We start from the raw sequence: 55,888 nt of genomic DNA, 5'->3' as shown, positions 1-55,888 counted from the left end.
CGCTGGTGGTCGCCTTCACCGCGACGCGTGACAGTGCCACGCCGGAGATCTCGCTGATCTTCTCGCGCATCGCATCGCGTAGCGGGCCAATCTTGGGCCGCTCGCAGATCAGCGTCACTTCGAGATTGGCGATACGGCCGCCACGTGCGACGACGCGGTCCACGGCGTATTTCAAGAACTTGTCGGACGCCGCGCCCTTCCATTGCGGATCGGTCGGCGGGAAGTGCGAACCGATATCGCCGTCAGCCAGCGCGCCCAGGATCGCATCGACCAGCGCATGCAAGCCGACGTCGCCATCTGAGTGAGCAAGGAAGCCGCGCGTATGCGGCACACGGACGCCGCAGATCATCAGGTGATCGCCGTCGCCGAAGGCGTGCACGTCATAGCCCGTGCCCATGCGGATATCGCCGAGCGAGGCGGCGAGACGCGCTTCTTCGCGAATGAAATCTTCGGGAGTCGTGAGCTTCATATTTGCAAGATCGCCTTCAAAGGTTGCCACGGTCAATCCCGCCCATTCGGCGAGCGCGGCATCGTCGGTGAAATCATCGCGGCCTTCCTTTGCAGCACGACGATGCGCTTCAAGGATGACATCAAAACGAAATGCCTGTGGCGTTTGCGCGCTGCGCAAGCGTGCACGGTCCGGCGTCGCTTCCACGTGTCCGGCCTCGTTGACCTGTTTGATCGTATCGGTAACGGCGACACCGGGCACGGCAGCGCCAGTGATCTGTGCCGCGGCAATCGCGCGCTCGATCAAAGCAGGGGTTACGAACGGGCGGGCTGCATCGTGAATCAGCACGATGTCCGGCGCGTGATCTGCCAGTGCTTCGAGTCCAGCATGCACCGACGCCTGACGCGTCGCACCGCCATTGGCAGGAACATGATACCTTAAATCGCTGACCGCCTCGTTGAACACAGCGATATCGTCAGGATTGGTGATCGGCTGGACCGCAAAGACCTGGGGATGGTTGCAAAACGGCTCCATAGCCCGCGAAATAACGCTGCGGCCTCCGATCATGCGATATTGCTTCGGTCCACCAGCGCCGGCGCGGAGGCCGCGGCCGGCGGCAACGATAATGGCGGCTGTCTTCAAACCGGCAGGATTAGGTGATTTTGTCATCAGGGTCAGGTGATTAAGGGGTAAGCGGTGATCGCACAGCCCTTAGCACGGCCGCGAGCAAAAACAGTATGATTACATTCTCGTGGCTGCATAAGAGTGCATTGCTGCACTGCACTTGCAAAATGAGCGCATCTGTCTAATGTGTAGGCATGACGGTTGACTGCACAACAAATGTGCGCATTATGCGCCCTATGCCCGCAATGCAGCGGACGAGACAACGACGAGCAGGTCTGTGACCACCCCGGACTCAGTATACAGCAAGCCGTTACAAATCGGTGGCATCGAGATCGCCAACCGGGTCGTTCTGGCGCCGATGTCGGGCATCACCGATGCGCCGTTTCGCAGGCTGACCGCCGAACTCGGGGCCGGCCTCGTCGTGTCAGAAATGACCGCCAGCGACGATCTCGTCAATGGTCGTCCCATGTCGGTATTGCGCTGCGAAGCGACCGGGATCGGGCCCCATGTGGTCCAGCTGGCCGGCTGTGAGACCCACTGGATGGCCGAGGGGGCCCGTGTGGCCGAAGCCGCCGGCGCCGACATCATCGATATCAATATGGGCTGCCCGGCGCGGCATGTGACCGGCGGCCAGTCGGGCTCCGCGCTGATGCGCGACCTCGACCACGCATTGAAGCTGATCGAGGCGACCATCGCTGCCGTGAAAGTACCCGTGACTCTCAAAATGCGTCTGGGCTGGGACGATCGCATGCTGAACGCGCCTGAGCTTGCGCAGCGCGCAGAGCAGGCGGGCGTCCAGCTCATCACCGTCCACGGTCGCACGCGATGCCAGTTCTACAAGGGCGAAGCCGACTGGAGCGCCGTGCGCCCGGTGAAGGACGCGGTGAGCATCCCAGTGATCGTCAATGGTGACATCACCTCCTACGACAAGGCGGTGAGTGCGCTGAAGATGTCCGGCGCCGATGCCGTGATGATGGGTCGGGGCGCGCAGGGCATGCCCTGGCTGCCCGGCCAGATCGGCCGACGTCTTGAAACCGGTATCGCGGAAGCCGTGCCGTCGCTGCAGCAGCAACTCGCTTATATCTGCGCCCTCTACGACGACGTGGTCCGTCACTACGGCATGCGCATCGGCCTGCGCCACGCGCGCAAACATCTCGGCTGGGCACTCGATGCGGCCGCAGCTACGAGCTGCGCGCCGACCGAGACCCTGAAGACCTGGCGACAGAAGATCCTTACATCCGAAGATCCCTCCGGTGTGCAGCGGTCTCTGAATGACGCTTTTGATGATTTCGCATGGAGTGCTGCCGCATGAACGCCGCAGAGCACCGTCGTCCTGTCCCGACCGACAGTGAGGCCATTCTCAACGCACTACCGAATCCGGTGATCCTGATCGCACCCGACGGCAAGATCGTCGACGCCAATATGGCTGCGGAATCCTTTTTCGAGATTTCTACGCAATTCCTGCGCAGGCAGTCTCTGAAAGAACTGGTGCCATTCGGCAGTCCGCTGCTGGCGCTGATCGATCAGGTTCGCGCCGCCGGTTCGCCGGTGAACGAATACAAGGTGGATCTGGGCACACCGCGCATCGGCGGCGACCGTCAGGTCGATCTGCATGTCGCGCCGCTCACCGAGCGTCCGGGCCATATTGTGGTGATGCTGCAGGAGCGCACCATCGCCGACAAGATGGATCGACAGCTCACCCATCGCAGCGCTGCGCGTTCGGTGATCGCGCTGGCGGCCATGCTGGCGCATGAGATCAAGAATCCGCTGTCGGGCATTCGCGGAGCCGCTCAGCTACTTGAGCAGTCGGCATCGTCGGAAGACCGCATGCTGACACGCCTGATCATGGACGAAGCCGATCGCATCGTGACGCTGGTCGATCGCATGGAAGTGTTCGGCGACGACCGCCCGGTGGCGCGTGGCCCGGTCAACATTCACTCCGTCCTCGATCACGTGAAGCGCCTCGCGCAGTCCGGCTTCGCCCGCAACATCCGCTTCATCGAGGATTACGACCCGTCGCTGCCGCCGGTGCTGGCCAATCAGGACCAGCTGATCCAGGTGTTCCTGAATCTGGTGAAGAACGCTGCCGAAGCCATCGTCGATCTCGGTTCCGACGGTGAGATCCAGCTCACCACCGCGTTCCGGCCGGGCGTGCGGCTGTCGGTGCCGGGCAAGAAATCGCGCGTCTCGCTGCCGCTGGAGTTTTGCGTCAAGGACAACGGCCCTGGCGTTCCCGAAGATCTTCTGCCCAACCTGTTCGATCCCTTCGTCACCACCAAGCCCACCGGAAGCGGCCTGGGTCTTGCATTGGTTGCGAAGATTGTCGGCGATCACGGTGGGATCATCGAATGTGAATCTCAGCCACGAAAGACGACTTTTCGCGTGCTGTTGCCGATGTTCAACCCCGCCAAGAAATTGGACGACAAGACCCTTGATCCGAGCAGCGCCGATGCCCCCGCGGCAACGACGCACACCTCACAGACGTAAGACGAGGACTAACGATGGCTGCAGGTAGCATTCTGGTTGCGGACGATGATACGGCGATCCGCACCGTCCTCAATCAAGCGCTGTCGCGCGCCGGATATGAGGTTCGCCTGACCGGGAACGCAGCCACGTTGTGGCGCTGGGTCAGCCAGGGCGAGGGCGACCTTGTGATCACCGACGTGGTGATGCCTGACGAGAACGCGTTCGATCTGCTGCCGCGTATCAAGAAGATGCGGCCCAATCTGCCGGTTATCGTGATGAGCGCGCAGAACACCTTCATGACCGCGATCCGCGCCTCCGAGCGCGGTGCCTATGAATATCTGCCGAAGCCGTTCGATCTGAAGGAATTGATCGCCATCGTCGGTCGCGCACTGTCCGAGCCGAAGGAGCGTGTCGCAAGCCACGCCGATGACGGCGAGTTCGACTCGATCCCGCTGGTCGGCCGTTCGCCGGCGATGCAGGAAATCTACCGCGTCCTCGCCCGCCTGATGCAGACCGATCTGACGGTGATGATCTCCGGCGAGTCCGGCACCGGCAAGGAACTGGTGGCCCGCGCGCTGCACGACTACGGCAAGCGCCGCAATGGCCCGTTCGTTGCGGTCAACATGGCGGCGATCCCGCGCGATCTCATCGAGTCCGAATTGTTCGGCCACGAGCGCGGTGCGTTCACCGGCGCCAATGCCCGCGCCACCGGCCGTTTCGAGCAGGCTGAAGGGGGCACGCTGTTCCTGGACGAAATCGGCGACATGCCGATGGAAGCCCAGACCCGTTTGCTGCGCGTGTTGCAGCAGGGCGAATACACGACCGTTGGCGGCCGCACGCCGATCAAGACCGACGTGCGGATCGTCGCCGCCTCCAACAAGGATCTGCGTATCCTGATCCAGCAGGGCCTGTTCCGCGAGGATCTGTTCTTCCGCCTCAACGTCGTGCCGCTGCGCCTGCCGCCGCTGCGCGAGCGCATCGAGGATCTGCCCGATCTGATCCGCCACTTCTTTGCACTCGCGGAGAAGGACGGCCTGCCGCCGAAGAAGCTCGACGCCTTGGCGCTCGAGCGCATGAAGCAGCATCGCTGGCCGGGCAACGTTCGCGAACTGGAAAACCTCGCGCGCCGTCTGGCAGCACTCTATCCGCAGGATGTCATTACCGGCTCGGTGATCGACGGCGAACTGGCGCCGCCCGCTGTGGCCTCGGGTGGTAGCGCGCCGACCGGCGTGGATAATCTCGGTGGTGCCGTCGAGGTCTATCTGTCCTCGCACTTCTCCGGCTTCCCGAACGGCGTGCCGCCGCCGGGTCTCTATCACCGCATTCTCCGCGAGATCGAGGTGCCGCTGCTGACCGCAGCACTGGCCGCGACCCGAGGCAACCAGATTCGCGCTGCGGATCTGCTCGGCCTCAACCGCAACACGCTGCGGAAGAAAATTCGCGATCTCGACATTCAGGTCTATCGAACCGGCGGCTGATCTCGGTAGCGGGATCGAGCAATTCCAGGGTTTGAGACGCAAAAACACACGAAAACGCGGGTTATGCGTTTTCGTTGGCTAGTCTGCGCCGTGGATTTGTCGTAATTGGGCAACATTGTTGTATGATTGCATCAGTGCGGTCCGGGCTGTCTCCGGCAGCCGCACGGCGTCCACGCTCACCACATTGTCGGAATGACCAGCGCAGACACGTCGGCTACAGCCTATGAACCGTCGATGGCGGAGCCGCGCAGGTGGACCCTGCGGCGGCTATTCGTGCCATTGGCCGTCGGCTTGGCACTCCTGTCGTCATGCCTGACCTTCCTCGTCCTGAATGGCCTCACGCCGATCGCGCCGACCCATCAGGTCGTCGTTACCTTCCTGCTGATCAATGCCGCCAGCGTGCTCCTGCTGGTCCTGATCATTGCGCGGGAGATCTGGAAGGTTGTCCAGGCGCGCCGCAGGGGCAGGGCGGCGGCCCGGTTGCATGTCCAGATCGTCAGCCTGTTCTCGGTGATCGCCGTGCTGCCGGCGGTGCTCGTCTCGATCGTCGCCAATGTGACCCTGGACCGCGGCCTCGACCGGCTGTTCTCCGGCCCGACCAAGGCGGTCATCAACAATTCGCTCGTGATTGCCAGCGCCTATCTGCACGAGCACGGCCAGTTGATTGGGGGCGATATCCTCGGCATGGCCGACGATCTCGCGCGCATCCAGCCGCTCTTCTATCAGGACCGCGGCACGTTCCGTTCGTTGATGCTGGCAAATGCAACCGCGCGCAATCTGCCGGGCGCCATGTTGATCGACAAGGATCGCAACGTCATCGAACCCGACCAGCCCGGCATCAAACAGGAATTCTCACCGCCGCCGGCAGACTTCCTCGTCAATGTCAGCGCGTCCGAGCCGGCCATCGCCGTGATCCCCGAGGGAAATTACGTCGCCGCCGTGATCCGATTGCGAGCGTTCGACAACATGTTCCTCTATGTCGCCCGCAAGCTCGATCCGCGCGTGGTCGCGCAGATGAATCAGAGCCAGGCCGGCGCGGCCGAATATGCCGAACTGGAATCGCGCAGGCTCGGCATTCAGGTCGCCTTCGCGCTGATGTTCACCGTGATCGCACTGACGGTGCTGATGTCCGCCGTGCTGATCGGCCTGAATTTCGCCAACTGGCTGGTGGCGCCGATCCGCCGCCTGATGGGCGCTGCGAACATGGTCTCGACCGGTGATCTTCATGTCCAGGTACCGGTGATCCAGTCCGAGGGCGATCTCGCTCATCTCGGCGAGACTTTCAACAAGATGACGCAGGAGCTGCGCACCCAGCGTGACGAACTGGTCAGCGCCAGCGACGTCATCGACAGTCGCCGCCGTTTCATCGAGGCCGTGTTGTCATCGGCCAGCGCCGGCATCATCGGCGTCGATGGCTCGAACATGATCGGCATTCTCAACCGCTCGGCCGAGAAGCTGGTCGGACATTCGGAGTCCGAGACGCTGGGCCACCCGCTGCACGAGATCATTCCCGAGCTCGACGAATTGATGCAGACCGCACGCGAGGGATCGCAGCGGCTGGTGCAGGGACAGGTGACGATCACCCGCGACGGGCAGGAGCGCAATCTGTCGGTGCGCGTCAGCGCAGAACAGACCAGCCAGTCGCGCGATAGCTACATCATCACCCTTGACGACATCACCGAACTCGTCTCGGCACAGCGCACCTCGGCCTGGGCCGACGTGGCGCGTCGCATCGCGCATGAGATCAAGAATCCGCTGACGCCGATCCAGCTCTCTGCCGAGCGCATCAAGCGCAAATTCGGCAAGGTGATCGTCGATGACAAGGCGATCTTCGAACAATGCACCGACACCATCGTCCGGCAGGTCGATGACATCAGGCGCATGGTCGACGAATTTTCGCGCTTTGCGCGCATGCCAAAGCCCGTGATCGAGGGTGAGGATGTCGCCGACACTGTGCGTCAGGCCGTATTCCTGATGCGCGTCGGTCACCCCGAGCTCGACATCTCCGCCGAGATCAAGGAAGAGCCGATGCGCGCGCGGTTCGATCGCCGGCTGATCTCGCAGGCGCTCACCAATATCATCAAGAATGCGACAGAGGCGATCGAGGCCGTGCCGCCAGAAGAACTCGGCAAAGGTCGTATTGATGTCACAGCGTCGCGCGAGAACGACATGATATTGATCGACGTGATCGACAACGGCGTCGGTCTGCCGACTGTCAACAGGTCGCGTTTGCTCGAACCCTATGTCACGACTCGCGAGAAAGGCACTGGCCTCGGCCTCGCGATCGTCGGCAAGGTGCTCGAGGATCATGGTGGAGGCATCGAACTTGGCGACGCATCGAGTGTTCGTCCAGGACAGCGCGGTGCCTGGATGCGGCTGCGGTTTTCTATCTCTGGTCAGAAGGCTGACGCGGACAAGAGTGAACCGGAAGCCCCGCCTGATGACGAACCGAAGATCAAAACTGCTACCGGCAACTGACAAGAATAAACGTGACCAGGATATTTTGACCCATGGCAAATGACATTCTGATCGTCGACGACGAAGCCGATATTCGCGATCTTGTTGCGGGCATTCTGGACGATGAGGGCTTCACCACCCGCACCGCACGAGACAGCGATTCCGCGCTCGCGGAAATCGCCAATCGCCGCCCCAACATGGTGTTTCTCGACATCTGGCTGCAGGGCAGCAAGCTCGACGGCCTGCAACTGCTCGAGCAGGTCAAACGCGACAATCCCGAATTGCCTGTGGTGATGATCTCAGGCCACGGCAATATCGAAACCGCTGTCGCGGCAATCAAGCGCGGCGCCTATGACTTCATCGAGAAGCCATTCAAGGCTGACCGGCTGATCCTTGTCGCGACGCGCGCGCTGGAAACCTCGCGCCTGAAACGCGAAGTCAAGGAACTGAAGCAACTCGCACCGGTCGCCAATTCGCTGACGGGGCGCTCGGCCGCCATGAACCAGCTGCGCCAGACCATCGATCGCGCCGCGAAGGCCAATAGCCGCATTCTGATCGTCGGCCCGTCGGGCGCCGGCAAGGAGCTCGCCGCGCGCACGCTGCACACGGCCTCTGCCCGCTCCACGGGGCCGTTCGTCGTCATCAACGCTGCGGCGATTACGCCGGAGCGCATGGAAGTCGAACTGTTCGGCATCGAACAGTCCAATGGCGAACAGGCGCGTAAGGCAGGAGCCCTAGAGGAGGCTCATGGTGGCACGCTATTCATCGACGAGATCGGCGATCTGCCGCGCGAGACCCAGAACAAGATCCTGCGCGTGCTGGTCGATCAGACTTTCATGCGGGCAGGGGGAACCACCAAGGTCAATGTCGACGTCCGCATCATTTCGTCGACCGCGCGCAATCTCGAAGAGGAAATCGCCGAAGGTCGTTTCCGTGAGGATCTTTATCATCGCCTCTCGGTGGTGCCGATCCGCGTGCCGCCGCTGTCTGAGCATCGCGAGGATATTCCGGAGCTCATCGAATATTTCATGGAGCAGATCTCCATCGCGACGGGCCTGCCGAAGCGGCAGATCGGCGAGGACGCCATGGCTGTCCTGCAATCCCATGTCTGGCCGGGCAATATCCGCCAGCTTCGCAACAACGTCGAACGCGTCATGATCCTGGCCGGCGGCGGGCCGGAAGTAATCATCACCGCCGACATGCTGCCGCAGGACGTGGGCTCGATGGTGCCGTCGATGCCGACCAGCAACAATGGCGAACACATCATGGGCCTGCCGCTGCGCGAAGCCCGCGAAGTGTTCGAACGCGATTATCTGATTGCGCAGATCAGCCGTTTTTCGGGTAATATCTCGCGCACCGCTGAATTCGTCGGCATGGAGCGCTCCGCTTTGCACCGCAAGCTCAAGGCGCTCGGCGTCGGCTAAATCACTCACCTCACCTCAAGCTTCAACTCAAGCCTCGGAACGAACATGTCGCGCATCGCCTATGTGAATGGTCAATACGTCAACCTGCGCGATGCCGCCGTGAACGTCGAGGACCGCGGCTATCAGTTCGCTGATGGCATTTACGAGGTCTGCGAGATCATCGGCGGCAAGATGGTCGATTTTCCTCGCCATATTGCGCGCATGCAGCGCTCGTTGCGGGAATTGCGCATCGCCGAGGCCATGGCGCTGACATCGCTCAAGGTGGTGATGCAGGAAGTCATTCGCCGCAATCGCATCAATTACGGCATCGTCTATCTGCAGATCAGCCGCGGCGTCGCCCATCGCGATCACGGATTTCCGTCGCCGGACGTGAAGCCAAGTGTGGTCGTGACGGCGAAATCGCTCAACTTCGCCAAGAACCAGGCGACTGCTGCCAAGGGCGTGAAGGTCATCACCACGGCGGAGAATCGCTGGCCGCGCGTCGACATCAAGACCGTTGGCCTGCTGCCCAATGTGCTGGCGCGACAGGAAGCCCGCGACAAGGGCGCCTATGAAGCCTGGTATGTCGACGCCGACGGTTTCGTCACGGAGGGCGCGTCGTGCAACGCCTGGATCGTCACCAAGGACGGCAAGGTGGTGACGCGCACGGCCGCGTCAGGCATTCTCGCAGGCATCACCCGCGCCGTGCTGATCGAGGTCCTGGCATCGATGCAGCTCAAGCTGGAAGAGCGGAACTTCACACCGGCAGAGGCTTATGACGCCGCAGAAGCCTTCGTCTCGTCGGCGAGTCAGATCGTGATGCCGGTCATCAATATCGACGGCAAACCGATCGGTGACGGCAAGCCTGGTGGTATCGCGACGCGCCTGAGGCAGGAATTCCATAAATTCGCAGCGATTTCATAAAATTTGCCGGGCTTTTAGGCACCAATTCCGCGTTCCGGCTTGCCTAAAAAGCGCGCCTGCCGTCTAATCACGTCGTCGCGCTCCCGGAGGGGGATCTCAGGGGAAAGTGCGGCAGCTTGGTAAGGCCCCGGAGAGGGCTGCGCCGGGTTCAAAAAAAGCAACAAAACAGACTGCGGGATTAAAAAAAATGGCGGCAGACCGCGCACAAAATCTACAGGACACCTTCCTCAACCACGTACGCAAGACCAAGACTCCGCTCACGATCTTTCTGGTGAACGGCGTCAAATTGCAGGGCATTGTCACCTGGTTCGATAATTTCTGTCTTCTGCTCCGGCGCGACGGACACTCGCAGCTGGTGTATAAGCATGCGATCTCGACCATCATGCCGGGCGCACCGATTCAGCTTTTTGAGGGTGGCGAGGATCCGGCTTGAGCGAACTCCTGAGAGACGCTTGATTGGAATTTCGTAGCTTCGAAGGCAATGCTGCCGACCGACCCTCGGCCAGCAGCGAATCGACCGGCCGCGTTCTCGTGGTCGGTCCTTACCTGCGCGAACGGCGGGGCGACGCCGACGCGCAAGCCTATTCTCATGTCCGCGATACGGAAGCCCGGCTCGAAGAGGCGGTCGGTCTCGCACGCGCCATCGACCTCACCGTGGTCGAGGCCGTCGCCGCGCCGCTGAGCCAGATCCGCCCGGCCACCTATCTCGGCAAGGGCAAGGTCGAGGAGATCGCCGGCCTGATCGCGGCGAACGAGATCGGCATCGTGGTGATGGATTGCGCGCTGTCGCCGATCCAGCAGCGCAATCTCGAAAAGGAACTGAAGGCCAAGGTGCTCGACCGTACCGGTCTCATCCTTGAAATCTTCGGCCGCCGTGCCAAGACCAAGGAAGGCACGCTGCAGGTTGAGCTCGCGCATCTCAATTATCAGCGCAGCCGTCTCGTCCGCTCATGGACCCATCTGGAGCGCCAGCGCGGCGGCTTTGGCTTTATGGGCGGCCCCGGCGAAACCCAGATCGAGGCGGATCGCCGCATGATCGGCGACCGCATCGCGCGGCTCGAAGCCGATCTGAAGAAGGTCCAGGCGACGCGGCGCCTGCATCGCGCCGGCCGCCAGCGCGTGCCGTATCGCGTTGTTGCGCTGGTCGGTTACACCAATGCCGGCAAGTCGACGCTGTTCAACCGGCTGACGCGCGCCGACGTGCAGGCCGAGGACATGTTGTTCGCGACCCTCGATCCGACGCTGCGCGCGCTGACGCTGCCGCATGGCGGCAAGGCCATGCTGTCGGACACGGTGGGCTTCATCTCCAACCTGCCGACCCAGCTCGTAGCCGCGTTTCGCGCGACGCTGGAAGAGGTACTGGAAGCCGACATCATTCTCCATGTCCGCGACATCTCGCATGAGGATGCGGAAGCGCAGCAAAGCGATGTCGACAACGTGCTTCGCAAGCTCGGCATCGATACGGATGCAACAGCGCGCATTCTCGAAGTCTGGAACAAGATCGATCGTTTCCCTCCGGAGGAGCGCGAGAACCTCGCCAATATCGCGGCGCGGCGGCCGCTGGACAAGCCGTGCTTCATGGTCTCAGCCGAAACCGGCGAGGGCATCGACGATCTGCTCGCTGCCATCGAAACACGGCTCGCCGCCAGCCGCATCACGCTGGATCTGTCAATCGACGCTGCGGACGGCGCTGGCGTGAGCTGGCTGCATCGCAATGCGGAAGTACTGGTGAAAGAACTGCACGACGGCCATTTCGACATGGTGGTGCGTGTCGATGAGACCAAACGCGATATCGTCATGAGTCGGTTCAGTGCGGTGCTGCATCCGGTCGTGGATCTGAGTGCCTGACGAAACTCCGTTGTTGTTCAGGCGGCAGCTTTAAACGCCATGAACACTGCCATGCCGGCGATGACAGCGATGAGTGTCATCCGCAAAGCTCTCTGACTCATGCGATTCGCCAGCCATGATCCAAGACCGGTACCGATCCACAGCCCAATGATCAGACTTGCAATCGTGAGCCACGGCAGCTCTGTGCCCTGCTGCACATAGAGCAGGGCGGCCGGTAAAGTGACGGGCAGTGCTGTAACGGCAAGGCTAAGGGCCTGGGATTGATGCTGCGACACCTTCAGCAGGCCCGCCATCAAGGCGGTGATCGCAAGCCCGCCGCCGATCCCCAGAAATCCCGACGACCAGCCCGCGAGCGCGCCGATGGCGACGAGCGCTGACCCGCGTAACGGCACCTCTTTCGCTTCGTCTGCTGTGCCTTCGAGCTTGGGATGTGACGGCCGACAGATGACGATCACTTCGAGAACCAGCAGATAGCCGACAAAAGTCCATTGCAGCGCGCGAGCAGAAACGGTTGTTGCGAGCAAGGCGCCAACGCACCCGCCCACTGCAAATCCGATCGCCAGCCAGGCAAGCCAGCGCGGCGGCACGTGATGGCCGCTGCGTTGATAGTTGCGGACGCCGGAAAAACTGGTGGGCACGACCTGCACGACGAGAGAAACGCCCTGGGCGACGTGCTGATCTTTGCCAAGCAGGAGCACCAGCAGCGGGACGAGGATTCCGCCACTGGTAATACCGAGCAAGCCGGACGCCATGCCGCCGACACCGCCCGCCAGAAGACCGCCGAGGACGTCAGTCAGTGTCATCGTCGGTTGTTCCTTGGCGGTTGCGAGTCATTCAATCCGCGATTTCGTTACCCTTCGCCTCATTCCACAGCGCATCCATCTCCTCGAGCGACGCCTCCTGCAGGGTCCGTCCCTTCGCCGCCAGCGCCTGTTCGATATAGCCAAAACGTCGCTCGAACTTCACGTTGGTGCCGCGTAGTGCGAGTTCGGGATCGGCGTCCACATGGCGCGCCAGATTGACCAGCGCGAACATCAGGTCGCCGGTCTCGGCCGCCACCTCGGCGCGGTCGCCGCGATCGAGTGCCGCTTCGATCTCGTCGGCTTCCTCGCGGATTTTCGCGAGCACCGCGCGCGGATCATTCCAGTCGAAGCCGATGCTGGAGGCTTTTGTCTGCAGCTCCATGGCCTGGCTCAATGCGGGTTGCCCGGCCTTGACGCTGGCAAGGAACGAGGAGGGCGGCGTGGCCTCAACGCCGCGCCGGGCGGCGCGTTCAGCCTTTTCCTCGGCCTTGATACGCCCCCACGTCCCCTTCACATCCGTCGGTGCGATCTTGCCATCCTTGCCGGGAAACACATGCGGATGCCGGCGGATCATCTTGCGGGTGATCGCCTCCACGACGTCGCCGAACGCGAATGCATTCCGCTCTTCGGCCATCCGGGCGTGGAACACCACCTGCAGCAGGAGGTCGCCGAGTTCGTCGCAGAGGTCGTGGAGATCGTGCCGGGCGATGGCATCGGCGACCTCGTAGGCCTCCTCGATCGTATAGGGCGCGATACTCGCGAAATCCTGCTCCAGATCCCATGGGCACCCCGTCACGGGCGTGCGCAACTGGGCCATGATCTCGATCAGGCCGACGATATCGCGGGAAGGGGTCATGAGGCACCACGGTTCACAGCAGGAGCCTTTGCTATGCCGCAGGACGGCGGCGTGGCCCAGCGGAAATGCCCGGTTTTGCCTGTCTTTCACACAGGGCTGCAGAGTGCTATCTGCAGCCGATGAGCGACACTTTCCCAGATCAAACCGCGCTGGTGCTGTTCTCCGGCGGCCAGGATTCCGCAACCTGTCTGGCCTGGGCGCTGGCGCGCTTCAAGCGCGTCGAGATGCTCGGCTTCGCTTACGGCCAGCGCCACGCCATCGAACTCGACAGCCGCGACAAGCTGCTGGCGGGCGTGAAGGCCTTGAATGCTGATTGGGCCACGAAACTCGGTGACAGCCACACGCTGGACATCCCGACGCTATCAGCCATCTCCGACACCGCGCTGACGCGTGACGTCGCCATCGAGATGGGGGCCGACGGCCTGCCCAATACGTTTGTGCCCGGCCGCAATCTGGTGTTCCTGACATTCGCGGCAGCGCTGGCCTATCGACGCGGCATCACCCACATCATCGGCGGCATGTGCGAGACGGATTACTCCGGCTATCCCGATTGTCGCGACGACACCATCAAGGCGCTGCAGCAGGCGCTCAATCTCGGCATGGCCAAGAATTTCACGCTGCACACGCCGCTGATGTGGCGCGACAAGGCGGCGACCTGGGCGCTGGCGCATGAGCTCGGCGGGCAGGGCCTCGTCGACCTGATCCGCGAACACTCGCACACCTGCTATCTCGGTGAGCGCGGCGCGTTACACGACTGGGGCTATGGCTGCGGCAAGTGCCCGGCCTGCGAACTACGCGCCAAAGGCTGGCGCGCGTTCGCAGCCACGGCTGTCTAGACGGACAGCGACTCGCGGACCTTGGCCGTTTCAGTAGCGCTGAGGCCCGTCAGCGGCGGACGCACCCGCAGCCAATTGTCATTGTTGTCGCGCTTCGCCAACAGCACCTTCAGCGAGGGAAGCTGCGCATAGCTGGACACCGCATTGCGCGCCGCGACGATACGCTCCTGCGCAGTCGCAACCTCGGCCGCCTTGGCCGGATCCTTGTAACCATTGAACACCGTGGCGAGCTCGCGGCTCACGAGGTTGGAGGTCGCCGTGATGCAGCCGGCGCCGCCCATCGGCAGCAGCTTCAGCATCAGGGGATCGGCGCCGACCAGCACCGAGAAACCCGGGAAGCGATCGACGATGGCGCTCATATTGGCGAACTCGCCCGCGGAATCCTTGATGCCGACCACGATTTCCGGGAAGCGCTTGCGCAACCGATCGATGACGTCGAGCGAGATCGGCACCGCCGACATCTGCGGGATGTGATAGAGCACGACGCGCAGGCGCGGATCGGCGACGCGCTCTATCACAGCCGTATAGGCATCGACGATGCCATCATCGGACACGCCCTTGTAGTAAAACGGCGGCAGCATCACGACGGCCCCGACGCCACTGGCGACAGCGTGCTTTGTGAGTTCAACCGTTTCCATGATCGACGCAACACCGGTGCCCGGCAGCAGCTTCGACGGCGCGATCCCGGATTTCACCACGGCTTCCAGCAGCGCCATGCGCTCGCGTGATGACAGCGAATTGGCTTCGCCTGTCGTGCCGAGCATAGCGATGCCGGTGCAGCCGTCATCGAGCAGACGCTGGCAGTGGGAGGTGAACAGGCCCTGATCCACCGACAGGTCGGCGTTGAAGGGGGTGGTCGCGGCGCAGTAGACGCCGGTCGGGAAGGGAGCTGTCATCGTTGTGCTCTTTCGGGTGCGTGTTGCAGGAGTTCTTCTAACGAAGCGCTTATTTTTTACCTCTCCCCGCAAGCAGGGAGAGGTAAATACGTTACGGCATGATCTGGCCGCCATTCACCTCGATGACCTGACCGGTGATGTAGCTGCTCATGGTCTCGTCGGCGAGGAACTGATAGGCGCCGACGCAATCCTCGGGCGTGCCGATCCGGCCCAGCGGAATGCCCTGGCGGGCGCCTTCGAGCTGCTCCGCGGTCGAATAGCGCTGGTGGAACGGCGTCATGATCACGCCCGGCGCCACCGCATTGGCGCGCACGTTGAACGGAGCGAGTTCCTTCGCCAGCACACGCGTGATGGTCGAGACAAAACCCTTGGCCGAACCATAGAGGCCGGCGCCGCCGCTGCCGCCATTGCGGGCTGCGACCGAGGTCGTGTTGATGATCGAGCCTGAACGCTGCGTCTCCATGATCTTCGCGGCCCTGCGGCAGGCGAAAAACACCGAGCCGATATTGAGATCGACCACGTCGTCATACTGTTCGTCGGTGGCATTGGCGATCGAGGTGCGGCCGAACATGGCGCCGGCATTGTTGATCAGCACGTCGATGCGGCCGAGCTTGGCATGGGCTTCGTCGATCACGCGCGCAGCTTCCGCGCGCTCCGACACGTCGCCGCGGAGCAGCTCGGCTGTGCCACCACTCGCGCGGATATTGGCGACCACTTCCTCGGCGCCTTCCGGATTGCCGTTGTAGTGCACGATCAGCCTGGCACCGAGGGCGCCGAATTTCTTCGCCACGGCAGCGCCGATGCCGGAGCTTGCGCCGATGATCACGATAGCCTTGCCGTTCAGTCCGTTGGTCACGCCTGGTCCTTTCCGATTGAGCGAGCGTTCGACCACGATTTCAGCAACCTGACAAGTTACCAGAATTTGTGCGATGCAGCACGGCACTTGACCAAGTCATGCAATTTAATTGTTGTATCTCAATGATATAAGATAATAGCGGTCCATCCGCGCAACATTGACATGTTGACAAGTTTGCCGCCGCCTCTCATGGTCGCCGAAATTTTTGGGCGAGGAAGTGTTTCCATGCGACGGCGCTCCCGGGCGATCGGACTGTCACACGAAACCTCCGCCGCCATCCCTGTGAGCTGCGGTTTGACCGATCATGAAGCCGATTGATCCCTCTGAATTGCCTGAAGCGCCGCGTCCGCGCGGTGCCGCCGGTTCGCTCGTCGACAAGGTCTATGGCGAACTCGCGCAGCGCATCGCCAATGGCGACTACGCGCCGGACCAGAAGCTGCCCGGCGAGCACGAACTCGCTGATATGTTCGACGTCTCCCGCCCGGTACTGCGCGAAGCGCTCGGCCGGTTGCGCGAAGACGGACTGATCACGTCGCGACAGGGCGCGGGCAGTTTCGTCCAGATGCGTGCGCAGCAACAGCCACTCGGCTTCGCGCGGGTGGAGACCATCGCGGACATCCAGCGCTGCTTCGAATTCCGCATCACCATGGAAGCCGATGCCGCGCATTTTGCAGCGCTCCGACGTAGCGACGACAATCTCGGCAAGATGGAAGCAGCGCTCGGTCTGCTGCGCGAGGCGACGAAGAAGCGCAAGCATCGCGAAGACGCCGACTACGCTTTCCATCTCGCCGTGTCCGAGGCGACCAACAACCACTATTTCGCAACATCGCTGAACGCCCTCAAGGACCACGTCGCTGTCGGCATGAAGCTGCACGGCCTGTCGCTGATGGGCCCGCGGCCCGGCCTTGAACAGGTGTTCGAGGAACACAGCAGTATTTTTGAAGCGATCCGTGATCGCGACGCCGAAGCGGCGCGCACGGCCATGCGTCTCCATCTCGAAAGCTCGCGCGATCGCCTGTTCGAAGGCCGACTGCTCGACCTCTCGTTCCGGTGACGGGGAGAGTGAATTGACTGACCATACCGCATTTCTTGCAATGCTTGCCGGCATCGTCGGCGACCGACACCTGATCGGTCCCGGCGGCGATTTCGAACCCTATGTGGTGGACTGGCGCGGCCGCTATCACGGCAAGGCGTTGGCCGTCGTGAAGCCTGGCTCGACGCAGGAAGTCTCTTCCATCGTCAAGGCTTGCGCGGCCGCCGGCATCGCCATCGTACCCCAGGGCGGCAATACCGGCATGTGCGGCGCGGCGACCCCGCTCGGCGAGCGCACCATGATTGTGCTGCGTCTCGATCGCCTCAACAAGATCCGCAGTGTCAGCCGTCTCGGCGATTCCATCGCCGTCGACGCCGGCTGCATCCTCGCCGACATCCAGAAGGCAGCGGACGACATCGACCGCCTGTTTCCGCTCAGTTTGGGAGCCGAAGGCTCCTGCCAGATCGGCGGCAATCTCTCCACCAATGCCGGTGGCACCGCGGTGCTGCGCTACGGCACCACGCGCGAGCTCACGCTCGGCCTCGAAGTCGTGCTGCCCGATGGCGAGATCCTCGACGGCATGACGGCCCTGCGCAAGGACTCCACAGGCTTTGACACCAAGCAGCTCTTCATCGGTGCCGAAGGCACGTTCGGCATTATCACCGGCGCGGTGCTGAAGCTGTTTCCGAAGCCACGGGCGAGGGCAGTGTCCTTCGCCAAGCTGAACAGCATCGACGCAGTGCTCGACCTGCTCGCGCAGGCACGTACCGAACTCGGTGATCGCATCAGCGCCTTCGAGGTGATGTCGCGCGGCCAGATCGAGGTGATCGCCGAGAACCTGCCGCTGGTGAATATCCCGTTCGAGCTGGATACGCCCTGGTACGTACTGATTGAGCTCGTCGACACGCTGGTGTCGGTCGATCTGAATGCAGCGCTCGAAGCGTTGCTCAGTAACGCCTATGAGCGCGAGCTGGTCACCGATGCGCTGGTGGCCTCCAGCGAGACGCAGGCCGCGGCGTTCTGGAAGATCCGCCACAGCGTGTCGGAAGGCAGCAAGAAGGCCGGTTACGTCATCTCGCACGATAGCGCCGTGCCCTTGTCGCAGCAGGCAACGTTCGTCACGCAGGTGGAGAAGCGCATCGCTGCCTATCGGCCCGACGCACGCATCGTGATGCACGGCCATATCGGCGATGGCAACATCCACATCCTCGCGATCATTCCAGGCCTCGAGCAGAACCAGAAGGATCAGATCCAGGACACGATCCGCGGCATCAACACCATCGTCGATGAAGAGACCGTCGCGCTCGGCGGCAGCATCAGTGCCGAGCACGGCATCGGCATCGCCAATCGCGAACGGCTTGCACGCGTCACCAAGCCGACCGAGCTGCGGCTGCTGCGTAGCGTCAAGCAGATGCTGGATCCGAACGACATCATGAATCCCGGAAAAGTGCTGCCTGCGCAATAAGCGAGGCGGCCGCAAGCATTCATCAGAACACTCATTCGAGAAGAGGAACACGCATGAAGATCAAATCCATCCTGATGGCGGCCTGCGTCGCCGTGGGCGCCGTGGGGCAGGCGAGCGCGCAAGATGCGAAATACCCCACCAAGCCGATCACCATCGTCGTGCCCTTCGCGGCCGGCGGCACCGTGGACATCATCGCCCGCATGGTGTCGGAGAACCTGCAAAAGAAGCTCGGCGCCACCGTGCTGGTCGAAAATATGGGCGGCGCCGGCGGCAATATCGGCGTCAACCGTGTCGCCAAGGCGCAGCCTGATGGCTACACGATCGGCCTCGCCAGCACCTCGCCGCTGGCGATCGCGCCCTCGCTCTATGGCAGCAAGCTTCAGTTCCAGCCGGAGAAGGATCTGGTGGCCTTCGCCCAAGTGAGCATCGTACCTAACGTGCTGGTGGTGAATCCCGATCGCATCAAGGCCCGCACGGTTCCAGAGTTGATCGAATACATGAAGGCCAATCCAGACAAAGTGACGTTCGGCTCGGCCGGACCGGGCACGTCGCAGCATCTTGCCGGCGAGTTGTTCCAGCAGATGACCGGTACCAAGATGGTTCACGTGCCCTACAAGGGCTCGAGCCAGATGGTCACCGACCTGATCTCGGGTCAGATCGACATCGCTTTCGACAACGTCCCGCTGCTGCTGCCGCATGTGGCCGGCGGCAAGCTGGCGATGCTCGCCACGGCAACGCCGAAGCGCGCCGAGTTCGACGCGAATGTGCCGGCCGTCGCCGAATTCCTGCCGGGCTTCGAGGCTGTAGCCTGGCACGGCTTCATCGCGCCTGCTGCGACTCCGAAACCGATCGTCGACAAGCTCTCGGCGGAAATCCGCGAATTCATGAGCCTGCCGGAGACCAAGAAGAAGATGGCTGAACTCGGCGCAGTCGCCGTGGCGATCCCACAGGATGAGTTCACCAAATACATCGCCAGCGAGACCTTGCGCTGGAAGGGTGTGATGGAGAAGGCCAACGTCACGATGAACTAGGCGACCACGCAGGTGGTGACGACGTCACGTTCGTCACCACCTCAGTTTCGAGCGTCCGCCAAAGGACGCCGACAATCAAAATAGAAAAATACATGGAGGAATGTTCAATGAGACTTCGGTCAATCCTGATGGCTGTCTGCCTGACGCTCGGCACGCTCACGCAAGCGACGGCCCAGGACGCGAATTATCCGAGCCGCCCGATCACCAGCATCGTTCCGTTCGCCGCCGGCGGCACGGCCGATATCTTTGCGCGCATGGTGTCGGAGCATCTGCAGAAGAAGATGGGCGCCACGGTCATCATCGAGAATGTCGGCGGCGCCGGCAGCATCATCGGCGTCACCCGCGTCGCGCGCGCGGCGCCCGACGGCTACACGGTCGGCCTTGCCAGCACCTCGGCACTGTCGATCAATCCGACGCTGTATGGCGCAAAACTGTCCTACAATCCCGAAAAGGATCTCGTGCCGATCGCGCAGATTAGCATGGTGCCGAATGTGCTGGTGGTGAACCCGACAAGGATCGCGGCGCGTACGGTGCCGGACCTGATCGCCTATATCAAAGCCAATCCCGACAAGGTGACATTCGGCTCGGCCGGCGTCGGTACCACGCAGCATCTTGCCGGCGAACTGTTCCAGCAGATGACCGGCACCAAGATGGTTCACGTACCCTATAAGGGCTCGAGCCAGATGGTGACCGATCTTCTCAGCGGCCAGATCGATATCGCCTTCGACAACGTGCCACTGCTGCTGCCGCATGCGGCAGCCGGCAAGCTCGCGATGCTGGCGACGGCCTCGCCGAAACGCGCCGAGTTCGATCCGAACCTGCCCGCGGTGTCGGAATTCCTTCCGGGTTTTGAGGCCGTCGCCTGGCACGGCTTCATGGCACCGGCCGGAACGCCGAAAGCCATCACCGACAAGCTGTCAGTTTCGATCCGCGAATTCATGCAGTTGCCCGAGACGAAGAAGAAGATGTCCGAACTCGGGGCCGTCGCCGTGGCGGTCCCGCCGGACGAGTTCGCCAAATACATCGCCAGCGAGACGCAGCGCTGGAAGGGCGTGATCGAGAAGGCCAACATCACGATGAACTGAGCTGTGCCGTAGGGTGGGTCAGCTTCGCCCATTCACCCTACGGCTGCGTCTCCTTCACCGATGCCAGATAGCGCGACAACCGATCCGCATCGGGCGTGTGGTGGCTATGGCGGTCGCGAAGTTCGGCCGGGGCGCTCCAGCCGGGCTCGATCCCGGACATGTCAGGCAATTCATGCGCGATGCCCTTGTGGCAATCGATACAGGTGCGCTCGCCGGTGACGAGGAACTTGGCATGGATCGCCGCCGCGCGGGGCGCCTGTTTGGTGAAATCCATTGCGATCGCCGAGTGGCAGTTGCGGCACTCCAGCGAGTCATTGGCCTTCAGGCGCGCCCATTCATGTTTGGCAAGCTCCAGACGCATGTCGAGGAACTTCTCGCGCGTCGAGATCGTGCCGAAAATCTTGCCCCACACTTCCTTCGACGCCTGCATCTTGCGCGCGATCTTGTCGGTCCAGTTATGCGGCACATGGCAATCCGGACAGGTGGCACGCACGCCGGATCGATTGGCGAAATGCGGCGTTCGCTGCAGCTCCTGATACACGTTGTCACGCATCTCATGACAGCCGGTGCAGAATTTCTCGGTATTGGTGACTTCCAGCGCCGTATTGAAACCGCCCCAGAAGATCACGCCGCCGAGGAAGCCGCCCAGCGCCAGCACGCCGAGACTGATATGCGTGGCCGGTCGGCTGGCGATGCGCCAGAACCACAGAAACTTGGATATCAACCACTTCATGGCGCTCACCTGCCGGATGCCTTCATGTCGGTGAAGGTGTTCGGGACGAGCGGACGCGCATCGGTTTGCGGCACGTGACAGGCCGTGCAGAAATAGCGTCGCGGTGTCACATCGGCGAGCATCTGGCCATCGCGATCCATGAAATGCGTGATGCTGATCATCGGCGCACCCGAGCCTTCGGTATATTCGCGGCGATGGCACTCAAGACAGCGATTGGCCCGCAGCGTGAGCTGATAGTTCTCGATCGAATGCGGGATGACCGGAGGCTGCTCCGGATAGTTCCGCATCACGCGCTTGTCGTCGGTGACGGGCCGCGGGAAGGGCGGCGCAGGAACGTCGCCCATGGGCTGCGCTGCGCCGGTGACGCGCGGCACGATCCGTGGCGTTGTCTGGACAGACTGCGCATAGATCGCACCGGACACCAGCACCATGGTGCCGGCGATGATTGCCGCGATGACCGTCTTCATCGCACTTAAACGGAAACGATCTTGACCGCGCATTTCTTGAAGTCCGCCTGTTTGGAGATCGGGTCGGTTGCATCCAGCGTGACCTTGTTGATCAGCTGGCTGGCATCGAACCACGGCACGAACACCACGCCGCGGGGCATGCGGTTGCGTCCGGTCGTGTCAACGCGCGTGCGGATCTCACCGCGCCGCGACATCAGCCGGATTTCGGCGCCCTGGTTCAAGCCGCGGGCGCGCGCGTCTTCGGCATGCATGAAGCAGCGCGCGCCGGGAAACGCCTTGTAGAGCTCGGGCACGCGCATGGTCATCGAACCGGAATGCCAGTGCTCCAGCACGCGGCCGGTTACCAGCCAGAGATCGAACTCAGCGTCGGGCGACTCGGCCGGCGGCTCATAGGGCACCGCGATGATGCGCGCGCGTCCATCCGGGTTGCCGTAGAATTCGATCTTCTTGCCCGGTTTGACGTAGGGATCGAGACCTTCGCGGTAGCGCCACTTGGTCTCCTTGCCATTGACCACCGGCCAACGCAGTCCGCGCGCCTCATGATAGGCGTCCCAAGGGGCGAGGTCGTGGCCATGGCCGCGGCCGAACGTGGCATATTCCTCGAACAGCCCCTTCTGCACATAGAAACCGAAGTCCTTGGACTCGTGGTTTTCGTAGTCAGCGGGGATTTCGCCGACGGGAAATTTGTCGACCTCGCCGTTGCGATACAGCACGTCGAACAACGTCTTGCCCTTGTAGTTCGGATTGGCGTCGAGGAGGGCGGCGGGCCACACCTCGTCCGTCGTGAACCGCTTCGAGAACTCCATCAACTGCCAGAGATCCGAGCGCGCCTGGCCGGGCGCATCGACCAGCTGGCGCCAGACATGGGTGCGTCGTTCGGCATTGCCGTAGGCGCCTTCCTTCTCGACCCACATCGCCGCCGGCAGCACGCAGTCGGCGGACATCGCCGTCACCGTCGGATAGGCATCCGACACGACGATGAAGTTGGCGGGGTTGCGGTAGCCCGGATAGGTCTCACCCGAACTGTTGGGCGCCGCCTGCACATTGTTGTTCACCTGAACCCAGTAGAAATTCAGCTTACCGTCATGCAGCATGCGGTCCTGCTCGACGGCGTGATAACCGATCTTGTCGGGCAGGAGGCCATGCGGCACGCGCCAGATTTCTTCAGCGTGCTTGCGGTGCTCCGGGTTGGTTACCACCATGTCGGCGGGGAGGCGGTGTGCGAAGGTGCCGACCTCGCGCGCCGTGCCGCAGGCCGATGGCTGGCCTGTCAGCGAGAATGGCGAGTTGCCGGGCTCGGAGATTTTGCCGGTTAGCAGATGGATGTTGTAGACGAGCTGGTTGGCCCAGACGCCGCGGACGTGCTGGTTGAAACCCATGGTCCAGAGCGACATCACCTTGCGCTTCGGATCGGCGTAGAGCTCGGCGAGCTCCAGCAGAAAGCCGGGCTCGACACCGGTCAGCTTCGACACCTTCTCGAGCGAATAGTCCTTCACGAATTCGGCGTAGGCCGCAAAATCGATTGGCGTCGTCGCTGCGGCCGTGGCTGCGCCCTTGGCTGTCTTCTCCAGTGGATGTTCGGGACGCAACCCGTAGCCGATATCCGTCGTGCCCTTCACGAACGTCGTATGGTTGTTGACGAATTCGGTGTTCACGCGACCAGTCGAGATAATGTGGTTGGCGATGAAGTTGAGAATGGCAAGATCAGTGCCCGGCTTGAACACGATCGGGATGTCGGCAAGGTCAGAGCTGCGATGCGTGAAGGTCGAGAGCACCGCGACTTTCACATGCGGATGACCAAGGCGGCGATCGGTGAGGCGCGTCCACAGGATCGGATGCATCTCGGCCATGTTCGAGCCCCACAGCACGAAGGCATCGGCGGCCTCGAAGTCATCATAGCATCCCATCGGCTCGTCCATGCCGAAGGTGCGCATGAAAGCCACGGCCGCAGACGCCATGCAATGCCGTGCATTGGGATCGAGATTGTTGGAGCGGAAACCCGCGCGCATCAGCTTGGTCGCGGCATAACCTTCGAGGATCGTCCATTGGCCCGATCCGAACATGCCGATTGCAGTCGGTCCTTTTTCTTTCAGCGTCGCTTTGGCGCGCTGCGCCATGGTGTCGAATGCCTCGTCCCAGCTCACCGGCGTGAGTTCGCCGTTCTTGTCGAACACGCCGTTTTTCTTGCGGAGGAGGGGCGTGGTCAGGCGGTCGGCGCCGTACATGATCTTGGAGAGGAATTAGCCCTTGATGCAGTTCAGGCCGCGGTTTACTTCCGCCAGCGTGTCGCCATGGGTGGCGACGACCTTGTTGTCCTTGACGCCGACCATGACGCCACAACCGGTGCCGCAGAACCGGCACGGCGCCTTCGACCACTTGATGGACAGCGACCCGACGCCGCCGGCAATCGACTGAGCGGCTGCCGGAACCTTGATGCCAGCCGCCGCTGCAGCGATGGCTGCTGCCTGAGCCTTGAGTAGATCACGCCGCGAAAGGGGCATTTCGTCGTTCTCCTAGTCGAGACGCTGTTCGAAGACCATGTTGGCCGAGAGCACGCCCGGCCATGATGAGATGTCTGCGAGCATCGCACCTAGTGCGCCGCTGCCTGGCCCTTCGAGGACCGCCACGAGTTTGGAGGCCGTGCGGTGATGTATCTCGACACCGGGAAGGTTCGACAACCGCGCAGATACCGCGTCGATATGGGCCGGAAGCACCGACACGACGGCGCTGGAGATGTGCTCATTGTCGTGCGCGGACGCGCCGGCGGTCGCGCCGGTCAACAGAGCGCGTCTGGTAAGTTTGTCTGTCATGTGAAAGTCCTAGTGAAGCAGAGGCGGGCCGGGCGGGCCGAAAATCATCTGGGTCATCCAGACCAGAAAGCCGTAACCGCCGACCACGCCCACCGCGACGACGGGCCAGATGAGAACGACGATCGTGAGAAAGACGAGCAACTCCGACATGCGGCTGTTGCGTCTTTGAGCCTCTGCAGGCTGAGCAATATTCTGGTCCGTCACCATACGCTCCCCCTTCGGTTTGCGGCCATATGCCTGGAGAAGAGGCGAGATTCGCCTAGAGCGAGGGCAATATGCCTGCTGCAGCGCCCACCTTCTTTGCGCTGGATCAAACAACAAACTCTGCGGAGGATTTATTTGATATCGTTGTTCTGATCGCGATGTCGTCGTGCAGAGCCGCTCGCATCAGAATCTTTGATGACAGTTTTATTTGATTGCGACAGCTGCTCGGCGAAATCGTTCGTTCCGGAAGGCGAGCAATGGATCGTGAGATGTGCAATTCGTTTGGTCAAACGCCGCTTTTTGCGGGCCTGGACGAGGGCGCACGCGGCATCGTCATCGAAGCTGGCAGAAAGCACGTTCTGGATTGCGGTTGTTCGCTCTGGCAACAGGGCGACGTACCGGCGATAATCGCTGTGGTCATCGATGGTCAGCTCAAGAAGACAATGATCGATGCGCATGGCGCGCAGAAAACGCTGCAATTCATGCGACGCGGCGATCTCGCCGGAGCCGCATCGATGTTCGGCAATTTTTCTCGCCCGACAACCCTGCGCGCGACAGTCGCGACCGAACTGCTGTGCTGGTCCGCCGATCGCTTCAGCGGACTGATGCATGTTGTCCCGCAGCTCGCGATCAATGTCCTCGGTATAGTCGGACGGCAAACCGATCATCTGCTGCGCCGTCTTCACGAGGCGACGAGTGAGAATGCCGATCGACGTATCGCACGGATCGTTCTACGCTTGGTGCGGGAAGGAGATCCGGATGGTGAGTGCGTTCCGATCGAACTGAGGATCTCGCGCCAGGAACTGGCCGAACTCAGCGACACCACGCTGTTCACGGTCAGCCGCACCGTTTCGGCCTGGAACCGGATGCTAATCCTGAAAGCCGGTCGCGGCCGCTTGACGGTCATCGATCCCGCAAGACTCGCGGGCCTGGCGGGCGACGTGCGGGCGCACTGAGGCAATTACGCCGGGTCGAGATATGGCTCGAACGCCTCGACCGACACTTTCAGCGTCGGATCGCCATCGGGTCCCCACAGTTCGGCGCCGTCGAACACGACGGTGTAAAGCCATTGCGGGTTTTCGCCCTGCTCATGCGCCGCAGTGTCGGGATAGACATGGGCGCCGTGTATCCGCTCGATCACGCCGACATGACCGCGGACATAGCGCGGCAAGCGCGTATGGGTGGTCGGATGGATGTTCTTCGTCCGCACGCGATCGCCGATCGCGAATGCAGCAGGCGCCGAAGCAGGGCGCGTGAATGAGCCTCGGGTCAGCACGCGCTCGACACTATCAACGGTGAAGTTGCCGCGCTTCAGCGGCTTCGGCGGCACGGATGCGTGGCCGGCCTTGATCTCATCCGCCGCGAGGAAGCCGCGTTCGACCAGCATATCCTCAAGGCCGAGAAACCATTTCTTGTAGTAGCTGCTGGAGAGATAGACCTCCGGCGGCAGCGTCTCGCGATAGAAGCGCGAGGCGTCGATGTTGAAGGCGCCCGTCGCGCCCATGGCCCGCACCATGGCCAGCACGCGGGATTCCCACTCCGCATGAAACATCGGCTCGTTCGGTTCCGGCTCGACCTTGCCGAAACCGTCCATGCCGCCCATGTCGTGGACGCCGTTCATGACGGCGCTCCCGGCGCTGTCACCAGACCTGTGCCGATCATTGAGTCGCGCGTGACCAGTTCGGCCAGTTGTTGTTCGCTCCAGCCCTCGGTGCCGGCAGGTCGCATCGGCAAAACCAGGAAGCGGGTTTCAGCCGTCGAATCCCATACGCGAATTTCCGTATCATTCGGAATCGTGAAGCCGAAGTCCGCCAGCACGCCGCGCGGATCCTTCACGGCGCGCGAGCGATAGGGCGCCGCCTTGTACCAGACCGGGGGCAGGCCGAGCATTTCCCAGGGGTAACAGGAGCACAGCGTGCACACGACCATGTTGTGGCGCTCGGGCGTGTTCTCGACCACGACGAGATGATCGCCCGTGCGGCTGACATGGCCGAGGGTGCTGACCGCCGCAGACCCGTCCGCCAGCAGCGCTTCCTTGAAGGCGGGATCGGTCCAGGCTTTCGCAACCACCAGGGCGCCGTTGTGCGGGCCGATCTTGGTCTCATAGGCCTGGATCATCGCATCCAGCGCCGCCGGATCGATATAGCCTTTCTCGGTCAGGATGGTCTCGAGTGCACGGACGCGCAGCTCGGTGTCCGACAATTCAGAATGATCGTGGTCGTGGTCATGATGGTGTTCGCTCATGCCAAACAGGATAAGCGAGCCGCGATTGTTCTGTCGAGGATTTCAGGACTCAGCTAGGTCTACAGCATGGCTGCTCCTCGTTATCGCGCGCTGACGCTGTTCGGCTTCGTTCTGGTCGCGCTGCTGATGGCTTCGGGCCATGCGGAGGCGGCCAATGGCGCCTATGCCGTCGATGCGGCGGATATTTCGGACCTCGGCTCCTGCAAGGTCGAGAGCTGGTATTCGATGGCCACCAATAGCGACTTTGCGGCGGTGGCCAATCCGTCCTGCGTGGTGGAGATCACGCGTCCGGTCGAACTCAGCGTGCTCACCAATCACAGCCGCTCCGATCGCGAGTTCAGCACCACGCTGGCGCCAAAGGCGAAGATCAACATTGAGCCGACCGGCATCGGAAAATTCGGCGTATCGGCGCTGGCCAGCGGCACATTCGACGCCATGACCGGCCAGAACACCGCCGTCTTCGCCGAGATTCCGGCGACCTATCGCTTCAACGAAACCACACGCATCAATCTCAATGCAGGCTGGCTGTGGGATCGCGTGCTCGATCGCCACTACTTCACCTATGGCGTCGGCTTCGACTGGAAATTCACCGACGTGCTGCAATACACAGTGGAACTGTACGGGCAGGCGGGTCGCGCCGAATTCGCCAGCGTGATCCAGCCACGCATCCAGACCGGCGTGCGCTATCGGCCCAACGACATCTTCTCGGTCGACGTGATCTATGGCCGCAACATCACCGGGGAGAATTCCAACTGGATCACTCTGGGCACCACGATCCGGTTTCCGCCGCCGGGAAGCGTGAGTAAGCCCGACGCGCATTTGTGATTCACCGGGGCCGGCAATCGCTGTAAAACCGCGATATCGGCAAATTGCGTGATTTTCCGACAAGCATCTGAAATATCTCGATGTTAACGTCCGGCCGTGTTCAAGCCGGCTTGCGGAAATCCAGTGTCAATCTTGCGACGATCTTGCGACTTCCTATCCGTCCTCACCATCGCCGCAGCGCTGGTCACGCCCGCATTGGCAGGCACCAGCCTGCTGACGGACAAGCCTGATCTCAGCAGCTTTTCCCAGGACGGCCTGAACCGCGTCTCCGACATGCTCGACCGCGAAGTCGGCCAAGGCCATCTCGCCGGCGCGATCATGCTGATCCAGCACCGCGGCAAACCGGTCTATTACGAGGCCTTCGGCGTCCGCGATCCGCAGACCATGGCACCGATGACGACGGATACGATCTTCCGGCTCTATTCGATGTCCAAGCCGGTGACATCGGTCGCGGCAATGATTTTGGTCGAGCAGGGCAAGCTCAGGCTCGACGATCCCATCGCCAAATACATTCCGGCCTACGCCCATCCGCAGGTCGCGACCGAACGCACGGATGCCAACGGCAAATCCTATCTCGACTTCACACCCGCGCTGAAGCCCATCACCGTGCTCGACCTGATGCGGCAGTCGTCCGGCATCAGTTCGGCCTTCACCAATCTCGGGCTGATCACGCAGCTTTATCTCGATGCAGGCCTGTTCGACGGCGATTTCGACAATGCCGATTTCGCCGCGCGGCTTGCGAAACTGCCGCTGGCCTATCAGCCAGCCACAGTCTGGGATTATGGCCATTCAACCGATTTGCTCGGCCGCATCATAGAGATCGCCTCGGGCCAGTCGCTGTACGATTTCCAGAGGCAGTATCTGTTCGATCCGCTAGGCATGACCGACACCGGCTATTACGTGCTCGATCCCGCCAAGGCGCCGCGGATTGCGCAGCCGATGCCAACCGACCGCATCATCGGCAACGAGACCATCAGCGATCCCACAGTGAAGCGGAAATGGGAATCCGGAGGAGGCGGGCTCAACGCCACCACGGGCGATTACGCGCGCTTCCTGCAGATGCTGATCAATGGCGGCACGCTCGACGGCGTCCGAATCCTCAAGCCTGAGTCGGTCCAGCTGATGCGCCAGAACCAGGTCGCACCGGCCAGCGATGTGAAGCCCTGGGCCTATTACTATCCCGGCGCTGGTTTCGGTTACGGCCTCGGCTTCGGTGTTCGCACCGGACCCGGCGAAGACGGCGTGCCGGGTTTCGTCGGCGAGATGGCCTGGGGCGGCGCCGCCGGGACTTACTTCTGGACCTATCCGGACCAGGACATGGTGATGATCCTGATGGTGCAGACGCCGACCCAGCGCGGCCGCATCCAGCCGATCCTGAAGACGCTGGTCTACGACGCGATCAGGAAATAGCGGGAGCGTGGCCGGGGTGCGGCTTTAAGAGAACTGAAACTGGGACCACATGCCAATATCTCGGATTCGCATAAGCTATATTATGGAATATATTATCTCATAGTGATCCCAGAGACTTAGCTCAAATTGTTGCGATATCCGATCGACCGACCAGCCATTCGAACCAATTTGTGGCCCCACATCATTGCGGCCCATATGGCCTCAGCCGCCGAAATATCTGACGTGATCGAGGTCCGGGATCAACCCTGACTGCGTCGGTCGCCAGCCAAGCCGCTGTTGTGTCCAGGCGCTGGACGCCGGTGCGTCCATGGCCGCGAAACCAGCGAACCAGCCGAAGTGATCGGCGGCTTCGGCCGGCGACTTGGATACGACTGGCAGGTTCAGGTGCCGACCGATGACCTCGGCAATCTCACGGAATGCGACGCCTTGTTCGGCGCTGGCGTGATAGCGAATGTCGGCGGAACCGTGCTCGAGGATGAGCCTGTAGAGCCGGGCGACGTCCAGCCGATGTGCGGCGGGCCAGCGGTTGAGACCGTCGCCGAAGTAGGCCGAGGCGCCCTTCTCCCGCGCGATATTGATCAGCATCGGCACGAAGCCATGGTCGCCATCGCCATGGACCGATGGCGGCAGCCGGACCGACGAACTACGCACGCCGCGGGCCGCCAGACGTTCGGCGACCTGCTCCGATATGCGCGGGCTTGGCGACGCGCTCGACGGGCCCATGTCTTCGGTCGCCAGACGTCCGGGCGCGATAAAGGCCATGCCGGAAGTTACGATCAAGGGCCGCTCGGAGCCTGCCAGCACGTCGCCAAGCGTCTCGATGGCACGCGCGTCGATCGCGCAGTTTTCCTTGAATTTCGAGAAGTCGTGGATGAAGGCCGTATGGATCACGCCGTCTGAATTGGCAGCCCCGGACCGCAGGCTGTCCAGATCTTCCAGATCGCCGCGATGGATCTGCGCACCAGCGTCGGCCAGCGCCTTGGCAGATGCATCCGAGCGCGCGAGACCGAGCACCTGATGACTGGCGCCGATCAATTCCTGAACGACCGCAGATCCGACAAAGCCCGAAGCACCGGTAACGAAGACACGCATGTGATATTCCTCTCGTGAATGCGCGGATGTATCGGCCCTGCGGTACAGTGCGTGAAGCCGTGACGTTATACGGGTATGGCGACTAACAGGCTGAGCATGACGGTCACCGAAACAACTTCCGGCTCTGGCTCCAATCCGCTGGGCGCTTATCTCAGGGATCGCCGCGCCAGGCTGGATCCCGTGGCATTCGGCTTCTCGTCCGAGCGCCGCCGCACGCCGGGCCTGCGGCGCGAGGAAGTCGCGCAGCGCGCCAATGTCAGCGCCACCTGGTACACATGGCTGGAACAAGGACGCGGTGGCGCGCCGTCGGCCGATGTGCTCGACCGGATTTCACGCGCACTGGAATTATCGACAGTCGAGCGCGAGCATCTGTTTCTGCTGGCGCAGCACAGGCTGCCGGAAGTCCACTACGAGCCGTCCGATATCGTCACGCCGACGCTGCAGCGCGTGCTGGATTCGATGGAGTTCAGCGCCGCCGTCGTCCGCAACGCAACCTGGGACATCGTAGCCTGGAATCGTGCGGCACTGGCCGTGCTTGGCGACTATCCGAACATCGCGCCCGAGGACCGCAACGTCCTGCGCATCCTGTTCTGTCGTCCGAATGTCCGCGCCAAGATGCCGGACTGGGAGAATGATGCACGTTTCGCCGTGGCGGCATTTCGCGCCGACATCACGCGCAGCGGCGCATCAGAACGCGCCCAGACGTTGATCGCTGAACTGTGCCGGATCAGCCCTGACTTCGCAGCCATGTGGCATGACAACGACGTCAGCAGCTATGGCGAAGGCAAGAAGCATGTGAACCATCCCGAGGCCGGGCCATTCACGATGAGCTATTCGACATTTTCGGTCGATGGCCAGCCGAATTTGGGCATGGTGGTCTATACGCCGGAGACGGCTGCAGATGCCGAGCGGATGAAGGCGCTGATCGCGGCGAAGGGTCCATAACTCGTCGTTCCGGGGCGCATGCGGCGACAGCCGCGGGCGAACCCGGAACCTCGAAGTGTGACTCACAATGAGATTCCAGGTTCGCGTGCGCCAAAGTGCGCCCGCGCCCCGGAATGACGAGTTTCTTGCTACGGATATTTCGGCAGCAACCCATGCGCGGCGAAGCCGCCATCGACATTGAGAATGTGGCCGGTGACGAAGCTCGACTTGCTGTCATCCAGCAGGAACATCGCGGCACCAGCGACCTCCTCCGGCTCGGCGTAACGTCGCTGCGGCACCACCTGCATCCAGCCTTCCCGCGTTGCCACCGTATGCATCTCCTGCACCATGGGCGTCTCGAACGGGCCCGGCGCAATGGCGTTGACGCGGATCTTCAACGGCGCCAGTTCGCAGGCCATCACCTGGGTCAGCGTGACGACGCCGCCTTTGGACGCGCCATAGGCCGAGCGCTCGATATTGCCGCGCAGCCCCGACACCGACGCCACGTTCACGATGGCGCCGCCGCCATGCGCCTTCATCAGCCGCGCAGCTTCCTTGGCAACGGCAAAGGTGCCGACCAGATTGATGTCGAGGATCTCGCGAAACAGTTTCACCGAGGTCTCGAAGAACGGCACCTGACGGCCGATACCCGCAGAATTCACCAGACCGCGCACCGGGCCGAAACCGGCTTCGCAGTCCTTCAGGCCGGCAATCACGGCGTCTTCATTGGCCACATCCATCACGACGGTTTTGGTCACACCGGCTTTGATGGCGTCGACCTGGGCCTTGGCGGCATCCAGAGCAGGCTGGGTGAGGTCGGCGAGCAGCACTTTCCAGCCCTCGCCCACGGCGGCCTTAGCGATCGCCAAACCGATTCCCGATGCGCCGCCGGTGATGATCGCTACGCCGTGATCCCTATTCATATGCTGTCCTTGCGTTTCCTCCACCGGTCCTGGCTGCCGGCGGCTTCAGTCGCGCGATGCTTCCCACAAATTCGCGCGGCGCAAAAGCCGTGCGCGGGCGTCCTCTATTGGGCCTTGGCCTTTGGTCGCACGGCGAAAAGGCTTGACCGGGCAGCCCGGGCATGATGACCAGACGGCAAGGGCCCTTGGGCCTCACAAAGGCAAACAAAGAAGTGGTTGGGAGAAACAAAATGACGATTTCACGCCGGACTCTGCTGAAGGCATCGGCCGCCGCGACTGCATTTGGCGGCGTCAGCATGCCGTTCATCGCGCGCGCGCAGCAGGCCGAATACGTCTACAAATACGCGAATAACCTGCCCGATACGCATCCGATGAACATCCGCGCCCGTGAGATGTCGGCGGCGATCAAGACCGAGACCAACGGCAAGGTCGACCTGCAGGTATTCCCCAACAACCAGCTCGGCTCCGACACCGACATGTTGAGCCAGATCCGCTCCGGCGGCGTCGAGTTCTTCACGCTGTCCGGCCTGATCCTGGCCACTTTGGTGCCGGCCGCCTCGATCAACGGCATCGGCTTCGCCTTCCCGAATTACGACACGGTCTGGAAGGCCATGGACGGCGATCTCGGCGCCTATATCCGCAAGGAGATCACCAAGGCCAATCTCGTGGTCATGGACAAGATCTGGGACAACGGTTTTCGCGAAATCACCTCGTCCACGAAGCCGATCAAGAGCCCGGATGATCTGAAGGGCTTCAAGATTCGCGTGCCGGTGTCGCCGCTATGGACCTCAATGTTCAAGGCGTTCGACAGTGCGCCCGCCTCGATCAATATCAGCGAAGTCTATTCGGCGATGCAAACCAAGGTGGTCGAAGGCCAGGAAAACCCGCTGGCAATCATCTCGACGGCGAAGTTCTACGAAGTGCAGAAGTTCTGCTCGCTGACCAACCACATGTGGGACGGCTACTGGTTCCTGGCCAACCGCCGCGCCTGGGAGAAGCTGCCGGCCGATCTGCGCGACATCGTTGCCAAGAACATCAATGCCGCCGGCATGAAGGAGCGCGAAGACGTCGCCAAACTCAACGCCAATCTGCGCGGCGAACTGGAATCCAAGGGCCTCGCCTTCAATGAGCTCGAGCCCGGCCCGTTCCGCGACAAGTTGAAGTCGGCCGGCTTCTACAAGGAATGGCAGGGCAAATATGGCGACGAAGCCTGGGCCATCCTTGAGAAGGCCGTCGGCAAGCTCGGCTGATCGGAACCATTATGGCCGTGCATGACATCTCCGCCCTTGAAAGCGGGGCGTCCAGCGTGGAGAGGGCGCCCCTCTCCCGCCGCGACGCCATCCTGACCTCCATCGACCGCGCCCTCGGCCATCTGGTCGAGATTCCTGCGGCGCTGCTGGTTGTGGCGGAGGTGATTATCCTGTTCATCGGCGTGGTGGCCCGTTACGGCTTCCACCGTCCGCTGATCTGGTCCGACGAGCTGTCCTCGATCCTGTTCCTGTGGCTGGCGATGCTCGGCTCCGCCGTGGCATTCCGGCGCGGCGAGCATATGCGGATGACCGCGCTGGTGGCGTCGGTCGGTCCCCGGATGTGGGCGTTTCTTGACGTCGTCGGGACCTGCGCCGCACTCGCCTTCCTCTTGATGATCGTCGCGCCGTCCTTCGAATACGCCTATGAGGAAAGCTACATCACGACACCGGCGCTGCAGATCGCCAACAGCTTTCGCGCGGCGGCGCTGCCGGTCGGCATCTCGCTGATGATCGTCTTCGCGCTGCTGCGGCTGGTGCGCTACGGCCAGGTTCGCACCGTGCTGACGGCGCTCGGTACCGTCGTGGCGATCATCGGCCTGTTCTGGCTTGCCGAGCCGCTGCTGCGGACCCTCGGCAATCTCAACCTGATCATCTTCTTCGTCGGCGTCGTGGCGCTGTGCGTATTCGCCGGCGTGCCCATTGCCTTCGGTTTTGGCCTCGCGATCTTCGGCTATATGGCACTGACCACGCGCACGCCGATGATGGTGCTGGTCGGCCGCATGGACGAGGGCATGAGCCATCTCATCCTGCTGTCTGTCCCGCTATTCGTGTTCCTGGGCTTGCTGATCGAGATGACCGGCATGGCCCGCGCCATGGTGGCGTTCCTTGCCAGCCTGCTCGGCCATGTCCGCGGCGGCCTGCATTACGTGCTGATCGGCGCGATGTACCTCGTCTCCGGCATTTCCGGCTCCAAGGCTGCCGACATGGCCGCCGTGGCGCCGGTGCTATTCCCGGAAATGAAGGCGCGCGGCGCCAAGCCGGGCGATCTCGTCGCCCTGCTCTCGGCGACCGGCGCGCAGACCGAAACCATTCCGCCAAGCCTGGTGCTGATCACCATCGGCTCCGTCACCGGCGTCTCGATCTCGGCGCTGTTCACCGGCGGCTTGCTGCCGGGTGTCGTGCTGGCGATCACGCTGGGCGTCCTGGTGTGGTGGCGCTATCGCGGCGAGGACCTCAGCCACGTCAAACGCGCGTCCGGGCGCGACATCTTCAAGGCTTTCATAATCTCGGTGCCGGCCATCGCGCTGCCCTTCGTGATCCGCGCCGCCGTGGTCGAGGGGGTGGCGACCGCCACGGAGGTGTCCACCATCGGCATCGTCTATGCCGTGCTGGCGGGCCTGTTGATCTATCGCCAGTTCGACTGGAACCGGCTGAAGCCGATGCTGGTCGATACGGCCTGCCTCTCCGGCGCAATCCTGCTGATCATCGGAACTGCGACCGGCATGGCCTGGGGCCTCACCCAGTCCGGCTTCTCGCGCTCGCTGGCGGCGGCCATGACGGGCCTGCCGGGCGGCGGTGCGACCTTCATCGCAGTGTCCATCGTGGCCTTTGTGATCCTCGGCAGCGTGCTGGAAGGCATCCCCGCCATCGTGCTGTTCGGGCCGCTGCTGTTCCCGATCGCGCGGCTGGTCGGCGTCCACGAGGTCCACTATGCGATGGTCGTCATCCTCGCCATGGGCATCGGACTGTTCGCGCCGCCCTTCGGCGTGGGCTACTATGCCGCCTGCGCTATCGGCCGTGTCGATCCCGCGGAAGGCATCCGGCCGATCCTTGGTTATCTGCTGGCGCTGCTGATCGGCCTGATCATCGTGGCAATCTTCCCATGGATATCGACCGGCTTCCTTTAAGGAACGATATTTCAAAAGGTTATGGTCATTACCTCGCGTAATTTTGGAAGATCATTTCTGTGATAACCTGATAGATGAAATATCGTACGTAAGATACTGAACTAAATATAGGAGTCTTAAAATGATCCCAGATCAGGGCGCCTATAGCGTCGGCCTCGACCAGACTCCGGCCAACTTCGTGCCGCTGTCGCCGCTGAGCTTTCTCAAACGCAGCGCGGCAGTCTACCCGGACCTCACCAGCACCGTCTATGAGGGCCGCCGTTTCACCTGGGCGCAAACCTATGAACGCTGCCGGCGCTTTGCCTCGTTCCTGACCGGGCGGGGCATCGGGCGCGGTGACACCGTCGCGGCGATGCTGCCGAACCTGCCCGCGATGAACGAAGCGCACTTCGCGGTGCCGATGACCGGTGCCGTCCTCAACGCCCTGAACATCCGGCTCGACGCCGCGGCCATCGCGTTCCAGCTCGACCATGGCGGCGCCAGGCTGCTGCTGGTCGATCCGGAATTCTCCGGCGTGATCACCGAGGCCCTCGGCCTCATGACCGGCTCGAAGCCGACCGTGATCGATGTCGACGACGTCTCCTTCGCCGGCGGCCAGCGGATCGGCGAACTCGAATATGAAGCCGCCCTCGCCGAAGGCAGTCCCGATTTCTCCAGCGCCTTCCCGCTCGACGAATGGGACGCCATCGCGCTCGGCTACACCTCGGGGACCACAGGCAATCCGAAGGGCGTGGTGACCCATCACCGCGGTGCCTATCTCAACGCAGTCTCCAATATTCTTGCCGCCGGTCTCGGCCAGCATCCGGTCTATCTCTGGACCCTGCCGATGTTCCACTGCAATGGCTGGTGCTTCCCCTGGACGGTCGCGGCGAGTGCCGGCGTCAATGTCTGCCTGCGCAAGGTCGACCCGACCAAGATCTTCGCGCTGATGCGCGAGCACGGCGTCACTCACATGTCAGGCGCGCCTATCGTTTACAATACGCTGATCAATGCGCCCGATGCGCCGGTTTATTCGGGCGGGCCTCTCGTGCAGGGCTCGATCGCAGGTGCACCGCCGCCAATGGCCGTGCTGTCGGGCGCCGAGAAAATCGGCATCAAGCTGACCCATGTCTACGGCCTGACCGAAGTCTACGGCCCCGCCTCGGTCTGCGCCGAGCAGCCCGGCTGGGATGCCCTGCCCGCGGATGAGCGCGCCAACCTGAAGCGCCGCCAGGGCGTGCCCTATCACCTGCAGGAAGCCGTGACGGTGATCGATCCCGAAACGATGCAGGAAGTGCCCCGCGACGGCGAGACCATCGGCGAGGTCATGTTCCGCGGAAATATCGTGATGAAGGGCTACCTGAAGAACGAGAAGGCCACCAAGGAGGCCTTCGAAGGCGGCTGGTTCCACACCGGCGATCTCGGCGTGCTCGATGCTGCCGGCTACGTGACCATCAAGGACCGCTCCAAGGACATCATCATCTCCGGCGGCGAGAACATCTCGTCGGTGGAAGTCGAAGACGTGCTCTACAAGCACCCGGCCGTGCTGTTCGCGGCCGTGGTCGCCAAGCCCGATGCGAAATGGGGCGAAGTGCCGTGCGCCTTCGTCGAGCTGAAGACCAATGCCGAGGCGACAGAAGCCGACATCATCGCGTTCTGCCGCGCGCAGATGCCCGGCTTCAAGACGCCGAAGGCCGTGGTGTTCGGTGTGATCCCGAAGACGTCGACGGGCAAGATCCAGAAGTTCCTGCTGCGGGATCAGGTGAAGTCGACGGGGTCGTTTAGTTCGTAACAAAACGCCGTCATGCCCGGCGAATGCCGGGTATCCACGCCTTGGCCGTAAACGAAGAAAGACGTGGATGGCCGGGACAAGCCCGGCCATGACGGAGCATTGGGTGCGATGTGTAGCCCCACTCCACCAGCCGTATCCCGTCATCCGGCAGGATCACGGATATACGGCATCCAGAAAGCCAGGAACGCAAATAGACTAGATTGCTGCGCTCGTAATGACGACTGATAGGGTGGAGCGAAGCACACCAAGCCAAGTCCTTCATTCCGGAGCGCCATCCATGACGCAGAACTTCGCCGCAATCATTCTCGGCGGGACCGGCCAAGTCGGTGGTGCAGCCGTCGCGGAACTACTGGCAATTCCCCAGTGCCGGGAAGTGGTGATGATCACCAGACAGCCCATTGCCGCGCGACCGCGGGTACGCAACGTCGTTCTCGATACCGGCGCTGCTGACTTTGCTGAGCGCACTGCCGGCCTAGCCCGTGAAGTTTTAAGCCAAGGGCCCGTCAGCGCTGTGAGCTGTGTGGGTGTCGGTTCCGGCTCGATGCGGTGGAGCGAAGAGGAGCTGAAGCGCCTTGAACTCGGCGTTGTCGGCGCCTTCGCGCGTGGCTGCCGTGACGCCGGCATCGCCCAGTTCTGCCTGCTGTCTGCAGTAGGAAGCACAGCCCAAAGCCGGTTTCGCTATGTCCGCGTCATGGGTATGAAGGAAGACAATGTGCGCAACGTCGGTTTTACCCGCCTCGCGATCTTCCAGCCCGGCATTATTGCCGGCAACGCGCATACGCCGGCATGGGTGAGTTGGCTTGGACGTCTCGTGCCCGGCCCGTATGGCAATATCGATCAGCGCGAGATCGGTCGCTCAATCGCCGCAGAGATAGCTTTGCATGGTCGAGAGGCCGGCGAAGTGACCTTTGAAAATGCAGCAATGAAAAAACTCGCTGCTCAAATTACTCCACCGTCAGTCTGATCCCGTCATAGGCGGGGACCACACTCTCCGGCAGTATCGCCTTTACCGCCTCGTAATCCACATCCGCCGTCATATTGGTGATCACCGTCCGCTTCGGCTTGAAGCGGTCGCGCCAGCGCAGCGCATCACTGATGCTGAAATGGCTGGGATGCTGTGTGTAGCGCAGCCCGTCGACGATCCAGAGGTCGAGACCTTCGAGCGCCGGCCAGCTCTCTTCCGGGATTTCGTTGAGATCAGGCGTATAGGCGGTGTTGCCGATCCGGTAGCCCAGCGCAGGGATGTTGCCATGCTGGACCAGGAACGGCGTCAGCGTCAGATCACCGCCCTTCCCCGTGATGGTTCGGCTCTCGCCGGCCTCGATGCTGAGGCGATCGAGGATCGGCGGATAGTCGCTGCCGGGAGGCGACTGAAAGCAGTAGCCGAACCGCAGCATGATATCCGTCGCCGTCGAGGCGTTCATATAGACCGGGATACGCTTGCGACGCTTCAGCACCACTGAGCGGAGGTCGTCCATGCCGTGGGTCTGGTCTGCATGCTCATGCGTCAGGAAGACCGCATCGATGTCATCGACATCAGCGTCGATCAATTGCTCGCGCAGGTCCGGCGAGGTGTCGATGACCACGCGCGTGACGCCCTCAGGCCCGCTCCGCTCCGCCATCATCGAGCAGCGGCGGCGACGATTCCTGGGATTGGCGGGATCGCAGGCACCCCAGCCCAGCGCCGGGCGCGGCACACCCGCCGAGGATCCCGAACCGAGAATGGTGAGGACCAGCGTCATGCCGGCCCGCCAGTGCCAGACGCGCTCCCGGCGGATGCCTTGCTGAACAGGCGGAAGAAGTTTTCGGTGGTCTGCCGCGACAGTTCTTCGAGCGACACGCCGCGGGTTTCCGCAAGCACCTTCGCCGTCTCGACCACATAAGACGGCTCGTTGCGCTTGCCGCGCCATTTGCCGGGCGCCAGATATGGCGCGTCGGTTTCGACCATGATGCGGTCGGCGGGAAGCTCAGCCGCGAGATCGCGCAGCTCCTGCGATTTCTTGAACGTGATGATGCCCGTGAAGGAGATCGACAGGCCCATGCCGATGGCCTTCATCGCCAGCTCCCGTCCGCCGGTGTAGCAATGCAGCACTGCCTTGAACGCGCCCTTCGCCATCTCGTCTGCGAGAATGGCGCCGCACTGCTCGTCCGCCTCGCGGGTATGGATCACCAGCGGCAGACCGGTCGCACGCGCCGCGGCGATATGGGCGCGGAAGCCGCGCTCCTGCGCGCCTGATGAGCCGTGTTCGTAGAAGTTATCAAGACCCGCTTCGCCGAGCGCGATGACCTTCGGATGCTTTGTCAGTTCGATCAGCTCATCCGCAGAGATACCGTCTTCCTCGTCAGCATTGTGCGGATGGGTGCCGACCGAGCAATAGACATTCGGAAAGCGCTCCGCGATGGCGAGCAGTGCCGGGAGCCGGCGTACCCGCGTCGAGATGGTCACGAGCTTGCCGACGCCTGCGGCTTCAGCGCGCGCGACGATGCCGTCGAGGTCCTCGGCGAAATCGGGAAAGTCCAGATGGCAGTGACTATCAACCAGCATCACGTCAACTCAGCTCGCCGCCGGCGGCTCGACATAGCGCGGGAATACGCCGGTCGGTGTCGGCAGTTGCGTACCAGCCTTGATGCGGTTGGCCAATGCCGTGAAGTCGCGTTCGCCCTCGGGGATGCCAAGCACGTCGAGCAGCTTGGCGCAGGACGCGGGCATCACCGGCTGCGCCAGGATCGCGACCTGCCGCACGACTTCGGCGGTGACATAGAGCACCGTGGCCTGCTTCTTCGGATCGGTCTTGGCGAGTGCCCATGGCGCCTCGCCCGCGAAATAGCGGTTGGCTTCGGCGATCACGGCCCAGATCGCGTTCAGCGCCTGATGGATCTGCTGTGTCGCCATCGCGGTGCGCGCGAGTTCGAGCATGCCATCGGCCTGCGCCAGGATCGCCTTGTCGTTCTCGCTGTAATCACCGGGCTCCGGCAACACGCCGCCATATTGCTTGGCGATCATCGACAGCGAACGTTGCGCGAGATTGCCGAGATCGTTGGCGAGGTCGGCATTGGTGCGGTTGACGATGGCTTCGTGATTGTAGCTGCCGTCCTGCCCGAACGAGACTTCGCGCATGAAGAAATAGCGCATCTGATCGACGCCATATTGCGCCGCCATGCCAATCGGATCGACCACGTTGCCGACCGACTTCGACATCTTCTCACCACGGTTGAGAAGAAATCCGTGACTGAAAACGCGATGCGGGACATCGACGCCAGCAGCCATCAGGAATGCAGGCCAGTACACCGCGTGAAAGCGAACGATATCCTTGCCGATCACGTGCAGGTTGGCAGGCCAATAGCGTTTGAAGTCGTCGCCATCGACATCCGGATAGCCGGCTGCCGTGATGTAGTTGGTCAGCGCATCGATCCAGACATACATCACATGGCCGGGCGCACCCGGCACCTTGATGCCCCAGTCGAACGTGGTCCGCGAAATCGACAGATCCTGCAGGCCGCCCTTGACGAAACTCGTCACTTCGTTGAGACGCTCGCGCGGCAACACGAAATCCGGAACGCGCGCGTACAGATCGAGCAGCTTGTCCTGGTAGGCAGACAGCCGGAAGAAATAGGTTTCCTCTTCGGTCCACTCGACCGGCGAGCCGAGCGGCTCACGCCGGACACCATCGTCGCCGAGCGTCGTTTCCGCTTCGTCGAAATAGGCTTCCTGGCGAACGGAATACCAGCCGGCATATTTGTCGAGATAGATGGCGCCGGCCTTCTCCAGGGCGACCCACAGCGCCTGAACGGAGCGCTCATGGCGCTTCTCGGTGGTGCGAATGTAGTCGTCATAGGAAATGTTGAGCGCAGCATCCATCTCGCGAAAACGCGCAGAATTCCGGTCGGCCAGTTCGAGCGGCGTCAGGCCTTCCTTGACGGCGGTCTGCTGCATCTTGAGACCGTGCTCATCCGTCCCGGTCAGGAAACGAACGTCGTAGCCGTCGAGCCTCTGGAAGCGGGCAATCGTGTCGGTCGCCATGACCGTATAGGCATGACCGATATGCGGCACGCCATTGGGATAGAAGATCGGCGTTGTCAGAAAATACGCCGGTCGGGTTGCATCGGTTGCAGATGTCATGGCTGACTTTACGGACCTTGAATAAGACGATCTTGGTGAAGCGCGGATCGGCTGAAACCAGTCTCGCAGCGATCAGCGCGTTGCTTCCGCGAGCAGTCCAAACACCGAGAAAACCAGCGGTTTTCGCTCGAGATTGTAGGATTCGGTCTCGCGCGCGGCTCGGTTGATCTTTTCCCATACCTCCGCCAGCCGCGCAAGGCGGGGCAAATTGGCGTTGGCATTGGCATCGTCGGCCCGCATGCGCTCGCCGATCCAGCGGTCGACACTGTCGACAAAGGCGCCGAGCGCGACACGGTCGCTGGTCCCCAGCGCATCCCCCAGCGCATGCAGCTCGCGCGGATCGACATGGGGCAGCGTGTTCAGGAGCGAGGCGGTGCGCTGGTGCAGTTTCAGCGCACCGCCTCCGAGCAGATTCAGAGCGCGCGACACGCTGCCTTCGGAGGCTTCAGCGACCTCTTTGAGCAAGGGATCGCTGGTTTCGATCTCGGCGGCCTGCGACGTGGCGCGGGTCACGTCGGCAATGGAAAGCGGACGCAGCGCCAGCTTGCGACAACGCGACTGGATGGTCGGCAACACGCGCGCCTGCGCATGTGTCACCAGCAGGAACAGCGAACGCAACGGCGGCTCTTCAAGCACCTTCAGCAGCGCGTTCGCGGCATTGGCGTTCAGCTCATCGACGGTGTCGACGATGCAGACGCGCCAGCCGTCGATAGCAGCGGTCGAGCCAAAGAACGACACGGTCTGCCGGGTCTCATCCACGGTGATCACCGTGCGCATCACGCCCTTGTCGTTGAGCGAACGTTCCAGTGTCAACAAACCGCCATGGGATTCGGCGGCGACCTGGCGCACGACCGGATGCATCGGATCGAGACCCAGCGATGTTGCGGATTGCACTTGCGGTGATGCGGGATCGCGATGCGCCAGCACGAAACGCGCCATGCGATAGGCCAAAGTCGCCTTGCCTATGCCCTGCGAGCCGCCGATCAGCCAGGCATGCGGAATGCGGCTGCCGCGATAGGCGTTGAGCAGCGTGGCCTCGGCATCCTGATGACCGAACAGCGCGGTCGTCTCGCGCGGATGCGGAACCGAGATCGTTTGCTCGGACGACTTTGCGCTCATGCCGAAGTGACCTCGTGGTTCGACGGCGTTAGAAGGCGTCGGCGCAACACGCCCCAGATATTGTTCGATACGATCTTTGAATCTGCATTGGCGTCGATCAGTACGCAGCGTTGCGGTTCATCGGCTGCGATCTGCCGGAACGCGTCACGCAGCCCCTGATGAAAGGCGATGCCCTCGGCCTCGAACCTGTCGGGCACATCATTGCCACGCCGCGCTGCTGCGCGTCGCATGCCGATCGAGACCGGGATATCGAGAATGACGGTGAGATCCGGTTTGAGCCGTCCGATGGTGACGCGCTCCATCGCATTGAGCAGTTCCGGCGAGACATGCCCGAGCCGGCCCTGATACGCCCGCGTCGAATCCGAGAAGCGATCACACAGCACCCAGATGCCCTGCTCCAGCGCCGGCGCAATCACCGCATGGACATGGTCATCGCGCGCGGCGGCAAACAGCAGCGTCTCGGCTTCGGGCCCCAGCAGCTTGCCCATGCCCGACAGCACCACATGGCGGATGATCTCGGCACCGGGCGAGCCGCCGGGCTCGCGGGTGACGATGACGCGCTTGCCTTCGGCCTCCAGCCGGTCGGCCAGAATCTTGATCTGGGTCGATTTGCCGGCGCCCTCGCCGCCCTCGAAACTGACGAAGCGACCGCGCAGCGGCGGTGTCGTGGGCGTGTCCGTCATGTCAGAGCTTCTCGGCGCCGGCGCGGAACAGTCCGATCACCAGCTCACCGGCGCCGTCCACGGCGCGCCGCATGGTCGATCCCGTGCCGACCGCGGCCGCCGTATAGAGCGGCGTCTCGACGGCGATATTGGCGCCGCGCCAGACCTTGATCACGCCGACCGGCTGACCGGGCTCGATGGGTGCACGCACGGGGCCTTTATAGACGACGCGAGCGATCAGCTTGTCGGTGCCGTTCTTCTGCACCATCACCTTCACTGGCTCCTTGGCCGAGAGCGCGACCGAGCGGCTCTCGCCGCCAAACACCTTGGCGAAGCCGACGGTCTGGTCGGCTGCGAACAGCGTGCGAGCCTCGAAATTCTTGAAACCCCACTCCAGCAGCTTCTTCGCCTCGGTCGCACGATCGTCCGGATCGTCCAGACCGTTGATCACCACGATCAGCCGCATGCCGTCGCGGATGGCCGAGCCGACCATGCCGTAGCCACCATCCTTGGTGTAGCCGGTCTTGAAACCGTCAGCGCCGTCCAGCGTCGCCAGCAACGGATTGCGGTTCTGCTGGCGGATCTTGTTCCAGGTGAATTCGCGCTCGCCGAACAGCTTGTAGAATTCCGGATAGGTGCGAACGATATGACGGGCGAGAACGCCGAGCTCGCGCACCGTCATCTTGTTGCCGGGGTCCGGCAAACCGTTGGAATTGGCGAAGGTGGATTTCGGCATGCCCAGCGCACGCGCCCGTGCCGTCATCTTCTCGGCAAAGGCCGCCTCGCCGCCTGCAATGCCCTCCGCCAGGATCATGCAAGAGTCGTTGCCGCTCTGGATGATGGCCCCGCGCAAAAGATCGGCGACGGGCACGCGGCTGTTAATCGCGGCGAACATGGTCGATGCGCCAGCCGGCGCGCCGCCCTTGCGCCAGGAATTCTCGCTGACGCGGTATTCGTCCGTGAGCTTGATGTCGCCGCGGGTCAGCGCGTCGAACACCAGTTCGACGGTCATCAGCTTCATCATGCTGGAGGGCGCGCGGAGCTCATCCGCATTCTTCTCGAACAGCACGCTGCCGGAGCCGGCCTCGATCAGGATCGCGGTCGGCGCATCGGTGTCGTAACCACCGTCCTCGACGACCTTCTTGGCGCCCTGCACGCTCTGGTTCGCAGCCTGCGCTGTTGGGCCGAGGACGACGCCAAACGCCAACAGCGCAGCCAGCAGCATTCGCCAGCTCCGCGCGGCGAATTGCGGTCGTTTCAACGGGATGGAGCCAGATGCCATGTGCTGTCCTGAGTGCTCTGGTCTTAACAGGATCAACGGAGGCAAACAACGCGGCAAGGTGCAACGCAGATCAGGGCGCTATGCTGCGCCCGTCTGGTGTCGGTCGTGAAGGACGAACCGGCTTAGTAGAGACCGCGGCCGGACAGGATCGCCTGAGCGCCGCGCGCATCGACCGTGCCGTCATCCGGCTCGGCAGGCGCGGCATAAGCGGCGTTGCTCTCATAGGACACCGCGCGATGGTTCTCGGTCATGCGCGGCGCCGATGCCGTGCGCATGCGGCTGGACGCCGACATTTCCGACGTCGAACGGATCGACGCCACATCGGCCGAGGTATTGCCGAGCGAATACGGGCGGCCCTCCGGCAGAGGAACATCGCGCGAGACAACACGACCACCCTGCATGTCGGGCACGAAAGAGCGCGCCGAGGCGACACGCACCAGCGATGGCGACGGTGCCGGCTCACCGGTGCGCAGCGTGGCAACGAGCTGGCGATCGTCCGACCCTTCCAGCGGCGCCCGCCCGACATATTCGACGCGAACCTTGGCTGTGCCGTTACCCTTGAATTCGAGCAGTTCGGCGGCTTTGTTCGAGACGTCGATCAGGCGGTTGCCGTGATACGGGCCACGATCGTTGACGCGCACGATCAGCGACTTGCCGTTATAGACGTTGGTTACACGGGCATAGCTCGGGATCGGCAGCGTCGGATGGGCCGCGGTGAGCGAGGCCATGTCGAACACTTCGCCATTGGCCGTCAGACGGCCATGGAACGCGTCGCCATACCAGGAGGCGATGCCTTCAGCGCGGTAATTGATGTTTTCTTCCGGCACATAGAGCTTGCCGGCGACGGTGTAGGGCTTGCCGATACGGTAGGTGCCGCCGCCTTTGGGAACCGGCTCGCCCATCCCGACGACCCGAGGACTGCTCGATACGCCATATTTCGGATCGAGGCGGCTGAAGCTGGTGGTGGAGGAGGAACAATTGGCCAGCGCCAGACAGGCGCTGATGGCCGCTGCTGCCTGAACAGCCTGGCCGAGTCGGTTTGACCCACGAATCCCCATACGCCCCAATACCATTCCAGCGGCCGCCTGCCCATCTCCGGGCATCCCCACGGCCAAAATCCCGATACGGCCCACTTCCGCATCAAGTGGTGAATATATCGCAGCCGGATCGCGGCGGAAATGGGGAGAGCCCCCGTATGGTAAACAGAGGATGTGGGTTTTCAGCCCGCACGCCGGGTGTCGCTCGCACCGCACACGTCGCGCTAGAAGTTCCTCTTGCGATCGGTGAGATGGCACCGGGATTGTGTTCAACCACTTCAGAACACGCGCATTTTTTCCGGGATCGACGCTTACATATTTACCCCGGATTCAGACGAGCTTCGTAGCGTGCACCACTATGAAAAACCTCATCAAGCGATTTATCGCAGACGAAACCGGCGCCACGGCCATCGAATATGGACTGATTGCTGCCGGCATTGCCCTCGCCATCATTGCCGTCATCAACGGTATGGGGACCAAGCTCAATGGCAAGTTCACATCGATCAACTCGTCACTGAAGTGACGACCTGACGATCCATTATCACTCCCCGCGCCGCCACGGCGCGCGGAGTCCTCCTCAAGTTACGCCTCGCACGATCAATCGTACCACTCGCGGCGGATATACGGGCCGTACAACACGTCCTGACGCCAGCGATAGACCTGCACCAGCAGGCCGCCGACACCGGCAACGACACTCAGCAACAACAAGGTCTCGATCACCACAAAGCCCCCGGGCATTCTCGTTGGGCACAGCAATACATGGTGATTTTTAAGATCCCCGCTGCGGTTTGTTTTGAATTTGCGGCCCGCCGCTAACAGAGATTAATTTCCGCAACTCGCTCCCCGTCTGTTTCAACTATTTGTTAGTTGAACGATCGCGCATGATTTGGATTTGATAGCAGAACGCGCTGACGCGATTCCTGGCGGGACTCTTGCGGCGGGATGTTGGGGATGGAGATGGACGTTTCAAGGACGGACTGCGGCGGGATCACCGGTGCGGGAGAGTACAGGTTTCGCGATGGCCACCTGATCGTGACGCTCTACCAAATCGCCATCTGGGCCGAACACCCACAAGCGATCTTCACCGCCGTCACGTCGCGCTTCCAGAACAGCATGAAGCTCTATGTGCTCGGGTCGTGGCGCCTGCCGAATGCTGCAGCGTCGAGTGAGCAGCCACCTGCTCCCGCTAGTGCGGAAGGAATGTCGCTGCATTGATCACGGTGACGACCGCGAAAGCCATCACCCATAGCGGCCAGACGGACGCCTGCGCCCGCGGGCGGAACTGTCGGGGAACGCCGAAATTGCGTGCCATTGCCTGCTCCATTGCATCGACCGAACGACACTGAATGTGAGCATGCATTCTGTTAAAATTGCGTCGTGGCTTCGGCTATAATTTGTGCGTCCACGGCAAGCATAGCCTCGCCGCGCGGCGCTTCGTAATGACGCGGAGTGAGCTGGCAGCAAAGCGGGGCACCATCGCATCGTGACGATGGATGCCTACCGACGATCAGACGCACATGCTGCCGGTAAGGTTGATTGGTTAGGTTAAACCGGTAATTGCATTGACCGCACCTGCAGCCTTGCTCAATTGCCGGCATGATCGACGATGACGACAGCTATGAGTTGAATGACCAGGGCATCCGGGTGCTGATCGGGCTGACCGCGGAAGAGACTGCGGAATTCACCCGCCTTGACGGCACCATCGGTCACGGCCGCCCGCCTGGGATCTCGCTCGAACAATGGGCCCATGCCGAAGACCGGCGCTGGCTCGAACTCTATCAGAAGCACGAAAATGCGCGGCAGCCGTTCTTGCAGACCGGCAAGACCAGGCACTGAGCGCACGGAAGCGCCATTCTCCGACACTACAAACTGGAAGCACTCGGCAAATTAAAAGCCGCGCCAACCCGAAGGTTGACGCGGCCATGGCCGTTCTGTTGCAAGGTGGACCTACCCCGAACGGTTACGCCGCGAGGCGCACTTCGTTCATGCGAACGTTATCGTTTGCATTTAGGTTTTGACCCGATAACGGCGGTATCATGCCGAGCACAATTCACAACTTCTTCGCGGCCATCGATCCTGTTTCGCCCCCGCCTGAGCAGCCCGTGCATTTCACCGTCCGGCGAAATCGACCTCACCTGGATGAGATCGCGAGCTGCTGAGGTGGAGGCGCCGGGTACTGCCCCCGGGTCTGCCCGCAGTCCATTGAGAGGTTCAGCGCCATCGTCTTGCGACGAACCAGATATAGGCGCGATCTCAGGCGAAATCTAGGCTCGGTCCGCCCTGCATTCCGGGCGGAATGCCGCTAGTCCTTCTTGGCGGAACTCTTTTTGGTGGCGGTCTTTTTGGCGGCGCCCTTGGCCGCCTCTGCCCTGGCCGGCTTTTCTTTAGGTGCCTTGATCTTTGCGGGTTTGGCTTCGGCAATCGGAGCTTCGACCGGCGGCAATTCCACAGCCTGAGGCCCTAAACCCTGTGTCTCGACGGTCAGAAGCTCGACCGCCGGCTTCCCGGCAGCCACCTTCTTCGCCGCAGGCGCAAGCTTGCTCTCCGCGGGCGCGGCGGCCTTGCCGGCCTCCTTGATCAGCCGCTGCGCGGCTTCGAATTTGGCCTCGCGCATCGCACGCAAGGCGTCGGCGCGCGGTGTCGGGTTTGCCATGTCGGTCTCCGTCCTCAGAATCGTCAGGCTTTGCTTAGCACGCCCGGCGCCCGGCACCGACCGACCCAAGGGAATTCCCCGTGCCGATGATTTCAGCCCCGGACAGCCGCCCCGGCGCAATCCTCTCTTTCCCTCGGCAGGCCGCTTTGCTAAGCGCTGTCCCACGACGGAAAGGTGGCCGAGTGGTTTAAGGCAGCGGTCTTGAAAACCGCCGTGCCTGCAAGGGTACCGTGGGTTCGAATCCCACCCTTTCCGCCATCACCCGAACTAACAGATTGAGATTGCTAATAAAGTTTTTGACTTTCTCGTTCTGCCCACAAACGAACCCACAAGAGCGCACATATGAAGCCGCGGGTGTTTATCGGATCCTCTGTCGAGCAGTTGGAATTGGCATATGCCATCCAAGACAATCTGCAGCACGACATCGAATCGACGGTTTGGGATCAGGGCGTTTTCGAGCTCTCCCGCACTGCCATGGCTTCCCTTATAGACCAACTCGATGACAGCGATTTCGGCATCTTCGTGCTCGCACCCGATGATGTGACGACGATCAGAAAAACTGACAAATCGACGGTTCGAGACAACGTTGTGTTTGAGCTCGGCTTGTTCATCGGCAGGCTCGGCAGTGAGCGCTGCTTTCTAGTTGTCCCAGCGAACGTCGAAGATCTTCATTTGCCGACAGATTTGCTTGGCATCACACCTGCAAACTTCTCTCCCGATCGACAGGATGGAAATATGCAGGCGGCCCTTGGCTCGGCCTGCAATCGCCTCCGAAAGGCGATAAACCGGCTTGGACGACTGGATCAATCGCCCAAGGCTGCGGCCTCGGCATCAACTGTCATCACAGGGCAGGAAGACTCTGAAGAGCTATGCAATGATCCTGTGGACTGCGAAGCGTTCATCAGATCGTGGATGGGCGCAAGGCCAAGCTCGATGAACATGAGCGCGATCCGATATGCTGAGGTGGATCGCGAGTTAAAACTGGAGCCGGGATCGGCGAGAAAATATATCGAAAAAGCGGCAAGCCATTTTCGGTACGAGGCAGACCTGCAAGGCAAGGAATCTATTACGTTTAAGAAAATGAAGAACGTATCCACCGCTAGCCGGATCTCACGACATTCCGATTGGCTGAACCGCTGAGGAAGGCCCGCCGGAGAACCGGCGGGCCACGCGATAACTAGGCCGCTCGCTTAACCTCAATACCCGTCAGGTGCGAAAGCATCAGGCCGACCATCTGCTCCTCCTTGGTGTTTCCGTCCTCGATCTCGCCAAGCCAGCAGAAGTTAATGATAGCTGAAGCAACAGCACGAAAGCCCGCGAGCGTCGTCGGCTTCAACTCCATCATCTCCTCGAACACGGCCGCCTCCTCGTCCCAAACGGCGCGCAGCGCTCGATCGGCTGCGTCGTAGCCACTTTCCTGTCGAGACTTCGCATGCGCCTCGCGGTGGGTGTCAAGTGCGGCAATGAGTTCGTCGGCTCGCTTCCGCCGCTGCTCATCGCCGAGCGATACGAATAGATCCGAAGGCGCGCCGGCGGGAAGGCTTCGGTTGCTTCTCCAGTTCGATAATCCGAATTCGTCCCACTGCTCCGATGTGCCAATGAAATTCCATTGATGGAATTCGGTGCGACCACGAAGCTTGTCGATGTCGTCCTCCACGCACCATTCTTCCCAACATCCATCGGCTTGGCGCGTGTACGAGCCAACGTCTCCGTCGTCGTAGCGCTTCAGCAAGACGCGCGGTCGTTCTGGCCGTACCCAGGCATCATCGCATTTACCGAGTTCGATCGAGCGCTGCCTGCAGAGGCCTCGAAGCCTTGTGAGCTCATCTGCTAGCGTGATCAGCCTGGCGTCATCTCCTTCGGCCGCGCGCGTTGGTAACGGCAAAAGCTGAACGGCGACTGGCGTTGCCGCCAGCGGTAGCGTGACTAGCTGGTTCATGAGGGTCCTCCGTGTCAGGGCTGAGCCAATCGCTCGAGGAACGAAAGTCGGCGCCCTGCCCTTTGGTTCGCCGTCCACAGATCTGGCCTGGGCCGCGCCTGGGCGGCTATCTGGAATCGCTGGTGGTGGGCATGCTGCTAGGTCGTCCGGCGTGCTGGCGGACTCCCGGCGGGGCGGAAACATAGGTCTGGATAAGGTCATTTTACGTGCTCTGTCATCAAGGGCTTATCAGGGCCTGCGCAGCGGGACGGCCGCTGCAGCCGGGGGCTGATAACTTGCCAGAGCGACAAGCCGGACGCTTTTAAGGGCCGAAACCCTCTGGACAGCACGTCCGCCCCCGGCCAATATGGCAGGGTTCGGATCCGAGCCGCCAAGCTCGTCCGTCGTGAAGGTCGAAAGACCGACACGTTTAGCCGCCTCCTCTCGACGCCAATCGAGCGGGTATTCCTTCAGGAATGTGCGGCGTAGCTCTAGTCCGGGTTATCAGGCCCACGGACATGCTCATCTGATTTGGTTAATAAATCAATCCCCGCGTTGGCGGCATCATCCAGGCGCGTGATTGCCGCGGCGCGCTAAGTGGTGGTATCGCTGGTACATGGCGGGACCAGATCCAGAAGATGTGTTGAGGAAACTTTCGGAGGGTTACCGGACGATTCGCTTTGCCCGAGGCGTCGTCGGAAAAACTGGTCACGCCGCTATAGGATTGCTTACGGTTTGGGCCATCGTCGCTTGGCAGATTGGCGATAACCTAACGAAGAATCTGTCGCTGTTAGCGGTCGGGACGCTCGCGTCGGCTGTTTTTGTCTGGTGGGCGCGGTCAACACAGAAATTTGCTGAGAAGAATCCAGCTCAAGCACTTCTGGAAGGTGCAGAGCTTCTTGAGTACCAAAGATTTGAGGCTGAAACGAAGGGGCTTTCATCCCCCAATGTTTCACCGCGCATTCCAGATCCGACGAAAGATTGGCCTACCATTGACGAACTTCCTGTAAGGCCACTCGACAATGGCTAAATATCTGCAAGTCACATTCAACTTCGAAGGGCGCACGCCGCCAGACAAGGAATTAAAGGTCCTTTTCGATACTGCTATCGATTGGGTCAAGTTCGCGCCTAATGCTTGGCTTTTATATACAGTGACCGCACCAGACGTGTGGTATAAGTATATCAAGCGCGAGATACACCCCGAGGATACAGTCTTCATTTGCGAGATCGATCCGACGGAACGAAGCGGCTTCCTTCAGCAAAACATCTGGGATTGGCTGACCAAAGATCGCAGCGATTGACCTTTGTCAAAAGCACCGAGCCTGCCCTGTTGACCTCAATGATTGTTTCAGCTGCGCAGAAATTCCTGGACGTGCGCGTCGCGCCGAAACCCAAAAAGTAAAAGCCTATCCCCTCTCGGGGCGCTTTCGCGCGCCTTCAGGTTGCAGTAGCTTTTGGCCCATGGGGGATTGGTTGAGATGACAGATTACATTTATGACTCTCGCGGCAATGCCGTGGGCTTTCGTCGAGACCGCTACCTACATGACATGAGAGGCAACGCGGTTGGTCAGGTCAGTGGCAGCGGAGTTCACAGGCTGACCGGAGAATACCTCGGTGAGCTCGATGGCGACATGATCGTCAAGAGCGGCTTCAATCGCGGGAACGTGGGAAACCCAGGCAACCCTGGAAATCCTGGCTCGCCCGGCAACCCGGGAAACCGCGGTAGTGGAAGGAATGCCGGCCGCGACGTGTCCGGCGAAATCTTCCGATGACGTCCGCAGAACAACCCCAAGAAAGTCGCGAGAAAGTAACTGGAGATAAGTCGCCTGCTGCTTTGGAGCTAATCAAGTTCGCTGCATTCCTCGAAGGAGTGCCGCCATCACAAGAAAGAGCGATATCGGATCTCGTGAAGCGCGAAGGCCCCCGGAATGCCCGCACAATCAATCGACCGGCCTTGACGCTGCATTGCCCGAGCCCATCCTGTAAGGGCGACCGCATCTTTCGTTGCACCGATGTCGGGCAAACGTTGCAGGAAGAGAACGCCTTTCGGGATTTCTATTTCACCTATCTATGCTCGAACTGCCGCATGTCGATGAAGATGTTCTCGCTTCGAGTATCAGTCGATGCGAGTTCCGAAGACGCTGGCGCTGCCTACAAGTATGGCGAAAAACCTCCATATGGCCCTCCCACGCCCCCTCGCCTTCTGACCCTGCTTGAGGACCAGCGCGATACCTTCTTGAAGGGGCGACGCTGCGAGTTTCAAAACCTAGGCGTAGGTGCCTTTGGCTATTATCGTCGCGTTGTAGAGCACCAAAAGAATCGCATCATTGATGAGATCATAAGCGTTTCGAAAACCATCGGCGCTTCAGAGGAGAATCTTGCGGCACTGGATGCCGCGCGCAACGAAACGCAATTTTCAAAATCAGTGAGCCTAGTGAAGGATGCACTGCCTCAAACATTGCTGATCAACGGACAGAATCCCCTTACTCTCCTTCACTCCGCTCTAAGTGCAGGGCTGCACGAGCAGCCAGACGAAAAATGCCTCGAGCTGGCTCACGCCATCCGTGTCGTCCTCGCCGAGCTCGCGGAGAAGCTTTCGCAAGCCCTGAAGGACAAGGCCGAGCTTACCGCGGCTTTGTCACTTCTAATGAAGCGGGACTGACCTAGGTGCCCGCGGTCCGCCGGAGCAATCACCATGCGAACACCGATTTTAGAGCTCGACCGCCTCGCCGAGCGGGTGGACGATCTTGCAGCCTTCGTTCATGCCTTCGCGGATCAGTTTGAGGAACCCGCCTTCGACCGAACTGAACGTTGTTTTCGATACAGCAATCCAGGGCTAGCGCACTTTTGTATATTGCGATCGGCACGCGTGGTTAGTGCTCTGTATGCATCAATCTGCCTTGCAAAAGGCGGGTTCTCTCAAGAAATCAACGTTCTTATGCGATCGGTCTTAGAGTTCTGTTCGCAGATAGATTTCGTTCTGCTAAACCTGAAAGATAACAAAGACCCGACGAGCGCCGCGCTAAAATTCATCGACGACTATTTTGCAGATGATTGGAACACCCGAGCGCTGTCTGCCAGGCCGACAAACTTAAAGCAGAAAGATGTTCATCAATCACTAGGGCGACGCTTGGACGAATTTATCGAGGAAGCTAGCAAACCCACCGCAGAGTTGATGTCAAAGTCTTACATGGCGTTCTCTAACTACGTGCATGGCCGGCACGTTGAGAGCATGGATCTTTACGGCGGCACTCCCGGACGATTTCATTTATTCGGGATGTCTGGCACTAAGAAGGATGATGAAACCATCGAAATTCTGGAGGCATTGATAACCACTGCAAACAACTGCTTCATCGGCACGGTTCAGTCTCTACAGCTCCGAAATGTTCTCTCATCAGATAGCACGGTTTCGGAATGGTACAGAAAATCGATAAAGTAACTCTGCATAATCGCTCTTTCGTGTTGGCGAACGTCTCGGCATGTGAATAGCGGGCGCAACCGGTCCGCGACTCCCGGCCGCCTGCCATCCATGCGATGATGCACCCTGATCACGAATTAGGAGATTCAGATGAAGGTTAGTTATTGCGGCATCGGCAGGGTTAGTTTTATTGCAGACGACGGAATCTATGTTGGCGAAGCGCATTTCCAGATTGGCGATGAAAGTCTTCCAGCATCGGTACTAACCAAATGGCACGACCTGAAGATTGAGCTCAGAATCGAAGGCGAACGAACTTGGACCTTCGAGAAAGTGCAGGCTGAGCTCATCGCAAAGGCGAAGCCCCTCTTGTCCTTAGGCTCTGCGCATCTCGACGGGGCAACCGTAGCCTCGCTGTCGCAATACAATGCGCAGGCGGACGCTGAAGAAGCGGCAGCGCGGGACGCTGATATTAAAGCGGCGCTGCGCTAAGGCAGCACCACCACAACGCACTCAGCAGTCACCATCGGCGGGACAATGGAGAACGGCGTCGACGTGCCGCCCTGCGCTGTGCCGCCGAAACCAGACGCGGCCTGCGTAAAGAACGCACCGAGATTGCCGGAGGTGCCTGCAGTATTGGGAAACTGAGTACCCGAACCGGAGTCACCCGTACCAAGGTTCCAACCCGCTTTGGCGGTTAGATTTGCCTGTCCGTCGATAACAAACTGAGCGCTGATTGCACCATTCGTAATCGATCCCGCAGGTGTGTATGGCGGCAAGTTCGGCGTGGTTAAAAACGCCGTCCGATTACCCTGCGTTGAATTGACCGCTGTGGCTCCCAGCAACCGCACAGACGAGGGATCGAAGCCGGCGATCATTCGACCAAGGCAGTCCTTCACGCCGACGGTTGTGGAGTCGCCACCCGTCCCGTAGCCGGTCAGAAACGCGCGCACGGTCTGAGTGCCGTTCGCCGTGGCAGTCTGCGACATGACGATCGTGCTGGAAGTGAAGCTTACGATCGTCGTACCGGCCTGGATCCCAATGCCCTCGATAGGCATGCCGGCTCCGAGACCGATCGTGCTGCCTACCGACGTAATGGTGTTATTTCCGGCGGTCAGCGTTCCGGTTTGTGCCCGAGTCACTGCATTAAAATAGTCCGGGTAGCTCGCACGGGACAGCGCCTGCCCATTTCCAAACACGGTCTTACTGGGCAGGAAACCGTAGTCCCCCATCAATGCCGTGCCGAGCGGAATCGCCGGATTGGTGACACTGCTGCCGTCGATCTTCGAGATGGCCAGGCGCCAGTTGCCAGCGCCGAGATAAAGCGCTTCAGCTAAGTCTCCCGGCGTCGCAACATAGTCCCGCTGACCCGGAAGGATCATGGACGCGGCGTTGTAGGTGATCGGCGTGGCGCTGTTGAAGAACAGCTTCTTGGTCACGCCAACTAGGCACCCCGAGCCAAATCCGGCGATCGTTGTCGTGCCCGTGATTGACTGCAACGCCGATGGCGCTGCGCAGATATCGGTGGTCGTCGCAGCAGCGATCGACGCTGCGCCGCCGCCAATGGGCGGTGACCATAAATGGTTCGCGGCATCGAGCGCGCCGATCACGACCCAAGACGTGCCGTCGTATTGCTTGGCGACGTTCGGCGTCACCGACGTATCAAGCCAAGTCTGCCCCTTCACTGGAGCTGCCGAACAGTCCGTAGCCGGCGGGGATGCGCCTGAATTGCTGGAGATCAGCGCTTGGAAGGCTGCGTTTACCGCCTGCGAGAACGAGAGACCCGAGACCGTGCCGGTGGTCGGCATACAGCCGGAGCCTTGCGCCGCCATCGCTGGGGACGCAAGCGCCAGCCAGGCGAGCGCAACGAGGTGGTGACGCTTCATTTTCGATCTCCAATCATATTGCATGACGCATCGTCCTGTAGAAAGTTTCCGGCGCAGGGCTTTGGTTTCCCCACGTTGAGTGTGATCACTGCGATAATCGCGAACGCAGCTGCGGCGGCGCCCACGAGCATCGCTTTACGTTTTGATTCAGCTCGCATTGTTGAGCATCCCTCTCGATCTCGAGTGATATGAGAGCCGTTCATCGATCACTGGAACGATCGCCGCTTTGACGGCTTCAGCAATTGCGCCGGCGTCGTCCGTGCCGGTACCTTCCGGCACGTTGACGTTGACGGTAATGCTGACATCGCCGGCGGATGTAGATGGTCCACCGGCTTGACCACCGACCATCGACACACCGAGCCGGCCGTCGCTGCCGCGACGCAACGGCATGACAGCTTCCTCACCGGCTTCGGCCATGACGCCATTGGCCATGGCGCCGCCGTTGCGGAACTGGAAGAACGTCGGCGCGCTGAATACCTGGTTGGTGAACGCTCCGCCGCTCCTGAACGGGATGACGTTCGAGCCGCTGAACGCGTTTCCGTTCGCGTTGGCGACAGGCCCCATGAAGTCGCTAGCGCCAGGCAGCGGCAGCCCGCCGCCGCCGAATAGACCCTGCATCGATCGCATGATGGGAGCGACGATCAGCATCTTCACCAGCATCTCGTTCAGAGCGCGGACGAACGCTCGAGACATGTCGCCGGCACCGGCACCGAGCGATTTCGTGCTG

General features: G+C 61.6%; 56 protein-coding genes, 1 tRNA gene, 1 other RNA gene and 1 pseudogene (2 of these 59 running past the window's edge). 32 read left to right on the top strand and 27 right to left on the bottom strand.

Annotated features, from left to right (window positions below; all coding sequences use genetic code 11):
• Window positions 1-1,117, bottom strand: the 5' portion of a protein-coding gene (locus tag AB7813_RS03980) for a bifunctional 2-C-methyl-D-erythritol 4-phosphate cytidylyltransferase/2-C-methyl-D-erythritol 2,4-cyclodiphosphate synthase (RefSeq protein WP_439058400.1). It extends 80 nt beyond the left edge of the window; 1,117 of the gene's 1,197 nt are visible here — the first part of the coding sequence; its start codon is at window positions 1,115-1,117; its stop codon lies off the left edge, out of view.
• Between the two features lie 232 nt (window positions 1,118-1,349).
• On the opposite strand from AB7813_RS03980, the gene dusB reads away from it, so the two are divergent.
• The 8 genes from dusB (at window position 1,350) to hflX (ending at window position 11,648) form a co-directional block, all read left to right on the top strand.
• Entirely contained in the window at window positions 1,350-2,384 is a 1,035-nt protein-coding gene (gene dusB, locus AB7813_RS03975; RefSeq protein WP_439083444.1) for a tRNA dihydrouridine synthase DusB, read from the top strand.
• Window positions 2,381-3,559, top strand: coding sequence for a two-component system sensor histidine kinase NtrB (locus AB7813_RS03970; protein ID WP_246297897.1), 1,179 nt, complete (start codon window positions 2,381-2,383; stop codon window positions 3,557-3,559). Before dusB ends, AB7813_RS03970 begins: the two co-directional genes overlap by 4 nt.
• Window positions 3,560-3,573: 14 nt before the next feature.
• Window positions 3,574-5,016 carry a nitrogen regulation protein NR(I) gene (gene ntrC, locus AB7813_RS03965; protein WP_068731842.1) on the top strand — a complete coding sequence of 481 codons (1,443 nt, stop codon included), beginning with the start codon at window positions 3,574-3,576 and terminating at the stop codon, window positions 5,014-5,016.
• 192 nt (window positions 5,017-5,208) lie between these two features.
• A complete protein-coding gene (locus tag AB7813_RS03960; RefSeq protein WP_175369009.1) occupies window positions 5,209-7,494 on the top strand; it encodes a sensor histidine kinase NtrY-like in 2,286 nt (761 codons plus the stop codon).
• 32 nt (window positions 7,495-7,526) lie between these two features.
• On the top strand, window positions 7,527-8,897 hold the full coding sequence (gene ntrX / locus AB7813_RS03955; protein ID WP_089264305.1) for a nitrogen assimilation response regulator NtrX: 1,371 nt from the start codon (window positions 7,527-7,529) through the stop codon (window positions 8,895-8,897).
• Between the two features lie 45 nt (window positions 8,898-8,942).
• Complete coding sequence (locus AB7813_RS03950) at window positions 8,943-9,800, top strand: D-amino-acid transaminase (protein ID WP_439063889.1); 858 nt, start codon at window positions 8,943-8,945, stop codon at window positions 9,798-9,800.
• Between the two features lie 187 nt (window positions 9,801-9,987).
• Window positions 9,988-10,233, top strand: coding sequence for an RNA chaperone Hfq (hfq, locus tag AB7813_RS03945; protein ID WP_068731834.1), 246 nt, complete (start codon window positions 9,988-9,990; stop codon window positions 10,231-10,233).
• A 23-nt stretch (window positions 10,234-10,256) separates the two neighbouring features.
• Window positions 10,257-11,648 (top strand): GTPase HflX, encoded by a 1,392-nt coding sequence (gene hflX, locus AB7813_RS03940; RefSeq protein ID WP_175369010.1) that lies wholly within the window; start codon window positions 10,257-10,259, stop codon window positions 11,646-11,648.
• Window positions 11,649-11,665: 17 nt separating this feature from the next.
• Here hflX and AB7813_RS03935 read toward each other — a convergent pair whose 3' ends face one another.
• Window positions 11,666-12,451 carry a sulfite exporter TauE/SafE family protein gene (locus tag AB7813_RS03935; RefSeq protein WP_439083445.1) on the bottom strand — a complete coding sequence of 262 codons (786 nt, stop codon included), beginning with the start codon at window positions 12,449-12,451 and terminating at the stop codon, window positions 11,666-11,668.
• Between the two features lie 31 nt (window positions 12,452-12,482).
• On the bottom strand, window positions 12,483-13,307 hold the full coding sequence (gene mazG / locus AB7813_RS03930) for a nucleoside triphosphate pyrophosphohydrolase (RefSeq protein ID WP_439083446.1): 825 nt from the start codon (window positions 13,305-13,307) through the stop codon (window positions 12,483-12,485).
• A gap of 119 nt (window positions 13,308-13,426) precedes the next feature.
• Between mazG and queC the strand changes: the two genes are divergently transcribed.
• Window positions 13,427-14,143 carry a 7-cyano-7-deazaguanine synthase QueC gene (gene queC, locus AB7813_RS03925; protein ID WP_115028808.1) on the top strand — a complete coding sequence of 239 codons (717 nt, stop codon included), beginning with the start codon at window positions 13,427-13,429 and terminating at the stop codon, window positions 14,141-14,143.
• Here the strand turns inward: queC and AB7813_RS03920 are convergent.
• Window positions 14,140-15,039, bottom strand: a complete 900-nt coding sequence (locus AB7813_RS03920) for a dihydrodipicolinate synthase family protein (RefSeq protein WP_439083447.1) — start codon at window positions 15,037-15,039, stop codon at window positions 14,140-14,142. The genes queC and AB7813_RS03920 overlap by 4 nt on opposite strands.
• A gap of 91 nt (window positions 15,040-15,130) precedes the next feature.
• Window positions 15,131-15,895 carry an SDR family NAD(P)-dependent oxidoreductase gene (locus AB7813_RS03915; protein ID WP_439083448.1) on the bottom strand — a complete coding sequence of 255 codons (765 nt, stop codon included), beginning with the start codon at window positions 15,893-15,895 and terminating at the stop codon, window positions 15,131-15,133.
• Between the two features lie 304 nt (window positions 15,896-16,199).
• Between AB7813_RS03915 and AB7813_RS03910 the strand changes: the two genes are divergently transcribed.
• The 4 genes from AB7813_RS03910 (at window position 16,200) to AB7813_RS03895 (ending at window position 20,509) form a co-directional block, all read left to right on the top strand.
• Window positions 16,200-16,949, top strand: coding sequence for a FadR/GntR family transcriptional regulator (locus AB7813_RS03910; RefSeq protein ID WP_439083449.1), 750 nt, complete (start codon window positions 16,200-16,202; stop codon window positions 16,947-16,949).
• 13 nt (window positions 16,950-16,962) lie between these two features.
• Window positions 16,963-18,393, top strand: a complete 1,431-nt coding sequence (locus tag AB7813_RS03905; RefSeq protein ID WP_439083450.1) for an FAD-binding oxidoreductase — start codon at window positions 16,963-16,965, stop codon at window positions 18,391-18,393.
• 53 nt (window positions 18,394-18,446) lie between these two features.
• Window positions 18,447-19,424, top strand: a complete 978-nt coding sequence (locus AB7813_RS03900) for a Bug family tripartite tricarboxylate transporter substrate binding protein (RefSeq protein ID WP_120289705.1) — start codon at window positions 18,447-18,449, stop codon at window positions 19,422-19,424.
• Between the two features lie 107 nt (window positions 19,425-19,531).
• Entirely contained in the window at window positions 19,532-20,509 is a 978-nt protein-coding gene (locus AB7813_RS03895; RefSeq protein ID WP_439083451.1) for a Bug family tripartite tricarboxylate transporter substrate binding protein, read from the top strand.
• A 37-nt stretch (window positions 20,510-20,546) separates the two neighbouring features.
• On the opposite strand, the gene AB7813_RS03890 is transcribed toward AB7813_RS03895, so the two are convergent.
• The 5 genes and pseudogenes from AB7813_RS03890 to AB7813_RS03870 all read right to left on the bottom strand — a co-directional run bounded on the left by AB7813_RS03890 (window position 20,547) and on the right by AB7813_RS03870 (window position 24,726).
• Window positions 20,547-21,242, bottom strand: a complete 696-nt coding sequence (locus AB7813_RS03890; protein WP_089264317.1) for a NapC/NirT family cytochrome c — start codon at window positions 21,240-21,242, stop codon at window positions 20,547-20,549.
• A 5-nt stretch (window positions 21,243-21,247) separates the two neighbouring features.
• Window positions 21,248-21,742 (bottom strand): nitrate reductase cytochrome c-type subunit, encoded by a 495-nt coding sequence (locus AB7813_RS03885; protein ID WP_120289709.1) that lies wholly within the window; start codon window positions 21,740-21,742, stop codon window positions 21,248-21,250.
• Window positions 21,715-24,210 (bottom strand): annotated as a pseudogene (gene napA / locus AB7813_RS03880) (periplasmic nitrate reductase subunit alpha). Before napA ends, AB7813_RS03885 begins: the two are co-directional and overlap by 28 nt.
• Window positions 24,211-24,222: 12 nt before the next feature.
• Window positions 24,223-24,519: a chaperone NapD gene (locus AB7813_RS03875; RefSeq protein WP_439083453.1), complete on the bottom strand. Its 297-nt coding sequence runs from the start codon at window positions 24,517-24,519 to the stop codon at window positions 24,223-24,225.
• A 9-nt stretch (window positions 24,520-24,528) separates the two neighbouring features.
• Window positions 24,529-24,726, bottom strand: a complete 198-nt coding sequence (locus AB7813_RS03870) for a nitrate reductase (RefSeq protein WP_120289715.1) — start codon at window positions 24,724-24,726, stop codon at window positions 24,529-24,531.
• A gap of 254 nt (window positions 24,727-24,980) precedes the next feature.
• Between AB7813_RS03870 and AB7813_RS03865 the strand changes: the two genes are divergently transcribed.
• Window positions 24,981-25,679 carry a Crp/Fnr family transcriptional regulator gene (locus AB7813_RS03865; protein ID WP_089264322.1) on the top strand — a complete coding sequence of 233 codons (699 nt, stop codon included), beginning with the start codon at window positions 24,981-24,983 and terminating at the stop codon, window positions 25,677-25,679.
• A gap of 5 nt (window positions 25,680-25,684) precedes the next feature.
• Here the strand turns inward: AB7813_RS03865 and nthB are convergent, their stop codons facing one another.
• On the bottom strand, window positions 25,685-26,344 hold the full coding sequence (nthB, locus tag AB7813_RS03860; protein ID WP_439083454.1) for a nitrile hydratase subunit beta: 660 nt from the start codon (window positions 26,342-26,344) through the stop codon (window positions 25,685-25,687).
• On the bottom strand, window positions 26,341-26,967 hold the full coding sequence (gene nthA / locus AB7813_RS03855; protein WP_439083455.1) for a nitrile hydratase subunit alpha: 627 nt from the start codon (window positions 26,965-26,967) through the stop codon (window positions 26,341-26,343). The genes nthB and nthA overlap by 4 nt, the downstream gene beginning before the upstream one ends.
• 126 nt (window positions 26,968-27,093) lie before the next feature.
• On the opposite strand from nthA, the gene AB7813_RS03850 reads away from it, so the two are divergent.
• On the top strand, window positions 27,094-27,792 hold the full coding sequence (locus tag AB7813_RS03850; RefSeq protein WP_439084233.1) for a hypothetical protein: 699 nt from the start codon (window positions 27,094-27,096) through the stop codon (window positions 27,790-27,792).
• 123 nt (window positions 27,793-27,915) lie between these two features.
• Entirely contained in the window at window positions 27,916-29,202 is a 1,287-nt protein-coding gene (locus AB7813_RS03845; RefSeq protein ID WP_439083456.1) for a serine hydrolase domain-containing protein, read from the top strand.
• Between the two features lie 201 nt (window positions 29,203-29,403).
• On the opposite strand, the gene AB7813_RS03840 is transcribed toward AB7813_RS03845, so the two are convergent.
• A complete protein-coding gene (locus AB7813_RS03840) occupies window positions 29,404-30,294 on the bottom strand; it encodes an SDR family oxidoreductase (protein WP_439083457.1) in 891 nt (296 codons plus the stop codon).
• A 96-nt stretch (window positions 30,295-30,390) separates the two neighbouring features.
• On the opposite strand from AB7813_RS03840, the gene AB7813_RS03835 reads away from it, so the two are divergent.
• Window positions 30,391-31,239 carry a helix-turn-helix transcriptional regulator gene (locus tag AB7813_RS03835; protein WP_439083458.1) on the top strand — a complete coding sequence of 283 codons (849 nt, stop codon included), beginning with the start codon at window positions 30,391-30,393 and terminating at the stop codon, window positions 31,237-31,239.
• A gap of 128 nt (window positions 31,240-31,367) precedes the next feature.
• On the opposite strand, the gene AB7813_RS03830 is transcribed toward AB7813_RS03835, so the two are convergent.
• Window positions 31,368-32,141: an SDR family NAD(P)-dependent oxidoreductase gene (locus tag AB7813_RS03830; RefSeq protein WP_231080687.1), complete on the bottom strand. Its 774-nt coding sequence runs from the start codon at window positions 32,139-32,141 to the stop codon at window positions 31,368-31,370.
• 230 nt (window positions 32,142-32,371) lie between these two features.
• Here AB7813_RS03830 and AB7813_RS03825 point away from each other — a divergent pair, with 230 nt between their 5' ends.
• The 4 genes from AB7813_RS03825 to AB7813_RS03810 all read left to right on the top strand — a co-directional run bounded on the left by AB7813_RS03825 (window position 32,372) and on the right by AB7813_RS03810 (window position 38,033).
• The gene (locus AB7813_RS03825) at window positions 32,372-33,391 is read left to right on the top strand and encodes a TRAP transporter substrate-binding protein (RefSeq protein ID WP_175369049.1); all 1,020 of its coding nucleotides are present in this window, start codon (window positions 32,372-32,374) and stop codon (window positions 33,389-33,391) included.
• A gap of 11 nt (window positions 33,392-33,402) precedes the next feature.
• Window positions 33,403-35,298 carry a TRAP transporter large permease gene (locus AB7813_RS03820; protein WP_439083459.1) on the top strand — a complete coding sequence of 632 codons (1,896 nt, stop codon included), beginning with the start codon at window positions 33,403-33,405 and terminating at the stop codon, window positions 35,296-35,298.
• A 121-nt stretch (window positions 35,299-35,419) separates the two neighbouring features.
• On the top strand, window positions 35,420-37,069 hold the full coding sequence (locus tag AB7813_RS03815) for an acyl-CoA synthetase (protein WP_439083460.1): 1,650 nt from the start codon (window positions 35,420-35,422) through the stop codon (window positions 37,067-37,069).
• Between the two features lie 277 nt (window positions 37,070-37,346).
• The gene (locus tag AB7813_RS03810) at window positions 37,347-38,033 is read left to right on the top strand and encodes a hypothetical protein (protein WP_439063867.1); all 687 of its coding nucleotides are present in this window, start codon (window positions 37,347-37,349) and stop codon (window positions 38,031-38,033) included.
• Here AB7813_RS03810 and AB7813_RS03805 read toward each other — a convergent pair.
• The 7 genes from AB7813_RS03805 to AB7813_RS03775 form a co-directional block, all read right to left on the bottom strand.
• Window positions 38,014-38,811: an MBL fold metallo-hydrolase gene (locus AB7813_RS03805; protein ID WP_439063866.1), complete on the bottom strand. Its 798-nt coding sequence runs from the start codon at window positions 38,809-38,811 to the stop codon at window positions 38,014-38,016. The genes AB7813_RS03810 and AB7813_RS03805 overlap by 20 nt on opposite strands.
• On the bottom strand, window positions 38,808-39,614 hold the full coding sequence (locus AB7813_RS03800) for a TatD family hydrolase (RefSeq protein WP_439063865.1): 807 nt from the start codon (window positions 39,612-39,614) through the stop codon (window positions 38,808-38,810). The genes AB7813_RS03805 and AB7813_RS03800 overlap by 4 nt, the downstream gene beginning before the upstream one ends.
• A 9-nt stretch (window positions 39,615-39,623) precedes the next feature.
• On the bottom strand, window positions 39,624-41,189 hold the full coding sequence (gene metG, locus AB7813_RS03795) for a methionine--tRNA ligase (protein ID WP_439063864.1): 1,566 nt from the start codon (window positions 41,187-41,189) through the stop codon (window positions 39,624-39,626).
• A gap of 72 nt (window positions 41,190-41,261) precedes the next feature.
• The gene (locus tag AB7813_RS03790) at window positions 41,262-42,308 is read right to left on the bottom strand and encodes a DNA polymerase III subunit delta' (RefSeq protein WP_439063863.1); all 1,047 of its coding nucleotides are present in this window, start codon (window positions 42,306-42,308) and stop codon (window positions 41,262-41,264) included.
• Window positions 42,305-42,991: a dTMP kinase gene (tmk, locus tag AB7813_RS03785; protein WP_184516524.1), complete on the bottom strand. Its 687-nt coding sequence runs from the start codon at window positions 42,989-42,991 to the stop codon at window positions 42,305-42,307. Before tmk ends, AB7813_RS03790 begins: the two co-directional genes overlap by 4 nt.
• 1 nt (window position 42,992) lies before the next feature.
• The gene (locus AB7813_RS03780) at window positions 42,993-44,195 is read right to left on the bottom strand and encodes a D-alanyl-D-alanine carboxypeptidase family protein (protein ID WP_439064624.1); all 1,203 of its coding nucleotides are present in this window, start codon (window positions 44,193-44,195) and stop codon (window positions 42,993-42,995) included.
• Between the two features lie 179 nt (window positions 44,196-44,374).
• Window positions 44,375-45,310, bottom strand: a complete 936-nt coding sequence (locus AB7813_RS03775) for a septal ring lytic transglycosylase RlpA family protein (RefSeq protein ID WP_231081137.1) — start codon at window positions 45,308-45,310, stop codon at window positions 44,375-44,377.
• A gap of 337 nt (window positions 45,311-45,647) precedes the next feature.
• Between AB7813_RS03775 and AB7813_RS03770 the strand changes: the two genes are divergently transcribed.
• Window positions 45,648-45,812, top strand: coding sequence for a Flp family type IVb pilin (locus AB7813_RS03770; RefSeq protein WP_089264337.1), 165 nt, complete (start codon window positions 45,648-45,650; stop codon window positions 45,810-45,812).
• Window positions 45,813-45,886: 74 nt separating this feature from the next.
• Here the strand turns inward: AB7813_RS03770 and AB7813_RS03765 are convergent, their stop codons facing one another.
• Entirely contained in the window at window positions 45,887-46,009 is a 123-nt protein-coding gene (locus tag AB7813_RS03765; RefSeq protein ID WP_276509758.1) for a hypothetical protein, read from the bottom strand.
• 237 nt (window positions 46,010-46,246) lie between these two features.
• Here AB7813_RS03765 and AB7813_RS03760 point away from each other — a divergent pair, with 237 nt between their 5' ends.
• On the top strand, window positions 46,247-46,504 hold the full coding sequence (locus AB7813_RS03760) for a hypothetical protein (RefSeq protein ID WP_139212545.1): 258 nt from the start codon (window positions 46,247-46,249) through the stop codon (window positions 46,502-46,504).
• A gap of 381 nt (window positions 46,505-46,885) precedes the next feature.
• On the top strand, window positions 46,886-47,125 hold the full coding sequence (locus AB7813_RS03755; protein ID WP_439063862.1) for a hypothetical protein: 240 nt from the start codon (window positions 46,886-46,888) through the stop codon (window positions 47,123-47,125).
• An 82-nt stretch (window positions 47,126-47,207) separates the two neighbouring features.
• On the opposite strand, the gene ssrA is transcribed toward AB7813_RS03755, so the two are convergent.
• Window positions 47,208-47,560, bottom strand: a transfer-messenger RNA (tmRNA) gene (gene ssrA / locus AB7813_RS03750).
• Window positions 47,561-47,591: 31 nt separating this feature from the next.
• Window positions 47,592-47,942: a hypothetical protein gene (locus tag AB7813_RS03745; protein ID WP_439083461.1), complete on the bottom strand. Its 351-nt coding sequence runs from the start codon at window positions 47,940-47,942 to the stop codon at window positions 47,592-47,594.
• Between the two features lie 168 nt (window positions 47,943-48,110).
• Here AB7813_RS03745 and AB7813_RS03740 point away from each other — a divergent pair.
• Both AB7813_RS03740 and AB7813_RS03735 read left to right on the top strand, forming a co-directional pair.
• Window positions 48,111-48,200 (top strand) — tRNA-Ser (locus AB7813_RS03740).
• An 84-nt stretch (window positions 48,201-48,284) separates the two neighbouring features.
• Window positions 48,285-49,082, top strand: a complete 798-nt coding sequence (locus AB7813_RS03735) for a TIR domain-containing protein (protein WP_441227902.1) — start codon at window positions 48,285-48,287, stop codon at window positions 49,080-49,082.
• Between the two features lie 37 nt (window positions 49,083-49,119).
• Here AB7813_RS03735 and AB7813_RS03730 read toward each other — a convergent pair whose 3' ends face one another.
• Window positions 49,120-49,881, bottom strand: coding sequence for a hypothetical protein (locus AB7813_RS03730; RefSeq protein ID WP_441227901.1), 762 nt, complete (start codon window positions 49,879-49,881; stop codon window positions 49,120-49,122).
• A 595-nt stretch (window positions 49,882-50,476) separates the two neighbouring features.
• Between AB7813_RS03730 and AB7813_RS03725 the strand changes: the two genes are divergently transcribed.
• The 6 genes from AB7813_RS03725 to AB7813_RS03700 all read left to right on the top strand — a co-directional run bounded on the left by AB7813_RS03725 (window position 50,477) and on the right by AB7813_RS03700 (window position 53,767).
• Window positions 50,477-50,890, top strand: coding sequence for a hypothetical protein (locus AB7813_RS03725; RefSeq protein WP_441227900.1), 414 nt, complete (start codon window positions 50,477-50,479; stop codon window positions 50,888-50,890).
• Window positions 50,883-51,161 carry a hypothetical protein gene (locus tag AB7813_RS03720; protein WP_441227899.1) on the top strand — a complete coding sequence of 93 codons (279 nt, stop codon included), beginning with the start codon at window positions 50,883-50,885 and terminating at the stop codon, window positions 51,159-51,161. The genes AB7813_RS03725 and AB7813_RS03720 overlap by 8 nt, the downstream gene beginning before the upstream one ends.
• Before the next feature lie 177 nt (window positions 51,162-51,338).
• Window positions 51,339-51,632: a 4-fold beta flower protein gene (locus AB7813_RS03715; RefSeq protein WP_441227898.1), complete on the top strand. Its 294-nt coding sequence runs from the start codon at window positions 51,339-51,341 to the stop codon at window positions 51,630-51,632.
• Window positions 51,629-52,522, top strand: coding sequence for a hypothetical protein (locus AB7813_RS03710; RefSeq protein ID WP_441227897.1), 894 nt, complete (start codon window positions 51,629-51,631; stop codon window positions 52,520-52,522). The genes AB7813_RS03715 and AB7813_RS03710 overlap by 4 nt, the downstream gene beginning before the upstream one ends.
• Before the next feature lie 33 nt (window positions 52,523-52,555).
• Window positions 52,556-53,299, top strand: a complete 744-nt coding sequence (locus tag AB7813_RS03705; protein WP_441227896.1) for a hypothetical protein — start codon at window positions 52,556-52,558, stop codon at window positions 53,297-53,299.
• Window positions 53,300-53,428: 129 nt separating this feature from the next.
• Window positions 53,429-53,767 carry a hypothetical protein gene (locus AB7813_RS03700; protein WP_441227895.1) on the top strand — a complete coding sequence of 113 codons (339 nt, stop codon included), beginning with the start codon at window positions 53,429-53,431 and terminating at the stop codon, window positions 53,765-53,767.
• Here the strand turns inward: AB7813_RS03700 and AB7813_RS03695 are convergent.
• Window positions 53,764-55,161: a hypothetical protein gene (locus AB7813_RS03695; protein ID WP_441227894.1), complete on the bottom strand. Its 1,398-nt coding sequence runs from the start codon at window positions 55,159-55,161 to the stop codon at window positions 53,764-53,766. The genes AB7813_RS03700 and AB7813_RS03695 overlap by 4 nt on opposite strands.
• A 147-nt stretch (window positions 55,162-55,308) precedes the next feature.
• Window positions 55,309-55,888: the final stretch of a phage tail length tape measure family protein gene (locus tag AB7813_RS03690; RefSeq protein WP_441227893.1), read on the bottom strand. Its footprint extends 2,357 nt past the window's final position; 580 of the gene's 2,937 nt are visible here — the last part of the coding sequence; its start codon lies off the right edge, out of view; the stop codon is at window positions 55,309-55,311.

The sequence above is a fragment of the Tardiphaga sp. 20_F10_N6_6 genome (assembly GCF_052076045.1).
Taxonomy (GTDB): domain Bacteria; phylum Pseudomonadota; class Alphaproteobacteria; order Rhizobiales; family Xanthobacteraceae; genus Tardiphaga; species Tardiphaga robiniae.
The sequence above is the reverse complement of the archived record's forward strand: the minus strand, read 5'-3'. Positions and strand labels throughout refer to the sequence as shown.

Bases quoted from the DNA above. Each gene is read 5' to 3' on its own strand.
- AB7813_RS03970 (WP_246297897.1), top strand. From the start codon at position 2,381: ATGAACGCCGCAGAGCACCGTCGTCCTGTCCCGACCGACAGTGAGGCC.
- ntrC (WP_068731842.1), top strand. From the start codon at position 3,574: ATGGCTGCAGGTAGCATTCTGGTTGCGGACGATGATACGGCGATCCGC.
- AB7813_RS03960 (WP_175369009.1), top strand. From the start codon at position 5,209: ATGACCAGCGCAGACACGTCGGCTACAGCCTATGAACCGTCGATGGCG.
- ntrX (WP_089264305.1), top strand. From the start codon at position 7,527: ATGGCAAATGACATTCTGATCGTCGACGACGAAGCCGATATTCGCGAT.
- AB7813_RS03950 (WP_439063889.1), top strand. From the start codon at position 8,943: ATGTCGCGCATCGCCTATGTGAATGGTCAATACGTCAACCTGCGCGAT.
- hfq (WP_068731834.1), top strand. From the start codon at position 9,988: ATGGCGGCAGACCGCGCACAAAATCTACAGGACACCTTCCTCAACCAC.
- AB7813_RS03935 (WP_439083445.1), bottom strand. From the start codon at position 12,451: ATGACACTGACTGACGTCCTCGGCGGTCTTCTGGCGGGCGGTGTCGGC.
- mazG (WP_439083446.1), bottom strand. From the start codon at position 13,307: ATGACCCCTTCCCGCGATATCGTCGGCCTGATCGAGATCATGGCCCAG.
- queC (WP_115028808.1), top strand. From the start codon at position 13,427: ATGAGCGACACTTTCCCAGATCAAACCGCGCTGGTGCTGTTCTCCGGC.
- AB7813_RS03920 (WP_439083447.1), bottom strand. From the start codon at position 15,039: ATGACAGCTCCCTTCCCGACCGGCGTCTACTGCGCCGCGACCACCCCC.
- AB7813_RS03910 (WP_439083449.1), top strand. From the start codon at position 16,200: ATGAAGCCGATTGATCCCTCTGAATTGCCTGAAGCGCCGCGTCCGCGC.
- AB7813_RS03900 (WP_120289705.1), top strand. From the start codon at position 18,447: ATGAAGATCAAATCCATCCTGATGGCGGCCTGCGTCGCCGTGGGCGCC.
- AB7813_RS03895 (WP_439083451.1), top strand. From the start codon at position 19,532: ATGAGACTTCGGTCAATCCTGATGGCTGTCTGCCTGACGCTCGGCACG.
- AB7813_RS03890 (WP_089264317.1), bottom strand. From the start codon at position 21,242: ATGAAGTGGTTGATATCCAAGTTTCTGTGGTTCTGGCGCATCGCCAGC.
- AB7813_RS03885 (WP_120289709.1), bottom strand. From the start codon at position 21,742: ATGCGCGGTCAAGATCGTTTCCGTTTAAGTGCGATGAAGACGGTCATC.
- AB7813_RS03875 (WP_439083453.1), bottom strand. From the start codon at position 24,519: ATGACAGACAAACTTACCAGACGCGCTCTGTTGACCGGCGCGACCGCC.
- AB7813_RS03870 (WP_120289715.1), bottom strand. From the start codon at position 24,726: ATGGTGACGGACCAGAATATTGCTCAGCCTGCAGAGGCTCAAAGACGC.
- AB7813_RS03865 (WP_089264322.1), top strand. From the start codon at position 24,981: ATGGATCGTGAGATGTGCAATTCGTTTGGTCAAACGCCGCTTTTTGCG.
- nthB (WP_439083454.1), bottom strand. From the start codon at position 26,344: ATGAACGGCGTCCACGACATGGGCGGCATGGACGGTTTCGGCAAGGTC.
- nthA (WP_439083455.1), bottom strand. From the start codon at position 26,967: ATGAGCGAACACCATCATGACCACGACCACGATCATTCTGAATTGTCG.
- AB7813_RS03850 (WP_439084233.1), top strand. From the start codon at position 27,094: ATGGCTTCGGGCCATGCGGAGGCGGCCAATGGCGCCTATGCCGTCGAT.
- AB7813_RS03840 (WP_439083457.1), bottom strand. From the start codon at position 30,294: ATGCGTGTCTTCGTTACCGGTGCTTCGGGCTTTGTCGGATCTGCGGTC.
- AB7813_RS03835 (WP_439083458.1), top strand. From the start codon at position 30,391: ATGACGGTCACCGAAACAACTTCCGGCTCTGGCTCCAATCCGCTGGGC.
- AB7813_RS03830 (WP_231080687.1), bottom strand. From the start codon at position 32,141: ATGAATAGGGATCACGGCGTAGCGATCATCACCGGCGGCGCATCGGGA.
- AB7813_RS03825 (WP_175369049.1), top strand. From the start codon at position 32,372: ATGACGATTTCACGCCGGACTCTGCTGAAGGCATCGGCCGCCGCGACT.
- AB7813_RS03820 (WP_439083459.1), top strand. From the start codon at position 33,403: ATGGCCGTGCATGACATCTCCGCCCTTGAAAGCGGGGCGTCCAGCGTG.
- AB7813_RS03815 (WP_439083460.1), top strand. From the start codon at position 35,420: ATGATCCCAGATCAGGGCGCCTATAGCGTCGGCCTCGACCAGACTCCG.
- AB7813_RS03810 (WP_439063867.1), top strand. From the start codon at position 37,347: ATGACGCAGAACTTCGCCGCAATCATTCTCGGCGGGACCGGCCAAGTC.
- AB7813_RS03805 (WP_439063866.1), bottom strand. From the start codon at position 38,811: ATGACGCTGGTCCTCACCATTCTCGGTTCGGGATCCTCGGCGGGTGTG.
- AB7813_RS03800 (WP_439063865.1), bottom strand. From the start codon at position 39,614: ATGCTGGTTGATAGTCACTGCCATCTGGACTTTCCCGATTTCGCCGAG.
- metG (WP_439063864.1), bottom strand. From the start codon at position 41,189: ATGACATCTGCAACCGATGCAACCCGACCGGCGTATTTTCTGACAACG.
- AB7813_RS03790 (WP_439063863.1), bottom strand. From the start codon at position 42,308: ATGAGCGCAAAGTCGTCCGAGCAAACGATCTCGGTTCCGCATCCGCGC.
- tmk (WP_184516524.1), bottom strand. From the start codon at position 42,991: ATGACGGACACGCCCACGACACCGCCGCTGCGCGGTCGCTTCGTCAGT.
- AB7813_RS03780 (WP_439064624.1), bottom strand. From the start codon at position 44,195: ATGCTGCTGGCTGCGCTGTTGGCGTTTGGCGTCGTCCTCGGCCCAACA.
- AB7813_RS03775 (WP_231081137.1), bottom strand. From the start codon at position 45,310: ATGGGGATTCGTGGGTCAAACCGACTCGGCCAGGCTGTTCAGGCAGCA.
- AB7813_RS03770 (WP_089264337.1), top strand. From the start codon at position 45,648: ATGAAAAACCTCATCAAGCGATTTATCGCAGACGAAACCGGCGCCACG.
- AB7813_RS03760 (WP_139212545.1), top strand. From the start codon at position 46,247: ATGGACGTTTCAAGGACGGACTGCGGCGGGATCACCGGTGCGGGAGAG.
- AB7813_RS03755 (WP_439063862.1), top strand. From the start codon at position 46,886: ATGATCGACGATGACGACAGCTATGAGTTGAATGACCAGGGCATCCGG.
- AB7813_RS03745 (WP_439083461.1), bottom strand. From the start codon at position 47,942: ATGGCAAACCCGACACCGCGCGCCGACGCCTTGCGTGCGATGCGCGAG.
- AB7813_RS03735 (WP_441227902.1), top strand. From the start codon at position 48,285: ATGAAGCCGCGGGTGTTTATCGGATCCTCTGTCGAGCAGTTGGAATTG.
- AB7813_RS03730 (WP_441227901.1), bottom strand. From the start codon at position 49,881: ATGAACCAGCTAGTCACGCTACCGCTGGCGGCAACGCCAGTCGCCGTT.
- AB7813_RS03725 (WP_441227900.1), top strand. From the start codon at position 50,477: ATGGCGGGACCAGATCCAGAAGATGTGTTGAGGAAACTTTCGGAGGGT.
- AB7813_RS03720 (WP_441227899.1), top strand. From the start codon at position 50,883: ATGGCTAAATATCTGCAAGTCACATTCAACTTCGAAGGGCGCACGCCG.
- AB7813_RS03715 (WP_441227898.1), top strand. From the start codon at position 51,339: ATGACAGATTACATTTATGACTCTCGCGGCAATGCCGTGGGCTTTCGT.
- AB7813_RS03710 (WP_441227897.1), top strand. From the start codon at position 51,629: ATGACGTCCGCAGAACAACCCCAAGAAAGTCGCGAGAAAGTAACTGGA.
- AB7813_RS03705 (WP_441227896.1), top strand. From the start codon at position 52,556: ATGCGAACACCGATTTTAGAGCTCGACCGCCTCGCCGAGCGGGTGGAC.
- AB7813_RS03700 (WP_441227895.1), top strand. From the start codon at position 53,429: ATGAAGGTTAGTTATTGCGGCATCGGCAGGGTTAGTTTTATTGCAGAC.
- AB7813_RS03695 (WP_441227894.1), bottom strand. From the start codon at position 55,161: ATGAAGCGTCACCACCTCGTTGCGCTCGCCTGGCTGGCGCTTGCGTCC.